Consider the following 56,754-nt stretch of genomic DNA (forward strand, 5'->3'; position numbering starts at 1 on the left):
GCGATGACGACGTGGTCGCTCTTGCACTTGGCAACGCCGGCGGCGATGGTGCCGACGCCCACTTCGCTCACCAGCTTGACGCTCACGCTCGCATGCGGCGCGACATTCTTCAGGTCGTGAATCAGCTGCGCCAGATCTTCGATCGAATAGATGTCGTGGTGCGGCGGCGGGGAGATCAGGCCGACGCCAGGCACCGAGTAGCGGAGCGCGCCAATGTACTGCGACACCTTGCCGCCCGGCAGCTGGCCGCCCTCGCCGGGCTTCGCGCCCTGCGCCATCTTGATCTGGATCTGGTCCGACGACGACAGGTATTCGGCCGTGACGCCGAAACGGCCCGAAGCCACCTGCTTGATCTTGGAACGCAGCGAATCGCCGTCCTTCAGCGGCAGGTCCACCTCGACGTTCTCGGCGCCGATCACGCTCTTGAGCGTGTCGCCCATCTTGATCGGGATGCCCTTGAGCTCGTTGCGATAGCGCGCCGGATCCTCGCCGCCTTCGCCGGTGTTGCTCTTGCCGCCGATGCGGTTCATCGCGATGGCCAGCGTCGAGTGCGCCTCGGTGCTGATCGAGCCGAGCGACATGGCGCCGGTCGCGAAGCGCTTGACGATCTCGCTCGCGGGCTCGACCTCGTCCACCGGAATCGCCTTGGCCGGATCGAACTTGAACTCGAACAGACCGCGCAGCGTGAGGTGGCGGCGGTTCTGGTCGTTGATGATCTGCGCGTATTCCTTGTAGGTGTTGAAGTTGTTGGCGCGCGTGCTGTGCTGCAGCTTGGCGATCGCGTCCGGCGTCCACATGTGCTCTTCGCCGCGCGTACGCCAGGCGTATTCGCCGCCGGCGTCGAGCATGTGCGCGAGGACCGGGTCGTCGCCGAACGCGGCCTTGTGCATGCGGATCGCCTCCTCGGCGATGTCGAACACGCCGATGCCTTCGACGCGGCTGGCGGTGCCGGTGAAGTACTTCTCGACCGTCTCGGTGTTCAGGCCGATGGCTTCGAAGAGCTGCGCGCCGCAGTAGCTCATGTAGGTGCTGACACCCATCTTCGACATGATCTTCGACAGACCCTTGCCGATCGCCTTCACGTAGTTGTAGATGGCCTTCTCGGCGCTCAGGTCGCCCGAGAGGTCCTCATGCATCGCGGCCAGCGTTTCCATCGCGAGGTACGGGTGCACCGCTTCGGCACCGTAGCCGGCAAGCACGCCGAAGTGATGCACTTCGCGCGCGGAACCCGTCTCGACCACGAGGCCGGCGGTGGTGCGCAGGCCTTCACGGACCAGGTACTGGTGGACGGCCGACAGCGCCAGCAGCGCCGGGATCGCGATCTGCGACGGACCGACATTGCGGTCGCTCACGATCAGGATGTTGTGGCCGCCCTTGATCGCGTCCACCGCTTCGGCGCACAGCGAAGCGAGCTTGGCCTCGACGCCCTCTTCGCCCCAGGCGAGCGGATAGGTGATGTCGAGCGTGTAGCTCTTGAATTTGCCCTGCGTGTACTTGCCGATGTCGCGCAGCTTCGCCATGTCGGCGAAGTCCAGGATCGGCTGGCTCACTTCGAGGCGCATCGGCGGGTTGACCTGGTTGATGTCCAGCAGGTTCGGCTTCGGGCCGATGAAGGACACCAGCGACATCACGATCGCCTCGCGGATCGGATCGATCGGCGGGTTCGTCACCTGCGCGAAGAGCTGCTTGAAGTAGTTGTAGAGCGGCTTGTTCTTGTTCGAGAGCACGGCCAGGGGGCTGTCGTTGCCCATCGAGCCGATGCCCTCTTCGCCTGCGGCAGCCATCGGGCTCATCAGGAACTTGATGTCTTCCTGCGTGTAGCCGAAGGCCTGCTGGCGGTCGAGCAGCGTGACTTCGCTGGTGAGCGGCTGCACCGGCTCGGCCTCGACGCTGTCGAGCTTGATGCGCAGGTTCTCGATCCACTGCTTGTAGGGCTTGCTGTTGGCGAGGGTGGCCTTGACCTCCTCGTCGTCGATCATTCGGCCCTGCTCCAGGTCGATCAGGAACATCTTGCCGGGCTGAAGGCGCCACTTGCGGACGATCTTCTGCTCGGGCACCGGCAGCACGCCGGATTCGGAACCCATGATGACGAGGTCGTCGTCGGTCACGCAGTAGCGCGACGGGCGCAGGCCGTTGCGGTCGAGCGTGGCGCCGATCTGGCGGCCGTCGGTGAACACGATCGAAGCCGGGCCGTCCCACGGCTCCAGCATCGCGGCGTGGTATTCATAGAACGCGCGGCGGCGCGTGTCCATGGTGGCGTGCTGCTCCCACGGCTCGGGAATCATCATCATCACGGCCTGGCTGATCGGGTAGCCGGCCATGGTGAGCAATTCGAGGCAGTTGTCGAAGGTGGCGGTGTCGGACTGGCCGGCGAAGCTGATCGGATAGAGCTTCTGCAGGTCGGCGCCGAGCACCGGCGAGGACATCACGCCTTCGCGCGCCTTCATCCAGTTGTAGTTGCCCTTGACCGTGTTGATTTCGCCGTTGTGGGCGACGTAGCGGTACGGGTGGGCCAGCGGCCACTCGGGGAAGGTGTTGGTCGAGAAGCGCTGGTGCACGAGGCCGAGCGCCGAAACGCAGCGCTTGTCCTGCAGGTCGAGGTAATAGGTGCCGACCTGATCGGCCAGCAGCAGACCCTTGTAGACCACCGTCCGGCTCGACATGCTCGGAACGTAGTACTCCTTGCTGTGCTTGAGCTTCAGGCGCTGGATGTTGGCGCTGGCGGTCTTGCGGATCACATAGAGCTTGCGCTCCAGCGCGTCCTGCACGATCACGTCATTGCCGCGGCCGATGAAGATCTGGCGCAGGAGCGGCTCCTTGGCGCGCACCGTCGGCGACATGGGCATCTCGTGGTTGACCGGCACGTCGCGCCAGCCCAGCAGCACTTGGCCCTCGGCCTTCACGGCACGCTCGAGTTCCTGTTCGCAGGCTTCGCGCGACGCATGCTCCTTCGGCAGGAAGATCATGCCCACCCCGTATTCGCCGGGCGGAGGAAGCGTGACGCCCTGCTTCGCCATCTCCTCGCGATAGAGCAGATCCGGCAGCTGGATCAGGATGCCCGCGCCGTCGCCCATAAGCTTGTCGGCGCCCACGGCGCCGCGATGGTCGAGGTTTTCGAGAATCTTGAGGGCCTGGCCGACGATGGCGTGGCTCTTTTCGCCCTTGATGTGGGCCACGAAGCCGACGCCGCAGGCGTCGTGTTCGTCAGCGGCGGAATAAAGACCGTGTTGTTGGAGATGCTCGATCTCGGCAGCCGTCGTCATGGCGTGCTCCTTCAGTTTTCGCAGGGAAACGGAGCATATTGCTTTGCACAAATAATGCCAAACGGTTTAATTGGGGTCAGATCATAATTAAATGCCAATCACATTTGTCAACTTTTAAATGGGGACAAATCAAAAATCGTAGCACCCTATCCGCGTGGAGGATGGCAATGGGGCCGGTTACGGGGTCGAACCGCTCGGATTTCGGGGCCGCCCAGGGCGCGCCTTTCGCACCCGCCGCTCTGTCGTTCTTTGTAACGATTCGAGAAACTGGCGGTCCCCGACGGCCCAACCGCGGAGGACGCCGTCGGTGAGCAGCACTTGATCGCCCTCTGAAATCCCCGCGCGCACCAACTCGGCGTAGGCGGCTTCGCGCGCGAAGGGCGTGTTGCCGAGCGCCCAGTAAAGCGGGTGCGGCGTCAGCAGCTTGTCGTGGCGCAGTCCGGCATAGTGGCCGTAACTCGACCAGGGGTAGTCGCGGGCCTCCGCGACCAGCCCCGCGCGCACCGGATTGAGGTCCATGTAGACCATGCAGGCCAGCAGGTAGCGCTCCGGTTGGATCAGGGTGGACTTGTAGCGTCCTTCCCACAAAGTCCCGGTGCGTGCGTGCCGATCGTTGAAATACCGCACATAGCGCCTCCCGACCGCCTGGATCCACTGTGGCAGCGCCTCCGCCGTGGAGGGCGTGGCCAGCAGGTGGAGGTGGTTCTCCATCTGCACGTAGGCATGGATCGCGACACCATGGCGCACCGCGTTCTCGCCCAGCAGGCCCAGCATCATTTCGTGATCCGCGCTGTCCACGAAGATCGTCTCCCGGTTGTTGCCGCGCTGGACGATGTGATGCGGCTGGTCGGCCAGCGTGAGACGGGGCAGTCGGGCCATGGCGGCGGGAAGCGGCGTTCGGTCAGGACAGCCTGAAGCGTGTCTCCATCAGCGACTCGAGCCCGAATTGGGCCAGCAGCTCGTGGAGGCGCGCCGCGGCACTCGCCTTGCGTTGGCCGGTGTAGCGGGCAATGATGAGTTCGTTCTTCAGGCTGTGTTCCCAGCCCACGAGTTCGGTGACGGTGACCTGGTAGCCATTCGCCTCGAGGTAGAGGCACCGCAGCACATTGGTGAGCTGGCTGCCGATCTCGCGCGTATGCAGCGGATGCCGCCACAACTCGGCCAGCGGCGTGCGCGACAGCGCGAGTGCCTTGGTCTGGCGCAGGCAGGCGGCGACCTCGGCCTGGCAGCACGGCACCAGCACCATGAACCTTGCGCGCTTGGCGAGTCCGAAGGCGATGGCGTCGTCCGTGGCGGTGTCGCAGGCATGCAGCGCCGTGACCACGTCGATGCGCTCCGGCAGTTCGGCGGCGGCCGCGGATTCGGCCACCGTCAGATTGAGGAACGACATGCGCTCGAAGTGCAACCGTTCGGCCAATGCCCGGGACCTGTCGACGAGGTCGGCGCGCGTCTCGATGCCGTACACATGCCCCCCGCCCCGGGCGCGGAAGAACAGGTCGTAGATGATGAATCCAAGATACGACTTGCCCGCGCCGTGATCGGCCAGCGTGGCCTCGGCACCGCCGCCGGGCAACTCCTGCAGCAGCTTCTCGATGAACTGGAAGAGGTGATAGACCTGCTTGAGCTTGCGCCGCGAATCCTGGTTGAGGCGCCCTTCGCGCGTGAGGATGTGCAGTTCCTTGAGCAGTTCGACGGATTGCCCGGGGCGCAACTCGCCCTGCACTTCGGCTTCGGCCTTGGCGGACTTATCCATCCTTGCGACCTTGCTCATCGTGCGGCTCCCGGCCCGACGTCGAGCGCCTCCCACCCCGAAGGCCCGAGCTTCTCGAGCGTCTCGATGTTACGGCCGAAGATGGCCTCGGCATCGGGGAAGGCTTCGACGGCGCGGTCGATGCTGTCTTCGCGCAGCAGATGCAGCGTGGGATAAGGCGCCCGATTGGTCGCATTCGTGATGTCGTCCGCTTCCGTGCCGGCGAACTGGAACTGCGGGTGGAAGCTGGCCAGTTGGAGTTCGCCGTCGAAGCCCTCCCGCGCGAGCCGCCGTTCCGCGCGCGCGAGGAAATCGTTGAAGTCGAGAAAATCGGTCAAGGTGTTGGGAGCGATCAAGAGCGTGGTGTCCCTCTCGGCGGCACTGATCTCGCGAAGGGCCTTCGCCTCGGCAACCAGCGCGTCGATCAGCCCGGATTCGTCGGGCGAAAGGTACACCTCATAGTGGATCTGTCCGCGTACGTGGACGGCCTTCGCAAACGGACACAGGTTGAGCCCGATCACGGCGAGTTCGAGCCAGCGCCGCGTATCGGCCTCGGCCTGCGCGGCGGAGACGGTGACGGGCTGGTTCATGCGGTCCCCCGTCGCGGCATGGCCGGCAGCATCCGGGCGGCCAATGCGATGCCCACCAGCGAACATGTCAGCGTCACGACCCAGGTCCACTGCCAGCCGCCCGCGCGATGCGCGATCCAGGCAACGAACGGCGGCGCAGCGAACTGGCCCAGCGACGAGGCCTGCTGCATCAGGCCGATCGTCGTCGAGACCGTGGAGGGCCCCGGCGCCAACCGTACCCCCAGCAGGAACAAGGTGGCCGGCACCACGCCCCCGCCGAGCGAGAACATGCAGACGGCCAGGTAGCGAAGCGCAGGCGGAAGACCCGAAGCGCCGGGCGACGCGCCGACCTGCGCGAATGCAGCGACGCTGCCGAGCGCCATGACGGCAAAGCCCCAGCGAAGCAGGCGATCTGGTGCCACGCCGTGTTGCAACAGCCGGCCCCCGGTCACATTGCCGACGATGTTCGCCGCCGCCGCAAGCGCCGTCAGCGCGGCGGTCCAGCCCGCGGGAATCCCGGCGTCGACATAGATCGCCGGCAGGAATCCGATCACGGCCATCCATTGCGACGAGTAGACGGCGAACGCCAATGCCAGCGTCCACGGACCGCTGGCGCTCGCAGTTTCGCGCAGACGGGCCGGCCATGCTTCAGTGGCACTGGCAAAGGCGCGCTTTCTGAGGCCATCGCCCGGCACCACGCAGAGCACCCACACGCCCGCAGCCGCAGACAGCAGGCCCAGCGCCCACCACCATCCGGGCCAATCGAACCAGGCGATGAATCCGGGGCCGGCGAGCAATGCCAACGCGACGCCCAGCGGCATGTACGCTCCCCAAAGGCCCATCGCCGCCTTTTCCGCACTCGCCGGAACCATGGCGCGGATCAGCCCCGGTCCAGGCATGACCGCAAGCAGGAATCCGAAGCCTTCGAGCGCGCGCAGCGCAAGAAGGAGCGGCAACGCCTGCGCCTTGTCATGGATCGATGTGCCGACGAAGCCGCCCAACAGGCTCGCGCAGGAAACGAGTGCGAGGCCGATCAGCATGCTGCGGCGCAGCCCGATCGAATCCGCCGCGAGACCGACGAAGATACCCAGACTCATCCCGGCCACCTGCACCAGCGAGAGCAGGAAACCCGCTTCGACCAATCCGAGGCCAAGTCCCGATTGCAGCGCGGGCACCGCGGGCGGCAGTTTCCCGATATGGAGCGCGGCCGAGACCCCTGCCGCGATGACCGCAAGGGCGGCCAACGGCACGCGCCCACCGGTACGAGCGGTGCCGTTCATTCGATCCACCGCCGCCCCGTCAGGCGCTCGTATTCACGGATCGCGAATCGATCGGTCATCCCGGCAATATAGTCCGCCACCGCACGATGGCGATCGGTGCGCTCCCCATGGCGTTCAGGCATCTGCGCCGCATCGGCAAGGTAGGCATCGAACAATTCGCGGACCACGTCCTTCGCCTGGTCGGTCGTCGCGGTCACACGGGGATGCCGGTAAAGATTGCGGAGGAGGAAGCGCTTGAGCTCGGACGACTCGCGGCGCATGGTGTCGCTGAACAGCACGAGCGGACCGGCTTTCCGTGCCGCATCCGCATCGGACGGCGCCGCGAACCGGATCGCGGCCGAGGTGGCGTCGATCACGTCGTACACCTGCGCGCTGAGCATGCGACGGATCGCTTCGTAGAGCACCCGCCTGCCGCGAAGGGCCGGGAACTCGGCCAGCGTCTCCCTGCGGTAGCGCTCGAACAGGCCGAGTTCGCCTAGCCGCTCGATATCGATCAGGCCCGACCTGACGCCGTCATCGATGTCGTGCGCGTTGTAGGCGATCTCGTCGGCGAGGTTGCACAGCTGCGCCTCCAGGCTGGGCTGCGTCCGATCGATGAACCGGCGGGCCACGCCGCCCGGCTCGGCCGCGTCCAGGCGCTCCGCATTCGCGCGGGAGCAGTGCTTGAGGATGCCCTCGCGCGTTTCGAAGCTCAGATTGAGCCCGTCGTACCGGGGGTATCGGTGCTCGAGTTCATCCACCACGCGCAGGCTCTGGAGGTTGTGCTCGAAGCCGCCGTGATCCTGCATGCAGGCATCGAGCGCATCCTGGCCTGCATGGCCGAACGGGGTGTGACCGAGATCGTGCGCGAGAGCGATCGCCTCGACCAGATCCTCGTTGAGCCGCAGCGCCCGCGCGACCGAGCGGCCGAGTTGCGCCACCTCGAGCGAATGCGTCAACCGCGTCCGGAAAAGATCGCCCTCGTGATTGAGGAATACCTGCGTCTTGTAGACCAGCCGCCGGAAGGCCGTCGAATGCACGATGCGGTCGCGGTCCCGCTGGAACGCATCGCGCGTGGGCGCTGGCGCCTCGGCATGCCGGCGCCCGCGCGAGAGCGACGCATGGCTGGCGTAAGGCGCAAGGCTCATCCGCGCCGCTCAGCTCTTCTTCTCGCAGCACTGCGCGAGCACCTCGCGCACCATCGCATCGGGCGCGCCGCGCATCAGGGCCGAGCCCGGCTTGTCGATGACGACGAACCGGATCTCGCCGGCTTCGGACTTCTTGTCGACGCGCATCAGATCGAGATAGCGATCAACGCCGAGCGCGGGCCCGACGACCGGCAGGCCCGCCCTCCGGATCAGCGCGGTGAGGCGCTGCACGAACGCCTCGTCCACGCCGCCGAGGCGCTGCGACAGGTGCGCAGCCATGACCATGCCGCAGCCGACCGCCTCGCCATGGAGCCATTCACCGTAGCCCAGGCCCGATTCGATCGCATGCCCGAAGGTGTGGCCGAAATTGAGAATCGCGCGCAGGCCGGTCTCGCGCTCGTCCTGCCCCACGACGTCGGCCTTGATCTCGCAACTGCGCTTGACCGCATGCGCCAGCGCAGACGGGTCTCGCGCCACCATGGCGTCGATGTTCGCTTCGATCCAGTCCAAAAATGCCATGTCGTGGATCGGGCCGTACTTGATGACTTCGGCCAGCCCGGCGCTCAGCTCGCGCGGCGGCAGCGTCGCCAGCGTCGAGAGATCGCACAGCACCAGCCGGGGCTGGTAGAACGCCCCGATCATGTTCTTGCCGAGCGGGTGATTGATGGCGGTCTTGCCGCCCACGGAGGAGTCGACTTGCGCCAGCAAGGTCGTGGGCACCTGCACGAAGGGCACGCCGCGCATGTAGCTCGCGGCGGCAAAGCCCGTCATGTCCCCCACGACCCCGCCACCCAGCGCAAAGAGCACCGTCTTGCGATCGCAACCGTGGCTGAGCAATGCATCGAAGACGAGGTTCAGCGTCTGCCACTCCTTGTATGCCTCGCCGTCCGGCAGTTCCAGCACGTGGACGGCCCGGAACCGATTCGCCAGCGCCGCGCGCAAGGTCTGGGCGTAGAGCGGAGCAACGGTGGTATTGGTGACGATCAACGCCGTCGTGGCGGCAGGGAGCGCTGCAAAACTGCCCGGCTCGCCGAGCAGGCCGCTGCCGATCAGGATCGGGTAACTCCGGTCGCCGAGCTGGATCTCGACGGTCTCATGGGGGGCGGACAATGGCATGCCCCGAGTTTAGGTGCATGCCGAAACACGCTCTCTCAGTCGGGAAGATCGCCGCCCGGCGGTGGCGACGCGATGCCCGCGAGTTCGAGCTGCATCACGATGATGTTGACCAGCGTCGCGACCGTGGGACGCCCGGTTTCGACCACGTCATGCGCGGTCTCGCGGTACAGCGGATCCCGGGCGTCATATAGCTCGCGCAATCGCCCGAGCGGGTCGGCCACTTGCAGCAGCGGGCGCTTCACGTCGTGCCGCAGACGCCGAAACAAATCTTCCGGCGCCGACCGAAGATAGATCACGTGAAAGCCCGCGCGCAGGGCAACGCGGTTGGCCTCCCGCAGAACGGCGCCGCCTCCGGTGGCGACGATGCCGTGAGGCGCCGCGGCAAGTTCGGCAATGACCGCCTGTTCGAGATCGCGGAAGCTCGCCTCCCCTTCGCGCTCGAAGTAGTCGCGGATCGAACAGCCGATCCGCTCCTCGATCACATGATCGCTATCGATGAAGGGGACTTCGAGACGTTGCGCGAGGCGCCGGCCCACTGCAGATTTGCCGGCGCCGGGCAACCCGACGAGTGCGACCGCCACGCGGTGCTGCGAACACCGCGCGTCAACGCGCGGCGTTACGGTCGGTAATCATCTTCGGGGTGATAAAGACGAGCATTTCAGTCTTGTTGGCAACGCGATTGCGCGTACGGAACAGTGCGCCGACGTAGGGCACTTCACCCAGCACCGGTATGCGCGATTCGTCGTTGGTTTCGGTGAGCTCGAAGATACCACCAATGACGACCGTACCGCCGTTCTCGACCAGCACCTCGGTCTGCACGTGCTTCGTGTTGATGGCGAAGCCGGCGGTGGTCGCCTGGCCCACCGTGTCCTTGTTGACGTCCAGCGACAGGATGATGTTGCCCTCGGGCGTGATCTGGGGCGTGACCTCGAGCTTGAGGTTGGCCTTGCGGAAGGCAATCGAGGTCGCGCCGCTCGATGTTGCAACCTGGTACGGCAGTTCCGTACCCTGTTCGATCAGCGCCTTGGTCTGGTCGGCCGTCACCACGCGGGGGCTCGACACCACCTTGCCCTTGCCATCGGCTTCCAGGGCGGAGATCTCGAGGTTCAGCATCCGTGAGAAGGCCGAATTGAACAGCGAGATGGCAAAAGTGCCTGGCGTATTGCCGTTGCCCGACACGCCGGTGGACGGCAGGTTGACGAAGTTGCCTTGCGTGAACGACGGGAACGTCACCGTCGGCAGCGTCGTGGTACGGGTGATCGAACTGGTGCCGTCCGAGTTCAGCGTCGTGCTGCCGGTCGTTCCGCCACCGGTCACGGACGGGAACGTGCCCACGCTGTTGTTGTTGTTGATAACACCACCACCCAGCTTCACGCCGAGCGACTTGCCGAAGGTATCCGACGCCTCCACGATCCGGGCTTCGATCAGAACCTGGCGCACCGGCACATCGAGCTTCTGGATCAGTTCGGCCACCTGTGCGAGGCGCGACGGAATGTCGGACACGAAGAGCTGGTTGGTCCGCGCTTCGGCGAGCACGCTGCCGCGGGGGCTCAGGATGCGGGTCGTGGAGCCGGCGCCACCACCGCCGCCGCTGGCCGAGCCAGTACCCGTGAGGCCTTGGGCGATGGTCACCGCCTTGGTGTAGTTGAGCTGGAACGATTGCGTACGCAGCGGCTCCAGGTTCTGGATCGCGTTCTCCGCCTCGAACTGCAGCTTTTCCTTGGCGTTGATTTCGTCCTTCGGAGCGATCCAAAGAACGCTGCCGTTCTTGCGCATCCCGAGGTTCTTCGCCTGGAGGATGATGTCCAGGGCCTGATCCCACGGCACGTCCTTCAGTCGAAGGGTCAAGGCGCCAGTGACCGAATCGGAGGTCACGATGTTGAAGTTCGTGAAATCGGCGATCACCTGCAGCAGCGAACGAACTTCGATGTTCTGGAAGTTCAGCGACAGCTTTTCGCCGCTGTAACCAACCCCCTGGGTCAGCTTGGTCGGGTCGATCTTGCGAGGACGGACTTCGACGACGAACTGGTTTTCGCTCTGATAGGCGCTGTGCTCCCACTCGCCCTTGGGCTCGATGGTCATGCGCACACGATCGCCCACCTGCTGGGTCGTCACCAACTGAACCGGCGTGCCGAAATCAGCCACGTCGAGCCGGCGGCGCAGGCCCTCCGGCAGGGTCGACTTGGTGAACTCCACGACGAGGTTCTTGCCCTGCTGGCGGATGTCGACGCCCACCTGGTTGTTGGCCAGATCGACGATCACGCGGCCGGTGTTGTCGGAGCCAAGACGGAAGTCCACGTCCTTGAGCGGCAGCATGTCGCGATTGCGGTTCTCCGCAAAGGCACCTTGCGCGGACTGGGCCAGCGCAACACCGGGCACGGGCTCGAGCGCGACCAGGAGGGATTTGCCCTGGATCTCGGTCTTGTACGCGGTCGCCTGCTTGAGGTTCAGCACGAGGCGCGTGCGCTCGCCGGCCTGGACCACATTGATCGAGCGCAGATTGCCTTGGTTGACATCGATGGCCGAACGACCGATCGCATTCGTCACGCCGGGAAAATCGAGCGCCACGCGCGCCGGCGTCTGGATGGCAAACCCGGTGGGCGGCGCGGCGAGCGGCTGAGAGAAGTCGATCCGGACGACCTCCGAACCCGATTGCACCGAACTCGTGACCGACTCGATGGCGTTCTGGGCATGCACGATGGCCGCAGCACTGAATGCCAGCACAGCCGCGCCCGCAGCGCGCAGCCAGTGCGCGAGCATCGATTTTTGTTGATTCATTTCGTCCTCTCTTGCAACTGCAGCGTCGCCACGCGTTCGATCCACTCACCGGCGGCGTCCTGCACGATTTCACGCAAGGCGAGTTCGGTTTCGGTGATACGGGTGATCTTCCCGTAGTTGAGTCCCAGGTAGTTGCCCACCTTCACTTGATAGAGCAGCTTGTCGACGCTGATCAGGGCAACCGGCTGTCCGTTGCGATTGAGGCTGCCCACCATCGCCATGGAGTCGAGCGGGAAGGCTTCGAGCGCCTCCTTGCGGCGCGTCAGCTCGGGGGCGATCAGGCCGGACGTGCTGGGCTGGTTCGAATCGCGGCGCAACGCCTGCGTCAGCTTCTGCATGTTGAACGGCTCGATCGCACCGGCCTCGGTGTAAGGCTGCGGCGTGAACTTCTTGGGTTCGGCGATGGGCGGCACATTGGGCTTGACCGCAGCGCGCTGCTCGGTCATCCAGGTTCGCAGTTCGTCCTGATCCGAGCCGAAGCAACCGCTCAGGCCCACCACGGCGGCACAGAGCCCGAGGAATCCGAGCGTTCTCATTTCTTCTTCGCCCCGGCTGCTGCGCGCTTTTGCATGTTCTGCTCTTGCTCGTCCAGATAGCGATAGGTCCGCGCGGTCGCGTCCATCACGAGGGCACCGTCCTTGGCCGGAATCACGGAGAGATTGTTCAAGGTGACGATGCGCGACAGATTCGCGACGTCCGCGGCGAACGCACCCATGTCGTGGTAACGGCCGGTCACGCGCACCGCGATCGGGAGTTCGGCGTAGTAGTCCTTGACAGAAACCTGCCCGGGCCTGAACAGCTCGAACTGGAGGCTGCGGCCAAGGCCGGCCTGGTTGATGTCCGACAGCAGTGCATCCATTTCGGCCTTGCTGGGAAGCTGCTTTTCGAGCAGCGTGACGTACTGCTGGACCTGTTCGCGCTGCTTCTTCAGAAGCTCGAGATTGGCCGCCTGGGCGACCTTCTTCTGATAGTCCGCCCTGAGCGTGACTTCCTTCGCGCGAGCGGCTTCGAGTTCGTCGTTCGAGTTGGTGAGCCAGACGAACCAGAGCGCCACGACGACGGCGGCAGCCACCGCGACGCACAGGGCGTAGCGCGGAACGGCAGGCCAGGCCGAAGGATCGTTCGGATTGAGGCCCTGGAATTGCTCGCCGAAGCTGCGAAGCGCGGCGCCGACATCGACCCTGCGAGAAGAGCGTTTGGTTGCCATGATGACGCTTACCCCTTGGCTGCCGGTGCGGGCGCGCCCGCCGGCTTCTGAGCGTCGGTGGGCCGCTTCAGTCCGATGCGCATCGTGAAGTTGGCGACGCGGCGCTGATCGCGGGGGCTCAGGTTGATGTTGCTCGAGGTGATCTCGACCAGTTCGGGCTTCACCAGCCACGGACTGTTGTTGCCGAGGTTGCGCAGCAGCTCCGACACGCGCTCGTTGGATTGGGCCATGCCCTGCAAGGTGACCGTCTGGTTGTCCTGCTTCATGCTCGTGAGGTAGACACCGTCGGGCAACTGGCGGACGAGTTCGTTCAGCAGGTGCACCGGCATGTTGCGGTCACCCTGCAGATCTTCCACCGCTTGCTGGCGCGCGCGCAGCGCGGCGATTTCGGCCTGCAGCGTCGAGATCTCCTTGATCTCCGCATCCAGCTTGGTGATCGCCGATTGCAGGATGCCGTTCTTGTCCTGCTGGTTGGAGATTTGAGCCTGGAACCAGAGATAGGCCGCGCCCGCGATCAGCACGCCGAAGACGGCCGACAAACCCAGCGTGGCGTAGAAAGTCTCGCGACGACGCTTGCGCGCCGCCTCGCGATGGGGAAGAAGATTGATGAGGATCACTGCAGGAACCTCCGCATCGCGAGGCCGCAGGACGTCAGGTAGGACGGAGCCTCGCGACGCACTTTCTTCTCGCGAATGCTGCTGCCGATTTCCATGCCATCGAACGGATTCACGAGCGAGCACGCGAACGAGGTCTGGCGCGTGACGGCACTGGTCAGCCCGGGCAACGACGCGGAGCCTCCGGCCAGCAGCACGTAGTCGACGCGGTTGTGCGGTGTGCTCGTGAAGAAGAACTGCAGCGCGCGCGCGATTTCCTGCGCAATGCTCGCCACGAAAGGCTTGAGCACACCGGAACCGTAGTCTTCGGGCAGGTCGCCGCTGCGCTTCTTGGCTTCGGCCTCTTCGGCGGAGAAGCCGTACTGACGAACGATGAGCTGCGTGAGCTGCGCACCGCCGAAAGCCTGGTCGCGGTCGTACAGGACTTCCTGGTTCTTCAGCACCTGCATGCTGGTGGTGAACGCACCGACTTCAAACAAGGCCACGACGGCATCGTGCCCCTGACCTGGCAACTGTTCGATCAAGCGCGCCGTCGCGAGACGCGATGCATAGGATTCGACATCCAGGATCACGGCCTTCAGCCCTGATGCCTCGGCGAGGCCCTGGCGATCCTGAACCTTTTCCTTGCGCGAGGCGGCGATCAGCACTTCGACATCACCGGCGGAACTCGCACTTTGTCCCATCACGCAGAAATCGAGGCTGACCTCGTCCAGCGAAAAGGGGATGTACTGGTTGGCCTCGGACTCGACCTGGATTTCGAGTTCCTGCTCGCTCATGCCGCCCGGCAGGACGATCTTCTTGGTGATGACGGCGGACGGCGGCAGCGCCAGAGCCACGTTCTTGGTGCGGGTGCCGCTCTTGCGCACCACGCGGCGCACGGCTTCGGCGACTTCGTCGAACTTCTCGACATTGCCGTCGGTGATCCATCCACGCTCCAGCGGCTCGATGGCGCAGCGCTCGAGCACGAGCTTGCCGCTTGCATCGCGGCCGAGTTCGACGAGCTTGACGCTGGAAGAACTGACGTCCAGCCCGAGCAAAGGCGCGGGCTGACGGCGAAATAACGATCCCAGTTCAATCAAGTTCGATCCCATCCGTTTGTAACGATTGGAAAAATTTGCGTGTGGTTGCATGCTAGCAGCAAGGCCCAATGCCAACCAAGCGCGCGATCCCGACTACAGCGCCAATCGTTGTCAAAAGTCGACGTAACAGTTCCCTTCTGCAACTTTCGTCACAAATAAGAGTACTTGGGTCCTAACTGCTACGAACGGCCCGTCTCCATGGACCGCGTTTTTATAATGCTCACAGACTCCGACAGCCTCAATGCCCGATACCTCCCGAACCAAAGGGCCTGCAAAAGCCCCTCCTTCCAAACGTCCGACGTGGCTGACATGGTTGATCCGGATCGTACTGTGGGCCTTTGGGATCATGGCCGCCGGCGCTGTCGCGGTCGTGTGCATCATCGCTGTCGCGCTCGCTGTGGCCTATCCCAATCTTCCCGATATCTCGGAGCTTGCGGACTACCGGCCGAAACTGCCGCTTCGGGTGTTTTCGTCCGAAGGAATCCTGATCGGGGAATTCGGCGAAGAGCGGCGAAATCTGACGCCGATTTCCACCGTTCCCAAGGTCATGAAGGATGCGGTGCTGGCCGCAGAAGACGCGCGCTTCTATGACCACGGTGGCGTCGATTACAAAGGAATGCTGCGCGCCGGAATCGCAAACCTGAATCGCGTGAAAAGCCAGGGCGCATCGACCATCACGATGCAGGTAGCGAGAAATGTTTACCTGAGCTCCGAAAAAACGCTGACCCGAAAGGTTTATGAAGTTCTTCTGACCTTCAAGCTGGAGCATCTCCTGACGAAGGACCAGATCCTCGAGATCTATGTCAACCAGATTTATCTGGGCAATCGGGCGTACGGATTTGCCGCCGCATCCGAAGCCTACTTCGGCAAACCGCTCCAGGACATCACGATCGCCCAGGCAGCGATGCTGGCGGGCCTGCCGAAGGCGCCGGGCGCCAACAACCCGGTCAACAATCCTTCACGTGCCCGTGCGCGCCAGCTCTATGTGATCGACCGCATGCAGGAAGCCGGCTTCATCACGGCGGAGCAGGCGGCTGAAGCCAAGAAGGAAGACCTCCATCTGCGCGACGCGGCCGACCCTTCGCGGCTGCACGCCGAATACGTCGCAGAAACGGTGCGCCAACTGATGTACGCGCAGTACGGCGACAGCACCTACACCCGCGGGCTCAAGGTCTACACCACGCTGGTCGCCGCCGACCAGGCCGCCGCCTATCGCGCGCTTCGCAAGGGCATCATGGACTACGAGCGGCGCCAGATCTATCGCGGCCCCGAGAAGTTCGTCGACCTGCCGAACAATCCCAAGGAACTCGACGAAGCCGTGGACGATGCGCTGGCCGACCATCCCGACAACGGCGACGTGATGTCGGCCGTCGTGCTCAAGGCCAATGCCAAGGAGATCAATGCGGTCCGCGGCAACGGCGACGCGGTCCAGATCGTCGGCGAAGGCCTGAAGCCCGCGCAGTCGGGGCTTTCGGACAAGGCGCCGCCCAATATCAGGATCCGCCGCGGTGCGGTGATTCGCGTCGTCAAGACGCCCAAGGGCAGTTGGGAGATCACGCAGTTGCCCGAAGTGGAAGGCGCATTCGTGGCTACGGATCCGCGCGACGGCGCCGTGAAGGCGATGGTGGGCGGTTTCGACTTCGACAAGAACAAGTTCAATCACGTCACGCAGGCATGGCGCCAGCCGGGCTCGAGCTTCAAGCCCTTCATCTACTCGGCGGCGCTCGAAAAGGGCTTCACGCCCAGCACGGTGATCAACGACGCACCGCTGTTCTTCGACGCCGGCACCACCGGCGGCCAGCCCTGGGAACCGAAGAACTATGACGGCCAGTTCGAAGGCCCGATGCCGATGCGGCGCGCGCTGATGAAGTCGAAGAACATGGTCTCGATCCGCATCCTGCAGTCGATCGGCACGCGCTATGCGCAGGACTGGATCACCAACTTCGGCTTCGAGCGCGAAAAGCACCCGGCCTATCTCCCGATGGCCCTCGGTGCCGGCTCGGTCACGCCGATGCAGATGGTGACCGCCTATTCGGTCTTCGCCAATGGCGGGTACCGCGTGAACCCCTACCTCGTGACGCGCGTGACCGACCACAAGGACAAGGTGCTGGTCGACCGGCAGCCGCCGCTGCTCAACGAGTCGATGCGCGCGATTCCGCAGCGCAATGCCTTCATCATGGACAGCCTGCTGCAGTCGGTGGCGAGCGGTGGCACGGCCGCCAAGGCGCAGGCGACGCTCAAGCGCACCGATCTCTACGGCAAGACGGGCACCACGAACGACTCGCTGGATGCCTGGTTCGCCGGGTTCCAGCCGACGATGACCGCCGTCGCATGGATCGGCTACGACACGCCGCGCAAGCTCGGCGACAAGGAGACCGGCGGTGGCCTGGCTCTCCCGATCTGGATCACCTACATGGAGACCGCGATCAAGGGCGTCCCAGTGGCCGAGGTGCCCGCGCCGGCCGGCGTGGTGAATGTCGGCAACGAGTGGTATTACGACGACTACGCGCCGGGCCGCGGCGTCGCGAGCCTGGGTGTCGAGGCTGGCCCGACGCCTCCTGCCGAGGCGATCTCGGCGCCGCCGATCGGCGCGCCTGCGCCGCCCGAGGAACGCAGCAAGATCCTCGATCTGTTCCGGAACTGATCAGTCGGGGGTGAAGGCCAGCGGCTGGCCAGCCTGCAGGGTCGCCTCGCGCGTCAGGTTGCCGAAGAACTCCTCGCGGGTCTTGGTGTCCACCCACGCGTTGCCATCGTGTCGGTAGTGGTAGCCGCCGGAGCGCGCCGCAAGCCAGATTTCGTGCAGCGGCTTCTGCAGGTTGACGATCAACTGACTGCCGTTGCGGAAGGTGATCGTGATCATTCCTCCCACGCGCTGGTTGTCGATGTCGGCATCGGTCGCATCGTTGATGCGATCGCAGCTGCGTTCGATCGCGGCCAGCGCGGCCTCGGCTCGGTCCATGTACTCGGGGTCGGTCATTACTACAATTTCGCCATGTCTGTTCGCCAAATTCTAGTGAGCGCCGTTGGCCTCGCGCTCGTTGGGGTCGGTTTGTCCGGCTGTGGTCAAAAGGGTCCGCTGTATCTGCCGACCGATCCCGCTGCCAAGGACCGGGCCACATTGCCCCAGGTCCTGATCCCCGGCCGCAGCACGACCGAAACGCCGACGAAGCCCGCGCAAGCGCCGGCCTCACCAAACGAAAACGATGCTCCGGCATCCACCGGAGCCAAGCAATGAGTCAGCCGGCACGTCTTCCAGGACACCCCCACATCGCACGCAAGAACGGTGAACTGCAGGTCGAAGCCGTTTCGCTCACCTCTCTGGCACGCGAGCATGGCACCCCCCTCTTCGTTTACTCGAAGCAATGGATGCTCGACGCACTCGCGGCGTATCAGCGCGGCTTCGAGGGCCGCGATGCGATGGTCTGCTATGCGATCAAGGCCAACTCCTCGCTGGGCGTGCTGCGCGTTTTCGCGGAAGCCGGCTGCGGCTTCGACATCGTCTCGGGCGGCGAACTCGCCCGCGTGCTCGCGGCGGGCGCCGATCCGGCCAAGGTGATCTTTTCCGGTGTGGGCAAGACGCGCGCCGAGATGCGGCAGGCGCTCGCCGTCGGCATCGGGTGCTTCAACGTCGAAAGCGAGGCCGAGCTCGAAGTGCTCAATGCGGTCGCGATCGAGGAAGGCCGGCGCGCGGCGATCAGCGTGCGGATCAATCCGAACGTCGATCCGAAGACGCACCCCTACATCTCGACAGGCCTGAAGGGCAACAAGTTCGGCGTGGCCCATGACCGTGCGGTGGCGATCTATCGGCACGCCGCTTCCCTCGAGGGCCTAGAAGTCGTCGGCATCGACTGCCACATCGGCTCGCAGATCACCGACGTATCACCCTACCTCGAGGCGCTGGAGCGCGTGCTCGATCTCGTCGAGGCGATCGAGAAGACCGGCATCCGGCTGCACCACCTCGACTTCGGCGGCGGCCTCGGCATCGACTACAACGGCGACACGCCACCTGGCGCGGATACGCTTTGGCGGCAGATGCTGACGCGCCTCGATGCGCGAGGCTTCGGGCAGCGGCGGCTCATCGTCGAACCCGGCCGTTCGCTGGTGGGCAATGCGGGCGTGTGCGTGACGGAGGTGCTCTTCACCAAGCCGGGCGAAGAGAAGAACTTCTGCATCGTCGATGCAGCAATGAACGATCTTCCCCGTCCCGCGATGTACCAGGCCTTCCATCAGATCGTCCCGGTGAAGGATCGCCAGGATGGATCGCCCGTCCTTTACGACGTGGTCGGGCCGGTGTGCGAAAGCGGGGACTGGATCGGACGCGATCGCAAGCTGCAGATCGCGCAAGGCGACCTGCTCGCGGTGCTCTCGGCCGGCGCGTACTGCATGGCGATGGCGAGCAACTACAACACCCGTGGTCGCGCGGCCGAGGTGCTGGTCAGCGGCGAACGCGCGACGCTCATCCGCCGCCGCGAAACGCTCGACGACCAGTTGCGCGCGGAACGATTCGAGGATTGAGCGATATCCCGAAGCGACCGGATCATTCGGTCGGCTGCGGCCGCACGCCGATCGGCCGTGCCGGCTGCTGCTTCTTCTTGCTGGCGAAGTTCCACACCCGCCATGCGAGCAGGACGCCGATGATCGCGGCATAGACGAAGACTTCGCTGAAGTTGTTCTTGCCGGCCCGCATCCAGAAGAAATGCAGCAGGCCCAGGCCCGCAATCAGGTAGACCAGCCGATGCAGCGCCTGCCAGCGCTTCGCGCCCAGCGCCTTGATCGCTCGATTGAATGACGTCGCAGCCAGCGGCGTGAGCAGCAGAAACCCGCTGAAACCGACCAGGATGAAGGGCCGCTTGGCAATGTCCTTGGCGATGTCCTGCAACTCGAAGCCCATGTCGAACCAGCTGTAGCTCAGCAGATGCACGACGACGTAGAAGTAGGCGAAGAGCCCCAGCATCCGGCGGAACCGCGCCAGCGCGTTGGTCTTGGTGGTGACTCGCAGCGGCGTCACGGCCAGCACGATGCAGATGAAGCGAAGCGTCCAGTCGCCTGTCGAGCGGATCAGGTGCTCCGCGGGATTCGCGCCGAGCCCGTCGGTCGCCGCCGCGTAGAACAGCCAGGCGAACGGCAGCAGGCAAAGCGCGAAGACCACCGGCTTGGCGGCCGGGTGCATCAGTAGCTTGTTCACGGCGAGGCCCGGATCAGTAGTACTTCTTCAGATCCATGCCAGCGTACAGCTGGCCGACCTGCGCCTCGTAGCCGTTGAACAGCAGCGTCTTGGTGCGCTTCGCGAAGAGGCCGGCGCCGTCGCCGATGCGGCGCTCGGTGGCCTGGCTCCAGCGCGGATGGTCGACGTTGGGGTTCACGTTCGAATAGAACCCATACTCGTTCGCCGCGGCCTTGTTCCACGCGGTGCCCGGTTCCTTCTCGACGAAGCGAATCTTGACGATCGACTTGCCGCTCTTGAAGCCGTACTTCCATGGCACCACGATGCGAACCGGCGCGCCGTTCTGATTGGGCAGGACCTCGCCGTACATGCCGAAGGTCAGCAGCGTGAGCGGGTGCATCGCCTCGTCCATGCGCAGGCCTTCGGTGTAGGGCCAGTCCAGGATGCGCGAGCCCACGTAGGGCATGGTCTTCGGGTCGGCCAAGGTGACGAACTCGACGTACTTGGCGCTGCCTTGCGGCTCCACCCGCTTGATCAGCTCGGCCAGCGAATAGCCCACCCAGGGGATCACCATCGACCAACCCTCCACGCAGCGCAGCCGGTAGATGCGCTCTTCCTGGGCGCTGAGCTTGATCAGGTCCTCGATGCCGAACTTGCCGGGCTTGTTGACCAGCCCTTCGACCTCCACCGTCCACGGACGGGTCTTGAGCGTGCCGGCGTTCTTGACCGGGTCGCCCTTGTCGGTCCCGAACTCGTAATAGTTGTTGTAGCTGGTGGCGTCCTTGTAGTCGCTCAGCTTTTCCATCGTCTGGGCGCCGGGGACGGCCGACTTGGCGCCATGGAGAGGCGGCAGCTTCCCGGGCGCGACGACCTGCGCGAGGGCTTCGCGCGATGCCCATGAGGCCATCGCAGCGCCGGCGACGCCGGTCGCCAGCCACTTGAGCATGTCGCGACGCCCTTCGTACACGCCACGCGGCGTGATGTCGCTCGAATCGGGATGAATGAAGCCGCTGTCGCGGGATTGAATCAGCATGGATCGCCTTTCACCAGAAACTGCCGTGCACGTATAGATTCGTTGCCAGCCTCGGTTTGGTTACGCGCGATCCGGATTCAGTTCACGCCGACTTGCCGCGCTCCGGCTAGAGCGTGCCGTAGCTGTGCAGGCCGCTGAGGAACATATTGACGCCCAGGAAGGCGAAAGTCGTGACCGCCAGCCCGCCCAGCGCCCACCAGGCTGCGACCGTCCCGCGCAGGCCCTTCACCAGACGCATGTGCAGCCAGGCCGCATAGTTGAGCCAGACGATCAGCGCCCAGGTTTCCTTCGGGTCCCAGCTCCAGTAGCCGCCCCATGCATCGGCCGCCCAGAGCGCGCCGAGCACCGTGGCGATGGTGAAGAAGGCGAAGCCGACGGTGATGGACTTGTACATCACGTCATCCAGCACCTCGTTGGATGGCAGGCGTGCCGCGATGCGACGACGTCCCACCAGGATGCCCGCGGCGATCAGCGCCGAGATGGCCGCATAACCCACCCAATAGCTTCCGCCGGCTTCCTGCACGCGCTGGCGGAACGCTACCGGCACGAAGCACAGTGCGACGCCGAGCAGCCAGATCGGCGTCAGCTTGTACCAGCGCGTTTCATTCGCCTGTTCCTTGATCAGGTAGGCGAACGCGACCATGGCCGAGAGCGAGAAGGTTCCGTAGCCGATGAAATTGGCCGGCACGTGCAGCTTCATCCACCAGCTTTGCAGCGCCGGCACCAGCGGCTGGATCTCGTGCGCATCGCGCACCAGCGTGTACCAGAGCAGGAAGCCGACCGCCGCGCTGACCACCAGCATGACGAAGGCGCCCAGCGCACGGGTGCGATAGCGCGATTCGAAGTAGAGATAGAACGCGGCCGTCAGCCAGCAGAAGAGGACGAACACCTCATAGAGATTGCTGACCGGAATGTGGCCGATGTCCGGACCGAGCTGATGGCTCTCGTACCAGCGGACCATCGTGCCGATCAGCGCCATGGTCACCGCTGCCCACGCGAGGCGCGAGCCGATGAGGTCCATGGTGTCGCCCTGCCTGCCGCCGAAGAATCCGATCCAGTAGAAGAGCGTGCTCATGAAGAAGAGCACGCTCATCCAGAGGATGGCCGACTGGCTCGAGAGGAAGTACTTGAGCCAGAACACCGAGTCGGCCCGGGCCAGGTCGCCCTCGTAGGACGCGATCGCAAGCAGCGACGCACCGGCCACCACGATCCCGAGCACGCGCAGCGGACGCCAGAACCAGCCGATCCAGATGGTCGCGGCCATGGCCGCGATCAGGATGGTCTTCTCGTAGTAGTCCATCGCGCCCGCATAGCGCGAGAACGCGAAGAGGCCGCCGGCCAGCACCAGCACGGCAAAGATCCAGTCGAACGCATTGCGCCGCGAAAGCCAGCTGTCGTTGAGTGTGAGGGTGGTCGTGGTCATGACGCGGTGTCTTTCCTGATGGCGAGCAGCCTGTCCTTGAGGTGCTCGAATTCGCGATCGCTGTCCATGGTCTTGCGGTTGACCGAGAAAGCCATGGTGGCCGCGGCGCCGTCCGCGGACGCGCCGTCCTTCGCGAGCCACACCCAGAGCCTGCGCTCGCGAACGTACAGCATGGCAAAAATGCCGACGATCAGCAACAGGCAGCCCAGATAGACGACGTTCTTGCCGGGGGCACGCGCGACCTGGAACACGCTGGCCTGCACGTGCTTGAAGTCCGTCATCATCATCGCGACCGGGGCCGGGTAGAAATGCGCGTCGCTGACAGCCAGCACGGCTTGCGTCAGATAGGCCTGCGTCTTTTCGTCGGCGGGCAGCGCCGCGAGGCCCGCCTTCTCGCGGCTCACATTGAGCACTTCGAAAAGCACGTCGTTGAGGATGCGCACCAGCACGGCGCCGGCGCGTTCGCGCTCGCTCTCCGGCACGTTGGCTTCCATGAATTCGGCAATGGCCTGCCAGCCGCCGGTGCTCACCGCGTCGGCCTTGGCGCGTTCGGCGCCTGCGAAGAGCGCGAGGGCGCGGCCTGCCGAGACACGAAGCTGCTCGGCCAGCTCGGGGCGCTTGGGATCGGCCACGCGCGCGATGTAGCGGTCGATGGCGCGCGAGCGTGCGGCGCCGTCTGCCAGCGTCTCGCGCATGCGCACGAAGTCGTCCATCGAGCCCTTGTCGTCGGCAGGAACGCGCAGGTACCGGAAAGGCTCGTCCGGCCGCTCGCGCACACCGAGCAGGAACACCGGCTGGCCGTCGCCGGTGTCGACGGGCACCATGTAGTTCTGGAATTCGCGCGCCTGCCCCGCCGCGTCGCGGAGCTTGTAGCCGATGCTGGGCCCGATGTTGCGCAGCACCTTCGGCTTGTTCGTCTTGTTGGCAGCCCCGAGTCGCGATTCGAGTTCGCCGCGAAGATCGACCTTGCGGACGTCGGCACCGCTGGTCATCGCGCCTGTCGCGCCCTCGCCGAAATTCTCGACATTGATCACACGCAGCGCGGAATATTCGAGCGTGAGCCGGTCGGTCCCATTGGTGATCTCGGTGCTGTTCCCGATCACGCCGTCGACCTCGAAGGGCTTGGCCGCGGCCGCCATCGGAACAGCCTTGAGCTTCACGCTCGAACCGCCATCGTCGAAGCTCGACTGATAGATCTCGATGCCCTTGTAGCTCGCCGGATGGTTGACCTCGATGCGCTCGGGGATCGCCTCGCCGGTCTCGCGGTCATGCAGCACCACCTCGCTCGCGAACAGCTTGGGCATGCCGGTCGAGTAGTAATCGACGATGAACTTCTTCAGCTCGATCGTGAACGGCAACTCCTGCAGCAACACACCGTCCGACTGGTTGAGGATCGCGATGCCCGACTGGGCGCCTTCCGGCACCAGGATGTTGCCGCGGAAGGTCGGGTTGCTCGGCGAGAGTCGGTGCTGGGGCGGCACGTCGGCGATCAGCCCGCCGCCCGTATAGACGCTCTTGCCGTTGAACCAGGTTTGCGCGCGCACGATCAGGTCGCCATCGAGCAGGCCGCCCAGGCACACCAGCACGATCGCACTGTGCGCCGCGATGTAGCCGAGCTTGTGCGCACCGCCCGCACGGGCCGCGACCATCCAGCCGTCACCCTCGCGATGCTGCAGCTTGACCTTCCAACCACCGCTGACCAGGAGCTGCCCGATGCGATGGGCCGCCACGTCCGGCGTCTCGGCAAGGACCGTTTCGGCGCGCTGCCCGAAGGCTCGCAGGCTCTGCGCGCGGATGCCTTCCTTGTAGGTGCGCAGGTCCGCGACGATGCGCGGCGTATTGCGTGCGATGCACAGCGAGGTGCTGATCACCAGAAAGGCCAGGATCAGCAGGAACCACCAGGCGCTGTAGATCGAATCGAGCCGCGCGGTTCTGAAAAGCTCGGCCCAGAACGGCCCGAACTGGTTGATGTAGTTGTTGATCGGTTCGTGCTGCTTGAGCACGGTGCCGATGATCGACGCGATGCATATGACGGTCAGCAGCGCGATCGCGAAGCGCATCGACGAGAGCAGTTCCACCGCCGCACGGGCCGCGCGCGGACCGTGGTGGACTCGAAGACCGTGGGTGTAGACCGACATAGGGAGCGAACTCTCGAAAAGCAAAAAGGCGGGCCATCCTCGCTGGATCGGCCCGCCTGTTTGGGGTTTGTTATCGGCGGTTAGTTCACGACGAACCGCGGGGATTCATCGCAGCCCGGCGATGTAGTCGGCCACGGCCTTGATCTCGCGGTCGCTGAGCTTGGCGGTCACGCCGGTCATCTGCGGCGAGTTCGAGCGGGCGCCGTCGCGGAACAGCGTGAGCTGCTGCACGGTGTAGTCGGCATGCTGGCCGCCCAGGCGCGGGTACTGCGACGGGATGCCTGCGCCGTCCGGGCTGTGGCAGCCGGCGCAGGCGGGGATCTGACGATCGGCCAGGCCGCCGCGGAAGATCTTCTCGCCGAGCGTGACGAGGTCCTTTTCCTTGGCGAAGCCGGTCTTGACCTTCTTCGAGCCCACGAACCATGCGATGTTGCGCATGTCTTCCTCGGACAGCGAGGCGACCATCGGCTTCATGATGGCGCTCTTGCGCTTGCCGGACTGGAAGTCCTGGAGCTGCTTGAAGATGTATTCGGGATGCTGTTGCGCCAGCTTGGGGTTGGTCGCGATCGCGGAGTTGCCGTCTGCGTTATGGCATGAGGCGCAGGCCGCGCCATTGGGGGGCGCCGTGGTGAAGAGGGCTTCGCCTTTCGCCGGGTCGGGCTTCTTGGCAGGCGCGGCGGCGGCCGGCTTTTCGGTTGGCTCGCCGGCTGCAAAGCTGACGTTGGCAACGGCGCTCAGAAGGGCCGCAAGCAGAAAATTGGCAAACAACTTCATATCGGGGGCTCGAATTTATGGCGCAAAACCCGGCGATTCTACAATGGCGCCCCGCTCCGAAAGCCCATCGATGACCACCCCGCCGCGCAAGCCGGCCACCCCCTCCCGCACGAAATCCGCCGTCGACCCGGCGCTGGCCGAACGCTTTCGGATCGCGCGCGGCTGGCTGCATACCGCGCATTTCCTCACCAGCGCCCCGCAGCTCGAGCACCTGCCGCAGCTCGACCTGCCGGAAATCGCCTTCGTCGGCCGCTCCAACGCTGGCAAGTCCACGGCGATCAACACGCTCACGCAGCAGACCCGCCTCGCCTTCGCGTCGAAAACACCTGGTCGGACGCAGCACATCAACCTGTTCGGCGTCGGCAAGCAGAAGGTCGACGACGCAGTGCTCGCCGACCTCCCCGGCTACGGCTACGCGGCCGTCCCGCGCGAAGCCAAGCTGCGCTGGCAGCGCGTGATGGGCAACTACCTGATGACGCGCGAGAACCTGCGCGGCGTCGTGCTGATGTGCGATCCCCGGCATGGCCTCACCGAACTCGACGAGATCCTGCTCGAAGTGATCCGGCCGCGGGTGGAACAGGGCCTCAAGTTCCTCGTCCTGCTCACCAAGGCCGACAAGCTCACTCGCTCGGAGGGCGCCAAGGTGCTGTCCATCGTGCGACTGCAAGCCGGCGGCGGCGAGGTCAAACTGTTCTCCGCGCTCAAGCAGCAGGGTGTCGACGAGGCGGCCGAGCTGCTGTGGCGCTGGGCCCATCCGGAGGATGGGGCGTCCCCGAGCGCAAGTCCGACCGCAGAAGACGCAGGCGAAGGCCCCTGAGCGCAGGGTGTCTCCCTGGCTTTCGCCGGATGGACTTGCACATCCACCAACGAGGCATGAAGGAGACACCGTGATCGAGACTTTCACCCGCGAGCTGCCCAACGGCATCACGCTCAGCTGTCGAGCCAAAGGCACGCCCGGGCGTCCGTTGATGGTGTTCCTGCACGGCTTTCCGGAGGCCGCATTCATCTGGGACGAGTTGCTCGACTACTTCGCGCGCCCCGAGAACGGCGGCTTCCGCTGCCTGGCGCCGAATCTGCGCGGATTCGAGAAGTCGAGCTCTCCTACCGAGGTGGCCGCGTACCGCCCGCACCTGCTCGTGCAGGACGTGGCCGAACTCGCGGCGAGCGAGAACGCGCAAGGCCGGATCGACGTACTCGTGGCCCACGACTGGGGCGGCGCATTCGGATGGGGCTACGCGAACCAGCATGCCGATCGACTCGGAAAGCTCGTCATCATCAATTCGCCGCACCCCGGCACCTTCGCGCGCGACCTGCAAAGCGACCCGGCGCAACAGGCAGCGAGTGCCTACATGAACTTCCTCGCTCGGCCCGACGCCGAAGCGCTGCTGTCCGAAGACGACTTCCGGCGCATGTGGACCTTCTTCGACCGGATGAAAGCCGGGCCCGACGGATTCGGCTGGTTGACCGACGCGGTCAAGGACCGGTATCGGGGGGTCTGGCGCGCGGGCCTGACCGGCGCCTGCAACCTCTACCGCGTCACGCCGCTCAAGCCCGCGATGCCCGGCCAGACCGCGCAGATCCCGGCGTTGCCGAGAGAGCGGCTGACGGTTGCCGCACCCACGCTGGTCCTGTGGGCGCTCGATGACGCAGCGTTGTTGCCGGGCCTCCTGGACGGCCTCGAAGACTATGTGCCCCGTCTCGAAGTCCAGAAGGTTCCGGGCGCGACCCACTGGATCGTGCACGAGCAACCGAACCTTGTCGCCGGCGAGATCAAGGCCTTCCTCGATCGGACCAGCTAACCCAATAACCAGAGACACCGTGGAACCGGCTCTGCCGGGCCACCGGTGTCGCTCCCGGCAGGGGGAAGGCGCGCGCGACACGAAGTGCGCGCAGCCTGGGGCGAGCTCAATACACGGGAGGTGCGCCCTCGGGGCGCGTCTTGAAGCGCCGGTGCACCCAGTAGTACTGCGAGGGCATGGTGTCGATGTAGCCCTGCAGCCGCTTGTTCATGAGGGCGGTGTCGGCGATCAGGTCGTCGGTCGGAAAGTCCTTCCAGGCCGGCAGCAGTTCGATCTCGTAGCCGTCCTCCGTGAACCTCGAAATCACCGGCACCACGCGCGCCCGACCCAGCCGGGCAAATCGTGAGAGCGACGGCATGGTCGCGGCCTGCACGCCGTAGAACGGTACGAACACGGTCTGGTCGCGCCCGAAATCCATGTCGGGGAGCAGGTACAGCACACCCCCCTTTCGCAGCCCCGCGACGATCGGCTTGATGCCGTCGACGCGATTCAGGGCCGTCACGTTGCCGAAGCGCCTGCGGCCCTCGCCGACCCATGCGTCGATCATCGGATCGCGCTGGGTCGTATAGATGGTGGTCGAGGGGCGCGGGGTGCGCATCGTGAGCGCTGTGGCCGCGGCATCCAGGGCGTAGAAGTGCGGCGCGAACAGGATGGTGGGCTCCTTGCCGTTGGTGAGCGCATCGATCTCGCTCGCCGACCCCACGACCTTCAGCCGCTTGGCCACCACCTGCTCGGGCGCGTGCCAGAGCCAGCTCCGGTCGAGGAACGACTGGGCGGCGTAGACGAAGGTCTCGCGCGCGATGCGCTTGCGCTCCTCGGCCGGCTTCCCGGGAAAGCACAAGGCGAGATTGGCATCGACGACGCGCCGGCGAGGTTTTGCGAGCACGTAGAGCAAGTTCCCCATCGCGGCGCCGAGCCCGCGCACCAGACGCAAGGGCACATGGGCCAGCGCCCGCATGAATCCGATGCCGAGCCTCGACGCCAGGCTCATTGGGCAACCTCCGCAAACCAGCGCTGCGGTATTCGCCTTGGGGCGGCCCGGCGCCTCATGCGGCGCCCTTCGGGCGGTCGGCCGTCACGACCTCTTCGCGCGGCTGCTTGTAGCGCGCGTAGTCCCAGACGTACTGTCCCGGAAGGCTGCGGATCAGCCGCTCGATGCCCTGGTTCATCGCGGTCGCGGCGGCCTCGGGCGTGGCCTTCGGATCGCTCATGGCCGTGCCGTCGAAGGGCTCGAAACGGATCGCATAGCCCGCGCCGCGCGGCAGCCGCTCGCACACGCCCAGGAAGACGCGGGCGCCGGTCTGCTGCGCCAGCCGGGGCAGCAGCGTCATCGTGTAGGCGGGACGACCGAAGAACGGCGCCCAGACGCCCTGCCCGAGCGGCGGCACCTGATCCGGCAGGATGCCGGTGTAGCCGCCGTTGCGCAGCGTGCGGATGAGGCCGCGCACGCCGGCCACGGTCGTGGGCAGGGTCTGCAGGCCCGGGCGGTCGCGCGAGCCGGCGATCAGGTCCGCCATGAACTGCTTGCGCGCGGGGCGGAAGAGCGCCGTGATGGGTCCGTAGGTCTCGAAGAACCGCTCGCCCACCGCCTGCCCGAAGGTCTCCCAGCTGCCCAGGTGCGGCGACACGAGAATCACGCCCTTTCGCGCCGCGAGCGCGGCCTCGAATGCCTCGATGCCGTCCCAGCGCACGATGTGCGGCAGCAGGCTCTGCCCCTGCGGCCGCGACCAGACCAGCGGAAGCTCCCCCACCATCTTGCCCGCCGCGGCAATCGCCGGGCGGTACTGCTGCGGCGTGAAGCCCGCCGCTTCGGCGTTTTCCTTGAACCGCCTGCGGTAATCCGGCGCCATCCACCAGACCAGCCATCCGATGCAGCCGCCGAGCGCATGCATCCAGGGCAGCGGCACGCGCGCGAGCAATCGGAACAAGGTGATCATCGAAGCTGGGGGTGAAAAGACGGCGCGCGCGCAACACAGACGCGGCTCGAATAGAATATGAATTGTCGCCGAGTTATGGAACTACTTGCAGGGCGACGTTAAACCCAACTGCTAAAGCGTTCGCCAAAGCTCCACGAGGCTGGCAACGCGCCAACCCACTTTTTCTGGAGTTTTCTCGAATGGCGAACGACTTTCTCTTCACCTCCGAATCGGTTTCCGAAGGCCATCCCGACAAGGTCGCCGACCAGATCTCGGACGCAATCCTCGACGCGATCTTTGCCGAGGACCCCCGCTCGCGCGTCGCCGCGGAGACGCTGACCAACACGGGCCTCGTCGTCCTGGCGGGTGAGATCACCACCAACGCGCACGTCGACTACATCCAGGTCGCACGCGACACCATCAAGCGCATCGGCTACGACAACACCGACTACGGCATCGACTACAAGGGCTGCGCGGTCATGGTCTGCTACGACAAGCAGTCCAACGACATCGCCCAGGGCGTGGACCACGCGAGCGACGACCACCTCAACACCGGCGCCGGCGACCAGGGCCTGATGTTCGGCTACGCCTGCGACGAGACGCCCGAGCTGATGCCCGCGCCGATCTACTACGCGCACCGCCTCGTCGAGCGCCAGGCCCAGCTGCGCAAGGACGGTCGCCTGCCCTTCCTGCGCCCGGACGCGAAGAGCCAGGTCACGATGCGCTACGTCGACGGCAAGCCGCACAGCATCGACACCGTGGTGCTCTCCACGCAGCACCACCCCGACCAGAGCGAGACGCCGACGAAGATGAAGTCCTCGTTCGTCGAAGCGGTCGTCGAGGAAATCATCAAGCCGGTGCTCCCCAAGGAGTGGCTGAAGGAAACCAAGTACCTGATCAACCCGACCGGCCGCTTCGTCATCGGCGGTCCGCAGGGCGATTGCGGTCTCACGGGCCGCAAGATCATCGTCGACACCTACGGCGGTGCCTGCCCGCACGGCGGCGGCGCGTTCTCGGGCAAGGACCCGAGCAAGGTCGACCGCTCGGCCGCTTACGCCGCGCGCTACGTCGCCAAGAACATCGTCGCCGCGGGCCTCGCGCGCCAGTGCCAGATCCAGGTCGCGTACGCGATCGGCGTGGCCCGCCCGATGAACGTGACCGTCTACACCGAAGGCACGGGCGTCATTTCCGACGAAAAGATCGCCGAGCTGGTGCAGGAGCACTTCGACCTGCGTCCGAAGGGCATCATCCAGATGCTCGACCTGCTGCGCCCGATCTACAGCAAGACTGCAGCCTACGGCCACTTCGGCCGCGAAGAGCCCGAGTTCACCTGGGAGCGCACCGACAAGGCTGCCCTCCTGCGCGCCGCCGCCGGTCTCTGACGCCATCCGCGTTCGGCCTCGTCGAACCCTGAAAAGCCTGTGGATGCTGCGGCATCTGCAGGCTTTTTTCTTTGAAGCTCAGGCACTGCCGGACAGCAGCCGGTCCACCTCTTCGTCGCTGGTCTGCGCAAAGTCCGCGTACCAGAGGCCCACCGCGCGAAAGTGCTCGGGCGTGAAGGGGCAGACCACCTCGTCGGCCAGCGCGCCCACGCTCTGGACGGCCTCGACCGAGGCCACCGGCACAGCGACCACGATCCGGGCCGGGTTGGCCGTTCGTGCCGCCTTGACCGCAGCGCTCATCGTCGCGCCGGTCGCCAGGCCGTCGTCGACGAGGATCAGAACGCGCCCCGCCATCTCGAGGGGCGGACGTCCGGCGCGATAGCGCCGTTCGCGCCGCTCCAACTCGGCCTGTTCGCGCGCCACGATGGCTTCGAGCTGCCGCTCGGACACCGGCCAGGCGCCCTCCGTCTCGCTCATCACGCGAATGCCGCCCGACGCGATGGCGCCCATCGCGAACTCTTCCTGGCCCGGAAAGCCCAGCTTGCGCACCACGAGCACGTCGAGCGGCGCGCCGAGCGCGTGCGCGACTTCCCAGGCGACCGGCACGCCACCGCGCGGCAGGGCCAGCACCAGTACATCGGACCGCCCGCGCCAGGCATCGAGTGCCCCGGCGAGCCGGCGGCCGGCATCACGCCGATCCTTGTATTGCATCCGAGCTCCTCGCGGCCGGAATTCAGAAGCGATAGGCCCCGCTCATCCCGACCGTCCAGTTGCGCCCCGGCGCCGGCTCGAAGTAGCGGGCATTCCCTTCGTTAACGATCACCGAGCCGATATAGCGCTTGTCGAACAGGTTGTCGATGCGCGCAAAGGCATTGAACTCCCAGCGATCCCAGCGCTTCAGGTAGCCGGCGAAAAGCGCAACCACACCATAGCCCGGCGCGCTGACCGTGTTGCGATCATTGGCTTCGATACTGGAGGCTGCGCGCAGCTCCGTGCCGGCGCGCCAGCCCTCCGGCGGCACCCAGCCGTAGGAGGCGAACAGCATCTGCGACGCGATGCCGGGGATGCGGTTGCCGGCGGGCACGAAGCTGCTGGCGGTGCAAGGCACAGTTCCGCAAAACGGGTCGCTGTAGCGCGCGTCGAGCCAGGTGTAGGCGACCTGCGTGCGCCAGTGGTTCTCGGTTTGGTGCTGCCAGGCCAGCTCGAAGCCTTCGCGCTTGGTCCGGCCCGCATTCTGGAAGGTCGCGCGGCCGCCGACGTTGGTGGCGGTCACGATCTCGTCGTCGGTGCGGGTTTCGAACACCGCGGCGGTCAGCAGGCCACCCGCGAGCCGCGCCTTGGCGCCCACCTCGACGCTGTCGTTGGTCGCGGGTTGCAGCGCGAAGTTCAGGCCGCTCTGGCCATCGGGCCGATAGGAGAGTTCGTTGAGCGTCGGCGTCTCGAAGCCCCGGCCCACGGAGGTGTAGAACGCCAGATCGCGCGAGGCTTCGTAGCGCAGCGAGGCCACCGGCAGTGTCTTTTCGTAGCCGGCACTGCCGCTGTCGTTCCGGTTCGCACCGACGATGTAGTGATCCTGCGAATCGAAATCGACCTTGCTGCGGCGCACGCCCATCTCGAGCGTCCACTGGTCGGCGAACTTCCAGTTGGCCTGCGCGTATGGGTCGACGTCGTGGACCTTGTTGATCTCGTTGCGGCGAAGGCGGCCCTGCACACCGAGGATCGGGTTCGCGACGCTGCCGATGTAGTTCTCGTAGCCGGTGCGGTGTTCGCGCAGGTCGTCGTAGCCGAGGCCGGCGACCAGTTCGAATGGCCGACCGGCCAGCGTCATCTGCGAGGTCCATCGCAGGTCGGCACCGCCATAGTCGCGATCGAGTCCGATCACGCCGCCGGCGCTCGTCGGGCTCAGCTGCGCCGAGGGCGGGATGGCCTGGAACTGCGTGGTCTTGCGCTCGCCGGTGTAGAGCATCAGCCGCAGCGCGTTCGCCGAGTCGATCCGGCGCTCGTACAGCAGGCCGCCCTGGGTCTGGTCCACCGTCTTGCGGGTGTTGAACTGCGTCGCGACCGCGGCGCTGCGCGGATTGAGCGCGTACTGGTCGGCCGTGAGCCCCAGCGGGTCCTGCGCATTGATGTTCACGCTGTTGGCGATCAGCGTGAGCCGGCTGCCGTCGTCGAGCGTGAAGCCCATCTTGCCGTTGACGATGTTGCGCTGCGCCTCGCTGTGGTCGCGCCAGCCGTCGGTGGAGAAATGGCTGCCGCTCAGCAGGTAGTCCACCGCGCCGGACGAGCCGCTCACTTGCGAGCTGATGCGGCTGGTGCCGAAGCTGCCGCCGGCCATCGAGAAGCCGAGCCGCGGCGGCCCCTCGCCCGTCTCGGTGAACGTCTGCACCACGCCTCCTGACGAGTTGCCGTAGAGCGCGGAGAAAGGCCCGCGCATCACCTCGACGCGATCGAGCGAGCCGATGTCGATGTTGGAGGTCTGCCCCTGGCCGTCCGGCATGGTCGCGGGAATGCCGTCGACGTAGAGCCGCACGCCGCGCACGCCGAAGGTCGAGCGCGCGCCGAAGCCGCGGATCGACAGCTGGAGGTCCTGCGCATAGTTCTGCCGGTTCTGGATCTGCAGTCCCGGCACCGGCCCGAGGCCTTCCGAGAGGTTCACGCCGAGGCGGCTCTCGCGGATGTCCTCGCCCTCCACCCGGTCGACCGATCCGGCCACGTCGAAAGCCGGCGCCGGACCGCGCGGGGTGGTGACGATGACTTCGCTCAGCGTCGGCGCCTCGACCTGAGCCCAGACCGCCGGCGGTGCTGCAAACAGAAGACAGGCCGACGCGGCGAGGGTTCTTTTCATCGCCGCGATTCTGCGGTGACGCGCCGCGTCGCGATGGGAGGACTGACCCTAGGGACGCGCCGGCCAGCGGAGCCGCTCCCGGCCGGCTACGATCCCGCGCCAAGCTTCCGGCAAGCCATGCCCCGATTCCTTTCAGCGTCAGTTCCGATTCTTCGCTGCTTTGCGTTCGCTCTCGCGTGCCTGCTCACCGCATGCGCGAGCGTCCCGCCGCGCACGGTCACGGCGTATGCGCCGGGCCTTCCGCCGTCGCCGGCGACCGAGCTGGGCCGGCTCACCGCAGGGTTCCGGACCGACCCCGATGGCATGTCCGGCGCCCGGGTGCTGCCGCAGGCCGCGTTTGCGCTCGATGCACGGCTTGCGCTGATCCACCATGCCCGGTCGTCGCTGGATCTGCAGTACTACCTGCTCGGCAATGACAAGACCGGCAAGCTGATCTCGCGCGAACTCCGCGATGCCGCGACGCGCGGCGTGCGGGTGCGGCTGCTGCTCGACGACTTCTACACCGCCCATCTCGACCCGATGCTGCTGGGCCTGGCGGCTCATCCGAACGTCGAGATCCGCCTGTTCAACCCCTTCGTGACCGGAAGGGAGCACACCGCGACACGCTGGATGAACTTCGCGGCCGACTTTCGCCGGCTCAACCACCGGATGCACAACAAGTTGTTCATCGCCGACGGCGCGCTGGCGGTCGTGGGTGGCAGGAACCTCGCGGACGAGTACTTCCTGCGCGCGAGCGGCGCCAATTTCATCGACCTCGACGTGATGCTGGCCGGCCCGGTCGTCGCCGAGCTGCAGACGATCTTCGACAACTACTGGAACAGCGAGGTCGTCTATCCCCTGCACGACATCGTGCAGGGCGCCAAGCCGCCCGCGGCGCTGCGTGCAAGGTTCGACACGATCACCTCCGCCGCAGAGGCGCCGCTTCCGCCCGCCACGCCCGAGGCCGACATGTTCGGCGACCCGCCCGTGAGCCTCGCCATCGCCCAAGGCAAGCTGGAATTGAGTCCGACGCTGGCAACAGCGATCGCGGATTCGCCCAACAAGGCGCTGGTCGCAACCGACGGCGACGACCCCCGCCAGCACCGCCCGCCGACCGTGGCCGAGCGCATGCGCGCGATGTTCGAGGAGGCCCGCTCCGAGATCAACATCATCTCGCCCTACTTCATCCCGGGCGAAGCGGGCATGGAACGCATCGCACGGCTGCGCGCACGGGGCATCCGCATCACGGTGGCGACGAACTCGCTGGCCGACACCGACGAGCCGCTGGTCAACATCAACTACAACCGCTTCCGCGTCGAGATGCTCAAGCTGGGCGTGTCGCTCTACGAGGTGAGCTCGGAGCAGATGAAGCGCAGCCTGAACCTGCGCAAGGTCTTCCGGGAGTCGCGCGGCGCACTCCATGCCAAGCTCGCGCTGGTCGATCGCGAATGGGCGCTCGTCGGTTCGCTGAACTTCGATCCGCGCTCGGCCTACCTCAACACCGAACTCGGCGTGCGCCTGGACAGCTACGACGTCGCGCATCGCCTGCTCGAGGCCTTCCAGATCGACAACGTCGAGAGCGTCTACGAAGTCCGGCTGCGGCCGGGCACCGATTCGATCCAGTGGGTCACGACCGATGGCGAGAACATCGTGCTGGACCAGGAGCCGGACGCCAATGCGCTGGTTCAGCTCAAGCTGCTGCTGTTCTCGTGGTTCGTGCCGACCGATCTGCTCTAGCGTGGAGCTGCGCTCGACTTTTCGCCTGGTCGGGTCGATGATCGCTTCCACTTGGACCTTTGACACAGGGCGCACAGCATGGCCTCGCGAATCAGTCCCCTCGCCGGCAAGCCGGCCCCCCCCGAGACCCTCACCGACGTCGACCGCCTGATCGCGGCCTATCACGACGGGGTTCCGGACCCGGCTCTGCCGGCGCAGCGCGTGGCGTTCGGCACCTCGGGCCATCGCGGCACCTCCTTCGAGCAGTCGTTCAACGCATGGCATGTCCTCGCCATGACGCAGGCGATCTGCGACTGGCGCAAGGCGCATGCGACCTCTGGGCCGCTGTTCCTGGGCATCGACACGCATGCGCTCTCCGGGCCCGCGGGCGAGAGCGCACTCGAAGTGCTGGCGGCGAACGGTGTCGACGTCATGCTGGCCGCGAACGACGAGTTCACGCCGACTCCCGCTCTCTCGCACGCGATCCTCACGTACAACCGGGGCCGGCAGTCGGGCCTCGCGGACGGCATCGTCGTCACGCCTTCGCACAATCCGCCGCGCGACGGCGGCTTCAAGTACAACCCGCCGAACGGCGGACCTGCTGCGCAGGACATCACCAGCTGGGTGGAATCCGCCGCCAACCGTTATCTCGAACAGCGGCTGGGCGGCGTCAAGCGCATGCCGCATGCGGACGCCTTGCGCGCACCGACGACGCATCGGCACAGCTACCTCGACGGCTACGTCGGCGATCTCGAACACGTGATCGACCTGGCGGCAATCCGCGACGCGGGGGTCCGCATGGGCGTCGATCCGATGGGCGGCGCCGGCGTGCATTACTGGAGCGCCATCGCCGAGCGCTACGGCATCGACCTCACGGTGGTCAACGAGACCGTGGACCCGCGCTTCGGCTTCATGACGCTCGACTGGGACGGCCAGATCCGCATGGACCCGTCTTCCACGTACGCGATGCAGCGCCTGCTCGACATCAAGGACCGCTTCGATGTCGGCTTCGGCTGCGACACGGACCACGACCGCCACGGCATCGTCACCCGCAGCGCCGGCTTGATGCAGCCGAATCACTACCTGTCGGTGGCCATCGACTATCTCTTTCAGCACCGTCCGCAGTGGCCGGCGAAGGCTGCGGTCGGAAAGACCGCCGTTTCGACCGCGCTGATCGACCGCGTGGCGGCGCGCCTCGGCCGCCGGCTGTATGAAGTTCCGGTGGGCTTCAAGTGGTTCGTCGATGGCCTGCTCGACGCCTCGCTGGGCTTCGTCGGCGAGGAAAGCGCGGGCGCCACCTTCCTGCGCCGCGACGGCTCGGTCTGGACCACCGACAAGGACGGCATCACGGCCGCGCTGCTCGCGGCCGAGATCACCGCGCGAACGGGCCGCGACCCGGGCGCCCACTACGCCGACCTCGCCGCCGAATTCGGCCGCCCCTATTCCGACCGGATCGACGCACCAGCCACCATCGCGCAGAAGAAGCAGCTGGCCGCGCTCACCCCCGAGCGCCTGCAGGCCACCGAACTCGCCGGCGACAGGATCACCGGCGTGCTGAGCCAGGCGCCCGGCAACGGCGGCGCGATCGGCGGGATCAAGGTGGTCTCCGAAGGCGGCTGGTTCGCCGCGCGGCCTTCCGGAACCGAGAACATCTACAAGGTCTACGGCGAGAGCTTCCGCAGCGCCGAACACCTGCAACGCATCCTCGGCGAAGCGCAGGCCATCGTCGACGCGGCGATCGCGCCCGCCTCCTGACCTGCGGAACGAGTCGTTACTTTCCTACGTGCGTTCGGGGCTGCGGCAGACGCATGCGGGCCACTGATCAGGTGCATCCTCACTGCGCCACTACTGGAGGAAAGCAATGATCAAGATCGGTATCGTGGATGACCATGCCATCGTGCGGACGGGCCTGCGCGACTTCTTCTCGCAGCACGTCGATCTCCGCGTCGTGGGGGAAGCCGCGACGGGGCGCGAAGCGATCGATCTCGTGCGATCCAACGAGATCGACGTGCTCGTCATGGATTTGTCCATGCCGGGCCAGAGCGGGATCGACGCCATCGCGATGATCCGCGCCAAGGCGCCCGACACCGGCATCCTGATCCTGAGCGGCTATCCGGAAGAGCACTACGCGATGAACCTCATCCGGCAAGGCGCGAGCGGCTACCTCAACAAGGAGTGCGATCCGATGGAGATCGTGGAGGCCATCCGGACCATTTCCCTGGGCCGCCGCTACATCACGCCGGCCGTGGCCGAATTGCTCGCGCGTCAGCTGGACCGCAACAGCGACGCGGCACCGCACGAACAGTTGTCGGAGCGAGAGTTCCAGGTCTTCCTCAAGCTGGCGACCGGCGAGACCGCCGGCAGCATCGCGGAGGCGCTTTCGCTGTCGGTGAAGACGGTGAGCACCTATCGCAGCCGGCTGATGGAGAAGATGAACCTCACCTCCAACAGCGACCTGACCTACTACGCGCTCAAGAACCAGCTGATCAGCTGAAGCCGTCGATCGGACTGGCACTGCAACTCCCGTGGCCCAAACCCACTCTCACCCCGCAGGCGCTTTTCAGCGAATGCGGGGTTTCTCATGACCGTGCGCTTTCTGTTCGTCATTTGCCTTTCGATCGCAGCTGCCGCCGGGCCTCGGCTCGTCCTCGCCCAGACGACGAGCGCGGCGGGCATCTCGGCAGAGTCCAGCGAGCAGCTCGAAGCCGACTACCGCGTGATCGCAGCCCGTTGCGGAACCCCTGCTTTCGAGAAGTCCTTCTACAAGCAATCGAAAGCCGCAGTCGCCGCCGGCCTCGTCACCCGGCATCGCGACCCCGCGCAGGTCGAGAAGACCGTGACCGCGCTGCGACGCAACCCGGTGGTGCTCATCGGCGCACAGTCGGACTGCCCGGCCCAGATCGAGCATCTGAAGGCGATCCAGAAGGAGCGTGCCAGGTCGCTTCACAAAGGCGGCACGGCAAAGACATGAGCTGGCGATGACGAAAGCTGTAGGCCTTCGGGTCACAACACCGGTCGATTGGCCGATTTCCAATCCCGCCGGCGCGAAGCAGACTGCCGCCATCGGACTCGTGAGGGATGCGGACCATGGAAACTGACCTCTACACGCTGGGCGTGCTCGGGATGGTGCTGATGTGCGGCTGGCTGGTGAACCATGCCAATGCCTGGAGCAGTTCGGATCTTGGGCAGGCCCTGCGGCTCCAGCTGGTCCGGTCCACCGACGCCATCCGCGGCGCGCCGCATCGCCGATGAGATCCCCGCGGCCGGTGGCCGCCATGGCCTCGGTGCGGCGCAAGTCGGCATTGCTCGCCGCCGCGTCGCTCCTCATTGCAGGCCTGGGGCTGCAAGGCTATGCGTCGGGATATCCGATGGGACTGGCGCTCCTGGCCGCCGCCACCGTGCAGGCGCTGATCTGTTCCGCGATGTTCCGCAGCCGGCTGCTGATGGCGGCCGTCGCGACCAACCTGCTGCTCTTCGTGATCCACGCGATCGTGCTCAGCCCGTTTCTGACCCAGCCGGACCCGCAGCCGATCTTCATGTTCGGCGACTTCTGCTTTGCCGTGTTCGCGGGCGCCTCGCTGGTCTTCACGCCGGTCGAGACCATGGCGCTGGTCGTGCGCGACGCCTACCTCAAGCGGCCTCGGCACCGGACGCCGGGCTGACGCGCCCCGGCCGCATTTCCGGACCGACATATCCGACCACGTGCATCGGCCGGCCGGCTGTGAAATCATCGGCAGAAGAAAAAAGAACTAGTTGCACCCCCATCCAGAACCCCCGACATGCCGCAATTGATGCTGACGACGCTGTCCGGCGAAACCACTCAGATCACGCTCAGCCCCAACGAGAACACGCTCGGCCGCGGTCCCAGGAACGACATCGTCATCGATTCCCCGCAGGCGAGCCGCGTCCACGCAGTGATCACGGTCGAGCCGGCGTTCGTCACCATCCGGGACCTGGGCAGCCGTAACGGGACCTTCGTCAACGACTACCGCGTCGAAAGCCAGCTGCTCGTCCACGACGACACGATCAGGCTCGGCAGCTACGAAATGCGCTTCGTCTCGGGCGACCAGGAATTCAGCCACGTCGAAGCCGAGCGGGTGTCCACCGAGCCGCGACTGCTGCTGAATCCCGACCCGGAAGACGCCCCGACCGCACCCGAACCGCCGATCACCACTCCGGGCAAACCCTGATTCAGAAATCGTCGCCCTCACCGGGCAAGTCGGCCGCGCCGGCCTTGAAACGACACAAAACGCCCTTATGATTAGCACTCGTTGGAGTTGAGTGCTAACAACAGCCCCCCTCCACGATGCGGCGCAGGCCCGGTGCTCGCGCCGAACCCAACCCCCGTTTCTTATCAGGAGATGCAATGAAACTTCGTCCTTTGGCCGATCGCGTGATCGTCAAGCGCATTGAAAGCGAAACCAAGACCGCCTCGGGCATCGTGATCCCCGACAACGCGGCCGAAAAGCCGGATCAAGGCGAAGTCCTGGCCGTCGGCCCGGGCAAGAAGAACGACAAGGGCGAACTGAGCGCGATGAGCGTCAAGGTCGGCGACCGCGTCCTCTTCGGCAAGTACAGCGGCCAGACCGTCAAGGTCGACGGCGACGAACTCCTGGTCATGAAGGAAGACGACCTCTTCGCGGTCGTCGAGAAGTAATTCCTTCCTCCTTCATCCCCCACATCAACTGAATCTCGGAGAAATCACATGGCAGCAAAAGACGTAGTCTTCGGCGGCGAAGCCCGCGCGCGCATGGTCGAAGGCGTGAACATCCTCGCCAACGCCGTCAAGGTCACCCTCGGTCCCAAGGGCCGCAACGTGGTGCTCGAGCGCTCCTTCGGCGCCCCCACGGTGACGAAGGACGGCGTGTCGGTCGCCAAGGAAATCGAACTCAAGGACAAGTTCCAGAACATGGGCGCCCAGCTCGTGAAGGAAGTGGCCTCGAAGACCTCGGACAACGCCGGTGACGGCACCACCACCGCGACCGTGCTGGCCCAGGCCATCGTTCGCGAAGGCTTCAAGTACGTGGCCGCCGGCATCAACCCGATGGACCTGAAGCGCGGTATCGACCGCGCCGTCGCGGCCCTGGTCGAAGAGCTGAAGAAGGCTTCGAAGGCCACCACGACGTCGAAGGAAATCGCGCAAGTTGGCTCGATCTCGGCCAACAGCGACGAAACCATCGGCAAGATCATCGCTGACGCGATGGACAAGGTCGGCAAGGAAGGCGTCATCACCGTCGAAGACGGCAAGTCGCTCGACAGCGAACTCGACGTCGTCGAAGGCATGCAGTTCGACCGCGGCTACCTGTCGCCCTACTTCATCAACAACCCCGAAAAGCAAAGCGCGATCCTCGAGAACCCGTTCGTGCTGCTGTTCGACAAGAAGATCAGCAACATCCGCGACCTGCTGCCGACGCTGGAACAGGTCGCCAAGGCTGGCCGTCCGCTGCTGATCATCGCTGAAGAAGTCGAAGGTGAAGCCCTCGCGACGCTGGTGGTCAACACGATCCGCGGCATCCTGAAGGTCGTGGCCGTCAAGGCGCCTGGTTTCGGCGACCGCCGCAAGGCCATGCTCGAAGACATCGCCATCCTGACGGGCGGCAAGGTCATCGCCGAAGAAGTGGGCCTGACCCTCGAGAAGGTGACGCTGGCTGACCTCGGCCAAGCCAAGCGCATCGAAGTGGGCAAGGAAAACACCATCATCATCGACGGCGCTGGCGCCAACGGCGACATCGAAGCCCGCGTGAAGCAGATCCGCGTGCAGATCGAAGAAGCCACCAGCGACTACGACCGCGAGAAGCTGCAAGAGCGCGTGGCCAAGCTGGCTGGCGGCGTTGCCGTGATCAAGGTCGGCGCTGCCACCGAAGTCGAAATGAAGGAAAAGAAGGCTCGCGTCGAAGACGCCCTGCACGCCACCCGCGCTGCAGTGGAAGAAGGCGTCGTGGCTGGCGGTGGCGTGGCTCTGCTGCGTGCCAAGCAAGCCGTGGGCGACAAGATCAAGGGCGACAACGTCGACCAGGACGCCGGCATCAAGCTGGTCCTGAAGGCCATCGAAGCGCCCCTGCGCGAAATCGTGAACAACGCCGGCGGCGAAGCCTCGGTGGTCGTGAACGCGGTGTTGGCCGGCAAGGGCAACTACGGCTTCAACGCCGCCAACGACAGCTACGGCGACATGCTCGAGCTGGGCATCCTGGACCCGACGAAGGTCACCCGCACCGCGCTGCAGAACGCAGCCTCGGTCGCTTCCCTCCTGCTGACGACCGAAGCCATGGTCGCCGAAGCACCGAAGGAAGAATCCGCTGCCGGCGGCGGCATGCCCGACATGGGCGGCATGGGTGGCATGGGCGGCATGGGCATGTAATTCACGCCCGGCTTCCAGCCAACGAAAAACCTCGCAGCGAAAGCCGCGAGGTTTTTTTTCGCCCGCACGGTTTGCGAAAAGCGCTCACACTGGACTTTCAGGAGACACGCGATGAACACATGCATTCGATCCCACGCCGCGGCCGCGATCTCGCGCCGCCCCGCGATCCTCGCGCTGGCGCTTGTCGCCTCGCTCGCGGCTTGGCCTTCAGGCGTCGCGCTGGCGGCCGAAAAGGCGGTCGTGATCCCCCCGCCCGTGGACGACCCGGCCTCGGCCAACGCATCGGAGACGGCCGTCCTGGCAGGAGGCTGCTTCTGGGGCGTGCAGGGCGTGTTCCAGCATGTGAATGGCGTGGCGAGCGCCGTCTCGGGTTACGCCGGCGGAGAAAAGGGATCGGCCACCTACGACGCCGTCAGCATCGGCAACACCGGCCATGCGGAGTCGGTCCGGATCGTCTTCGATCCGAAGCAGATCAGCTACGGGCGAATCCTGCAGATTTATTTCTCGGTCGCGCACAACCCGACCGAACTCAACCGGCAAGGGCCCGACGTCGGCACGCAATACCGCTCGACGATCTTCGCGTCGAACCCCGAGCAGGCACGCATCGCCAAGGCTTACATCGCGCAACTCGACAAGGCGAGGGTGTTCGGAAAGCCCATCGCGACCACGATCGAGCCACTCAAGACCTTCTACCCGGCGGAGGCCTACCACCAGGACTTCATGACCCGCAACCCGGACCATCCGTACATCTCGTACAACGACCTGCCGAAGGTCGACAACCTGAAACGGGTGTTTCCGGATCGCTATCGCGTGAAGCCTGTTCTGGTGGGCGCCGGTGCCTGATGTTCAGACGCCCGCCGGTTGCGGCTGCGGCGGCGGCCCATAGGCGTTGGACTCGGTCTGGCTCGGCTGCACCGTGAAATAGAGAAGCACCAGCCCGCCGACGACGGGGACCAGCCCGATCAGCAGCAGCCACGCAGTCTTGCCGACGTCGTGCAGACGCCGCGCGCCGGCCGCCAGCAGCGGCAGCAGGAAGGCGAGAACCACGATCAGGTAGAGGTAGTCGTTGATGAAGCGGGCGACGAACGACAGGATCACGTACGCCAGCACGAACCACCAGTACTCGGGGCGCGAGGCGCGCCCGGAAAAGTCGACGTACTTGCGAAAGCAGGTCTGAACGGCCTGTTGAAAGTTCATGAGCAACTCCTCTCGATGATTCCCACGGGACAACCCCGCGGCCATCATATCGAGCAGTGCTGCGAACGAAGATGACGACCGTCAACCACGCGGTCGCAACCTCTGGAGCAGCCCCGCAGTGGACGCGTCCAGCCCCTCAGCATTGCCGGACGCAAGCCTCGGCTCGATGTCCCTGGCCAGCACCTTGCCGAGCTCAACGCCCCACTGGTCGAAGCTGTTGATGCCCCACACGGAGCCGCTCGTGAACACGCGGTGCTCGTAGAGCGCGACGAAGGCGCCCAGCGATTCGGGCGTCAGCTTCTCGAACACGAAGAAGCTGCTGGGCCGGTTGCCCGGGAAGTTCCTGTGCCCGCCGGCATCCGCCTGCCCGACCATCAGCGCCTGCGCCTGCGCGAGCGCATTCGCCAGCAGCTTGGGATGGTGGCCTTCGAGGTCATGGGCTGCATCGCGCACCGCGATGAACTCCAGCGGAATCACGTCCGTGCCCTGGTGCAGCATCTGGAAGTAGGCATGCTGCCCATTGGTGCCCGGTTCGCCCCACAGGACCGGCGACGTGCCGAACGGCAACGGCTTGCCGTCCATGTCCACCTGCTTGCCGTTGCTCTCCATCTCGAGCTGCTGCAGATAGGCGGGCAGCCGCCGCAGCGAACTGTGATACGGCGCGATGCAGCGGCTCGTGAAGCGATGAAAGTCGCGATACCAGACGTCCAGCAGGCCGAGGCGCACCGGCAGGTTCTGTTCGAGCGGCGCGGTGAGGAAGTGCTCGTCCATGACGCGGGCGCCGGCCAGCAGCCGCCTGAACCCTTCCGCGCCGATCGCCAGCGCAATGGGCAGGCCGATGGATGACCAGAGCGAATAGCGCCCGCCGACCCAGTCCCAGAAGCCGAAGGTGGTCTCGATGCCGAACTCGCGTGCAGCCTCGACGTTGGTGGTGAGCGCCGCGAAATGGCGCGCGATGTCGACGCTGCCCGACTGTTCGAACCAGCGCTTGGCCGAACGCGCGTTCGCCATCGTCTCGGCGGTCGTGAAGGTCTTCGAGGCGATCAGGAACAGCGTGTGCTCCGGCGCCAGGCCGCGCAGCACGCCGTCGAGCTCGTGGCCGTCGACGTTGGAGACGAAGTGGAAGCGCTTGCCCCGCGCGACATCGGCCTCGAGCGCCAGCACCGCCATCTGGGGCCCGAGATCGGATCCGCCGATGCCGATGTTGACCACGTCGGTGATCGTGTGGTCCGCGCGCACTTCCTCGGCAAAGGCCAGCATCGCGGCCAACGTGGCCTGCACATCGTTGAATGCCGATGCCAGGCTCGCATCCACCGCAGCACCCGCAGGCGTGCGCAGCAGCGTATGAAGCACCGCGCGGTTCTCGGTGGCGTTGATGTGCTCGCCCGCAAACATCGCGTCCCGATGCGCTTCCAGCCCCGTTTCGCGCGCCAGCGCCACGAGGAGCGCCTCGGTGCGGGCATCGATCAGGTTCTTCGACAGGTCCGCGAAGACATGAGGCGCCGACTGGCAGAGGGCGCCGAAACGCTTCGGATCCTCCGCAAAGGCCCGGCGCAGATCGAAATCCTTGCCGCTTGCGTCGTAGTGCGCCCGCAGCGAAGCCCAGGCGGCCGTTCTGTCTGCGCGGGTGCGTTGCATCGTCAGGCTCCCATGAGTTTCTCGAGCTTCACCGCGTCGGCGGCGAAGGCGCGAATGCCTTCGGCGAGCTTCTCGGTGGCCATGGCGTCCTCGTTCAGCGCATAGCGGAATGTCGGCTCGTCGAGAACGACCTTCGGGACGTCCTGGCGCTTCGCGGCTTCCGCGTCCAGGGCATGCGCGAGCGGCGATCCGCTGGTGGCGAGTTCCGCGAGCAGTTCGGGGCTGATGGTCAGCAGGTCGCAGCCGGCGAGGGCCGCGATCTGCCCCACGTTGCGGAAGCTCGCGCCCATGACCTCGGTCCGGATGCCGTGCTTCTTGTAGTAGTCGAAGATCGCGCGAACGGACTTCACTCCCGGGTCGTTGGCGCCGGCGTTCTCCGCCTCGTTCCAGCTGCTGCCGGCCGACTTCTTGTACCAGTCGTAGATGCGGCCGACGAAGGGCGAGATGAGCTGCACCCCGGCCGCCCCGCAAGCCACCGCCTGGGCGAACGAGAACAGCAGCGTCAGGTTGCAGTGGATGCCCTTCTGCTCGAGCCGGCGTGCCGCCTCGATGCCCTCCCACGTGGAGGCGATCTTGATCAGCAGGCGCTTCTCGACGTCGATGCCCTCGGCGCGGTACAGCGCCACGATGCGCTCCGCACGGGCGATGGTGGCCTCGGTGTCGAAGCTCAGCCGTGCATCCACCTCGGTGGAGACGCGGCCGGGAATGATCGAGAGGATCTCGGTGCCGAAGCGCACCAGCAGGCGGTCGATGACCTCGTCGATCGGCTTCCCGTCGTGCTGGCGGACCGCTTCGTCGAGCAGCGGTCGGTACTCCGGTTTCTGCACCGCCTTCAGGATGAGCGACGGGTTGGTCGTCGCGTCGCGCGGCTTGAACTGGGCGAGTTGGCGGAAATCACCGGTGTCGGCTACCACGGTGGTCCATTGACGGAGGGTATCGAGTTGGTTCATCCGGCCATTATCCCGCCGCAAAACTACAGCTCGTGTGGTCTCCGGCTGACGCGCCGCCGCGCCCTGAGCCACTAATCTTGGAGACCCTACCGACCGTCTCTCAGGAGGAACTCCATGGGTCTTCGCACTCGCAGGGCACCCCCGCCCGCAGCCCCATTCGACGATCGCGCCGTCAGTGCCTCGATCGGGACGCTGGCGACCGCCTTTTGCGTCGGGGGCGCGCTCACGCTGCTGGCGTTTTCGACCGCGCGCAATGCTGCACGCAACGGCGCGATCGCCGGTCCGGCGGATGGCGCACCGCTGATGCGTGCACCGCTCCAGGTGGTCGCGCCGGTCGATCTCAGGCGCTATGCCGGGCTGTGGCACGAACAGGCGCGCCTGCCCAACAGGTTCGAGCGTCAATGCATCGGCCAGGTGACCGCCGAATACACCTTGATGGACGATGGCAACGTGCAGGTGCGCAATCGCTGCCTCGCCAACGATGGAACATTCGACGAGTCGGTCGGCGTTGCCCGCGTCGTGAACGTGCCGGGCCAACCGGGGGCAGGCCGGCTCGAGGTGCGATTCGCGCCCGACTGGCTCGCATGGCTCCCCGCCGTATGGGGCGACTATTGGGTCCTGAAGCTCGACCGCGACTACCAGGTCGCGCTGGTGGGCACGCCCGACCGCCGATACCTCTGGGTCCTGTCGCGCGCGCCGGTGCTCGACGTGGCAGCGCTCGACGCGGAACTCGACTACGCCCGCACGCTGGGCTTCGACGTCGACAAGGTCGTGCTGACCGGCAAATAGGCCGCCAGTTGCGCGGGCAGCTGGCTCGGCCTTTCGCAGTGGATCGCCTTCCAGCCCAGCTCGCGCGCGGCTTCGACGTTGGCGGCGGAATCGTCGATGAAGACGGTTTCCGAGGCTTGCAGGCCATATCGCTGTGCAAGAAGGTCGTAGATGCCGCGCTGCGGCTTCATCATCTTCACGTCGCCGGAAAAGATGCCGCCGTCGAACCACGCGAAGAAGGCATGGCGGTATTCGAGCACCCGCGCATAGGGCGCCGGCATGTTCGAGAGGTAGTAGAGGCGCAGGTCTTCACCGGCATCGCGCCGATCACGCAGCTTCTCGAGCAGGTCCATCGCGACACCGATCGGCTCCAGCCTCTCGCCCATCGGCTCGAGCACTTCGCCGAGCCGGTCGCTCGGCAGCGAAAGCCGCAGCGCCATCCGGCCGATCGCGTCGTCCAGCGAGTGCGTGCCGCGGTCGAAGCCGAGCCAGTCCTCGTGGTGGAACATCTGCGTCGCCAATGCGTGCGCCGCGTCCGCCGTGGGCGCGTGCGCGGCGAAGTGCGTCTGCACCAGTGCCACCGGCTCCCAGGTCAGAAGCACCGCACCGAGATCGAAGACGACATTCATAGGGCAACGGGCACGATGGAGACGCCGTGGTTGGTCAGGGACAGATGGGTCTGCGCGCCGGCAGTCAGGGGATGCACGAGGTCGGTCGACACGACGAACACCGAGCCGAGCGCGGTGTCGAAAGCATACTCGTAGAAGTTGCCGAGGAAGGACGCCTTGCGCACCGTCGCGGGCAAGCCCACCGCCGCGCCGATGTACCAGGCTTCCGGCCGCACCGCGACCTTGACGATGCCCGGCGCGACCGCGTGGCGCGGCGTCAATGTCAGCGGTCCCATCTGCACCCGCCCGTCAGGCTGCGCGAGCGCCGGGAACACCATCGCCTCGCCCATGAAGCCCGCCACGAACTCGCTTTCCGGATTGCCGTAGAGCTGCTCGGGCGTGCCGCGCTGCGCGATCACGCCATGGTCCATCACGATGATCTGGTCGCTGACCGCCAAGGCCTCGCTCTGGTCGTGCGTGACGTAGGCCACCGTGAGTTGCAGGCGCTGTTGCAGATTGCGGATTTCTTCGCGCATCTCCCGGCGCAGGCGTGCGTCGAGGTTGGACAGGGGCTCGTCGAACAGCAGCACCGCCGGCTCCAGCACCAGCGCACGCGCCAGCGCCACGCGCTGCTGCTGGCCGCCGGAGAGTTCGCTCGGCAGGCGCGCGTCGAAGTCGACCAGCCCGACGCCCTTCAGCGCATCGCGTGCCCGCGCACGCGCCTCGTCCTTTCGCACGCCGCTCATGCGCAGGCCATAGCTGACGTTCTCGATCACGTTCATGTGCGGAAAGAGCGCGTAGCTCTGGAACATCATGCTGACGTTGCGCTCGGAAGGCGCGAGGTCGGTGACGTCGCGTCCACCCATGATGATCGACCCGGATGTCGGCGACTCCAGCCCCGCGATCATCCGCAGCGTGGTGGTCTTCCCGCACCCCGAAGGACCGAGGATCGTGGTCAGCGTGCCGGCCGGCACTTCGAAGCTGATCCCCTTGACCGCGAGTGGCGCGTTCGCGTCCTTGCCGTAGCGCTTGGTGACGTTGCGGAATTCGATGCCGTTGCTCATGGTTTCCTTCGTTTCAGGTCGCGACCGGAACGAGCGCCGGCGCGTCGGCCTTGCGGCGGCCGAGCTTCCTCTCGCCGACGAGCAGTTGCACGAGCCCGATCGCCAACGCCATGAGGACCATGAGCACCGTGCAATACGCGAGCGCGACCCCGTAGTCCCCGTTGCCGACGCGGCCGATGATGTAGGTGGTGGCGAGCTCGTTCTCGGCCGTGACCAGGAAGATCACCGCGCTCACCGTCGTCATCGCGCGCACGAAGCTGTAGACCAGCGCCGCAGCCAGTGCGGGCTTCAGGAGCGGCAGCACGACCTTGAACAGCGTCTGCGAAGTCGATGCGCGCAGCATCATCGATGCCTCGTCGAGCGATCGGTCTATCTGCTTGAACGCAGCGGTTCCCGCGCGCACGCCGACCGGCAGGTTCCGGAACAGGAAGCACAGCACGATGATGAGCCCGGTCCCCGTGAGTTCGAGCGGCGGCACGTTGAAGGCGAGGATGTAGCTCACGCCGAGCACCGTGCCCGGTATCGCGAAGGCCAGCAGCGCCGCGAACTCGAACGCGCCCTGCCCCCGGAACTCGTTGCGCGCGAGCAGCCATGCGATCAGCAGGCCGAGCCCCGCGGTGAGCGGCGCGGAAATGCCCGCGAGCCTCACCGTCGTGATCAGCGAATTCCATGCGGTGCCCGCCCACACGACGCCGAACTGGCCCCATTCGAGCGCGAACGCAGTCCTGAAGTGATTGAGCGTGAAGGTGTAGTCGCGCCCCCAGGTCTGCACGAAGCCGCCCGCGAAGGCGAAGAGATAGACCACCACCGTGAACACGATCCACGGCAAGGCGATGCAGTGGATCACGCGCCGCACGCCGTCCGGCAGCGGCATCGCGATGCCGGCATCGCCCTTGCCGCTCACCGTGGTGTAGCTGCGCCGGCCGAGCAGCCCGCGCTGGAGCGCGAACACGGCGAGCGCGAAGATCGTCAGCACCCATGCCAGCGAAGCGGCGCGCCCCTGGTCGTACTGCGCACCGACGATCGCGAAGAAGATGTCCGTCGACAGCACCGAGAACTGCCCGCCGACGACGATCGGGTTGCCGAAGTCTGCGATGCTTTCGATGAAGCCGACGAGGAACGCATTCGCGAGCCCCGGCTTGATGAGCGGCAGCGTGATCGTGAAGAAGGCGCGGCGACGGTCCGCGCGCAGCATCAGCGCGGCTTCTTCGAGACTCGGGGCCACACCCTGCACCACGCCGCGCATGATCATGAAAGCGATCGGCGTGAAGGCGAAGAGCTGCGCGACCAGCACGCCCGGCATGCCGTAGAACCAGCGCGTGGGCTCGATGCCGAAGGCGCTTTCGAGCAGCTGGTTGACCACGCCCGCACGGCCGAACAGCAGGATCAGGCCCAGGCCGACCACGAACGGCGGCGTGATGATCGGCAGCAGCGCGAGCGCGCGCAAAGGCGCCTGCCAGCGCCGGCTGCCACGTTCGGCCATCAGCGCCATCAGCGTGCCGAGAAAGGTCGTGCCCGCTGCGGTGAGCAACGCGAGCACCAGCGTGTTCCATGCGACGCCGCAGCGAACGCCGCCCGAAAGGCAGCCCAGTCCCCACACGCGCTCGGTCGCGATGCGCGCCAGGAATGCGGCGGACGACCAGCGCCCGTCCTCGTCGAGAAAGGCCCCGGCCAGCGCCTTGCTCACCGGGTAGGCAATGAACACCGCCATCAGCACACCGGACGCGATCACCGCGCCCGCGACGAACAGATCGCCCTTGAAGAATCCCAGGCGGGCGATCCCGAACGCCGCGAGCAGCACCAGCGCGGAGAACGCCACGAACCCGCCCGCGCCCATCCCGAACTGGTTGACCGAGAGCTCGCCGAGCTGCGTGTCGAGGATCGCGAGCGACCAGCCCTTCGCGCCAATCAGGAAGCCGCTCAACGCAAGCCCGATGCTCCCCACAGCGCCGCCGATGAACAGCAGCCGCCCCTGTGCGCGCCCGGCGCCGAGCAGCGCTCCGAGCAGGCAAAAGGCCCATCCGATGAGCCCGATGAAGAGCCAGCTGCGTCCCTGGAAAGCCGCCTGCATCACGCCATTGGCGGCCTCGCCTTCGCCGAACACCTGCGGGATCACCTCGTACCACGCGGTGTCCTGGATCGCATACCAGGGCAACGCGAGATAACCGACGAGGCCCGCGACGATGCAGGTCCAGATCGATCGATTCGGGCTGCGCCGCCCTGGCGAGGTGGGCGACACGCTAGCGCGGCAGCGAGTTGACGTCCTTTTCCCAGCGCGCGATCAGCCGCTTGCGCTCGGCGCTTGCACCGTACTTCGCATAGTCGTAGTTGATCATCTTGATCTTCTTGAAGTCGGGCACGTTGGGGTCGACCGGCGTCGCCTTGTTCGAAGGCAGCTGGTACTGCTTGGCCGCCGCGCCGAACGTCTGGGCCTGCGGCGTGAGCGCCCATTCGTAGAACTTCTTCGCCTGTTCGAGATTGCGCGCGCCCTTCACGATGCTCATCGAGCCGATCTCCGCGCCGGTGCCCTCGGAGGGCGTCGTGGTCTCGACCGGGAAGCCCTGCATCCTCTCCTGCGGCGCGTCGTGGATGAAGCTGATCGACACCGCCGTCTCGCCGCGCGCCACCGCCTTGATCGGCCCGGTGCCCGAGCGCGTGTACTGGCCCACGTTGCGATGCAGGCCCTTGAGGTATTCGAAGGCCTTGTCCTCGCCCATCAATTGCACCAGGGTGGCGATCATGGTGTAGGCCGTGCCGCTCGACGCCGGATTGGCCACCTGGATGTCGCCTTTGTATTCGGGCTTGAGCAGGTCGGCCCAACTGTGCGGCACCGGCAGCTTCTTCTTCTGGATCAGCTCGGTGTTGTAGCCGAAGCCCAGCGGGCCCGAGTAGATGCCGATCGTCCGATAGCCCGACTGCTGCGCCTGCTGCTGCGCCCATGGATAGAGCTGCGGCAGCGTGGGCGACTTGTATTCGAGCGTGAGGCCCATCTCGGCCGCCTGCAGATGCGGATCGCCGGTGCCGCCGAACCACACGTCGGTCTTGGGGTTGTCCTTCTCCGCAATGAGCTGCGCGAGCGCTTCGCCCGAGCCCTTGAGCGACATGTTGAGCTTGACGCCGGTGGTGCGCGCATAGACGGTCGCGATCATGTTGCACCATTCGGCCTGCACCGAGCAGATCACGTTGACGGTCTGCGCCGATGCGCCCGTCGACGCGCCGATCAATGCCGCTGCAGTTGCCATTTGCAAGGTTTGCACGAGCTTGTTTTTCATGGGGTCCTCGTCGAAAACAAAAACGGCCCCCGCGGGCCGTCTTCAGCTTATCGCGGAGTCATCAATGGCCGGATCGGTACAAGTACCATTCGCTGGCAAGCTTCATGCTCGCGCCTTCGCAACCCTGGGGATGTATCCATGAGTTTCGATCTCGTACTTTTTGGCGGCACCGGCGACCTCGCATGGCGCAAGTTGATGCCGGCGCTGTTCCAGGCATTCCGGCACGGCACATTGCCCGAGGGCGGCCGCATCATCGGCATCGCGCGCGACGAGCTGGACGATGACGCCTACCGCAAGTTGATTCAGGACCGCTTCAACGCGGTCGAAGGCGCCAAGCGACCCTCGCCCGAAGAGTTCAAGAAGTTCGCGTCGCTGCTCTATTACCTGCGCATGGATCTTTCGCAAGCGGCGGACTACCAGAAGCTCGCCGAGGTGTTGAAGGGACGCAACGCCAATGTGGTCGTGATGTACCTTGCGACCGCGCCCGCGCTCTTCACGCAGGTGGTCGAACAGATCGCGGCGGCCGGCCTCAACGGCGAGCAGACGCGGGTGGTGCTCGAAAAGCCGCTGGGCCACGACCTCGCATCCAACCGCGCCATCAACAGCGCGGTGCGCAAGGTCCTCGCCGAGCACCAGGTGTTCCGCATCGACCATTATCTCGGCAAGCCTTCGGTACAGAACCTGTTCGCGATGCGCTTCGGCAATGCGCTGTTCGAGCCGATCTGGCGCCGCGAGCACATCGCCAACATCCAGATCACGATCGCGGAAGACCTCGGCGTCGAGAAGCGCGGCGCCTTCTACGACCAGACCGGCGCACTGCGCGACATGGTGCAGAACCACGCGCTGCAACTGGTCTGCGCGGTCGGCATGGAGCCGCCGATCAACGCGCACGCCGACGCGATCCGCGACGAGAAGCTCAAGGTGCTGCGCGCCCTCAAGCCCTGGACCGCGGAGTCGATCGGAATGCATGCGATCCGCGGGCAGTACACCCCAGGCACCGCATACGGCGAGCGGGTGCAGGGCTATCGCGACGAGCCCGGTGTCGACCTGGACAGCCGCACCGAAACCTTCGTCGCACTGCGCACCGAGATCGCCAACTGGCGCTGGGCCGGTGTGCCGCTCTATATCCGCACCGGCAAGCGGCTCGCGTCCCGCGATGCGCGCATCGAGGTCAGCTTCCGGCAGACGCCGCATGCGATCTTCCGCGCGCCGACGAACTCGGTGAACAAGCTGGTCATCAACCTGCAGCCCAAGGACGGGCTCGAGCTGCACATGCTCGCGCAGGCGCAGGACAACCGGCAGCGCAACGGCAACCGGCACGCAGGGCCGCAGCTCGCACCGGTGCAGCTCGATCTCGACTTCGACAAGCGCTTCGGCTCGGAACGTGTGGGCGCGTACGAACGCCTGCTGCTCGACGTGATCGACGGACGCTTGAACCTCTTCGTTCGCAGCGACGAGCAGGAAGAAGCCTGGCGCTGGGTCGAGCCGCTGATCGAGAGCTGGAATTCGGACGGCGCGCCGCGACCCTACGCCGCAGGCACCTGGGGCCCGAGCGCATCGAGCGCAATGATCGCCCGCGACGGCTACGCCTGGGGGGAAGAGCAATGACCCCCAGGCTGCGCGCACTTCGTGTCGCTTCGCCAACCCCCTGAAAGGGGGCGCCGCCAGCGGCCCGGCAAAGCCGGTTCCGCGGCGGCTCCAGCATAAGAGCTCGCGCTAGGCTCTTCCCTCTTCCACCGCATGGCAGGCCACCTGCACGCCGCGCAGCGATTGCAACTGCGGCCGTTCGGTCTTGCAGCGCTCGTTGGCGAGCGGGCAGCGCGGATGGAAGGCGCAACCGGTGGGTGGATTGAGCGGGTTGGGCACCTCGCCCTGCACCGGCGTGCGCGAGCGGCCGACATGCTTCATCTGCGGAATCGCATCGAGCAGCATGCGCGTGTACGGGTGCTGCGGGGACTCGAACAGCCTCTGCTTGTCGGCCAGCTCGACCAGCCGGCCGAGATACATCACGCCCACCTGGTCCGCCACATGACGCACCACCGCGAGGTTGTGAGAGATGAAGAGATAGGTCAGGCCCTGCTGGCGCTGCAGGTCCTTCATGATGTTGAGCACCTGCGCCTGCACGCTCACGTCGAGCGCGGAGGTCGGCTCGTCGCACACGAGGAATTCAGGCTGCGTCGCCAGCGCCCGCGCGATCGAGATGCGCTGGCGCTGACCGCCGGAGAACTGGTGCGGGTACTTCACCATGTCGGCCGGGCTCAGGCCCACGGACTTGAGCAGTTCGCCCACGCGCGCCTCGAGTTCCGGGCCTTCCTTCAGGATCTCGTGCTCGCGCAAGGGCTCGCCGATGATTGCCTCGACGGTCCAGCGCGGATTGAGGCTCGCGTAGGGGTCCTGGAAGATCATCTGTATGCGCCGCCGCAGCACACGCCCTCCGGGGCTCCTGTATGCCGCATGCACGTCCTGCCCGTCGAAATGCATGCCGCCGCGCGAGGGCTCGTAGAGGCCCACGAGCAATCTGGCCACGGTGCTCTTGCCGCAGCCGGATTCGCCGACCAGCGCCATCGTCTTGCCGCGCTCGATCGAGAAACTCACGCCATCGACCGCGCGCAGCAGCACGCGCGGCTTGCGCTCCAGCACCCGGTTGAGCCAGGGCGGCGAGACGTCGAAATTCTTGGCCAGGTCGTTGGCCTGCACCAATGCATTCGCCGAAACCTCCGTGCTTCGCACTGCGCTGCGAGCGCCTTCGGACGGCCGGGCGGCGCTCATGCAACTTCTCCGTAGGCCGGCGCAGCTTCGTGCAACCAGCAGGCAGCCCGCGTGGCACCCGCGTTCATCAGGTCCGGGCGATCGATCCTGCAACGGTCGAAGACACGCGGGCAACGCGGATTGAACGCACACCCGCTAGGAATCGCATTGAGCCGCGGCATGGCACCGTCGATCTGGTTGAGGCGTTCGCGGTCCACCGTCATGTCGGGGATCGACGCCATGAGGCCCGAAGTGTAGGGATGCGCCGGCTGGTGGATCACCTCCTGCACCGGCCCGATCTCCGCGATGCGGCCGGCATACATCACGGCCACCCGGTCGCAGGTCTCGGCGATCACGCCCATGTCGTGCGTGATCAGCATCACGGCCGCGCCGCGCTCCTTGCAGATGCCCTTGAGCAACTGGATGATCTGCGCCTGGATCGAGACGTCCAGCGCGGTGGTCGGCTCATCGGCCACGATCAGCTTGGGCTCTGCCGCGAGCGCCAGCGCGATCACGACGCGCTGCCGCATGCCGCCGGAGAACTGGTGCGGATAGTGATCGATGCGCTGCGCGGCGCCGGGAATGCCGGTGTCTTCCAGCAGTGCGATGGCGCGCCGGCGCGCTTCCCGCTCGTTGACCGGCAAGTGCGTGCGGATGGTCTCGACGAGCTGCCGCCCGATCGTGTAGAGCGGATTGAGCGAGGTCAGCGGATCCTGGAAGATCGCACCGATCTTGCGGCCGCGAATGTGCCGCATCGCCTCGTGGCCGAGGTTGTCGATGCGCTGGCCTTCGAGGCGGATCTCGCCGCCAGCCACACGGCCCGGCGGCTCCAGCAGACCGATGATGGCTGCGCCGGTGAGCGACTTGCCCGCACCGGACTCGCCGACCACGCCGAGGATTTCGCCGGGCGCGATGTCGAAGGAGATGTCGTCGAGCGCACGCAGTGTGCCGTGCCGGTGCGGGAACTCGACGACCAGATTGCTGACTTGAAGGAGGCTCATTCGGTCGGCTCCAGGCTCAGCGCAGACGAGGATTGAGCGCGTCGCGCAGCCAGTCGCCCAAGAGGTTCACGCTGAGTGCGATCAGCACCAGCATGAGGCCCGGGAATACCGTGATCCACCATTCGCCGGAAAAGAGATAGTCACGCCCGGTGTTGATCAGCGTCCCCAGCGAAGGCGAAGTCGGCGGCACGCCAACGCCGAGGAAGGACAAGGTGGCCTCCGTGATGATCGCGGTGGCGACGTGGATCGTCGCCAGCACCATCACCGGCCCCATCACGTTGGGCAGCACGTGCCGCAGCATGATGCGCACGGGCGGCACGCCGGTGACGCGCGCGGCCTGCACGTATTCCTTGTGGCGCTCGACGAGCGTGGATCCGCGCACCGTGCGTGCGTACTGCACCCAGCCCGCGAGCGAGATCGAGATGATCAGCACGCCGAAGGCGAGCGATCCGTGCGCGTCCGGAAAGAGCGCGCGCCCGATGCCGGCGATCAGCAGCGCGATCAGGATCGGCGGAAAGGAAAGCATCACGTCGCACAGCCGCATCAGGAAGGCATCGAGCCAGCCGCCGAAGAAACCCGCGCATAGGCCGAGCACCACGCCCACCAGAACAGAGAGCAGCACCGACACCAGCCCCACCACGAGCGAGATCCGCGCGCCGTACATCAGTGCCGAAAGGATGTCCCGGCCCTGATCGTCGGTGCCGAGCAGGTACTTGGTCGTGCCTTCGGCACTCCATACCGGCGGCAGCCGTGCGTCGCTCAGTTCGAGCACCGCGAGATTGAAGGGGTCGTGGGGCGACACCCAGTTGGCAAAGACCGCGCAGAAGACGCAGACGAAGGCGATCACCGCCGCGAGCATCGCCACGGGCGAGTTGCGGAAGCTGTATCCGACGTCGCTGTCGAGCCAGCGGGCGATTCTCTGTTTCATCGTTGTCTTCCGCCGCGCTTCACGCGATCCACGAACCCGCGCAACCAAATCCCGGAATCCCGCGGAACCGGCTTTGCCGGGCCGCGGGATTGCCCCCTGCAAGGGGGTGTCAGAGCCACACGAAGTGGGCGAGGCTGGGGATGAGCCCAAGCCGGGGGAGAGCTCAAGGCTGCTGTGGCTTGATGCTCATCCACTTGAAGAACATGAAGTTGTCGGCGAGCTGCGTGAGCTCCACCTTCTTGCTCACGCCCCATGCGAGCGACTGCTGATGCAGCGGCAGGTGGCCGATGTCGTCCGAGTGGATCTTGAAGGCCTCCTCGATCATCTCGTCGCGCTTGGCCTTGTCGGTCTCGGACTGGATCTTCCGGGTCAGCTCGTCGAGCTTCGGGTTGCAGTACGAACCGAGGTTGAACTGGCCGGTGCCCTTGTCGTCCGGGCAGGCCATCAGCGAACTCAGTGCGTTGTGTGCGTCGTAGGTGGTCGGCGTCCAGCCGAGCATGTAGAAGCTGGTGTCGCGGCGCAGCACCTTCGGGAAGTAGCTGCCCTTCGTCTCGGCCACCAAGTTGATCTTGACGCCGATGCGTGCCAGCCCCGCGGCAACACCCTGGCAGATTTGCGCATCGTTCACGTAGCGATCGTTCGGACAGTTCATCGACACCTCGAAGCCGTTCGGGTAGCCCGCGTCGGCCAGCAGCTTCTTCGCGGCGTCGATGTCGTAGGGCAGGCGCTTGTCCTGCTCGGCGCTCCACCCGTTGATGCCGGGGCCGACCATCAGCGCGGTCGGCCGCGACGCACCGCGCATCACGGTGCGCTGGATGCCGGCGATGTCGATCGCCTGGTAGAAGGCCTGGCGCACGCGCTTGTCCTTGAAGGGATTCTTGCCCTTCACGTTCGAATAGAGCAGCTCGTCGCGCTTCTGGTCCATGCCCAGGAAGATGGTGCGCAATTCGGGGCCGGTGATGACACGTGCGTTCGGGCTCGAATTGATGCGCGCGATGTCCTGCACCGGCACCGGCTCCATCACGTCGACTTCGCCGGAGATCAGCGCGGCCACGCGCGTGGCGGGATTGGCGATCGGCGTGAAGACGATCTCCTGCGCGTTGCCTTCGATCTTGCCCCAGTAGCTCGGGTTGCGTGTGAACACGGTCCGCACGTCGGGCTGGCGCTCACGCACGCGGAACGGACCGGTGCCGTTGGCCTTGAACGATGCGGTGTTCTCGACGCCCTTGCGCTTGTCGACCGGCTTGGCAGCGCCGTTCTCCTCGCACCA

52 protein-coding genes (2 of these 52 cut by a window edge) are annotated in these 56,754 nt (G+C 65.8%); 18 read left to right on the forward strand and 34 right to left on the reverse strand.

Annotated elements, in window-relative coordinates; genetic code table 11:
* The 13 genes from WKW77_RS22430 to WKW77_RS22490 form a co-directional block, all read right to left on the reverse strand.
* Positions 1 to 3,263, reverse strand: partial view of a glutamate synthase-related protein gene (locus WKW77_RS22430; protein WP_340359083.1) — the 5' portion only. 1,480 nt of this gene lie to the left of the window's left edge; 3,263 of the gene's 4,743 nt are visible here — the first part of the coding sequence; the start codon lies at positions 3,261 to 3,263; the stop codon falls past the left edge of the window.
* A 177-nt stretch (positions 3,264 to 3,440) separates the two neighbouring features.
* Entirely contained in the window at positions 3,441 to 4,142 is a 702-nt protein-coding gene (locus WKW77_RS22435; protein ID WP_340359084.1) for a transposase, read from the reverse strand.
* A 22-nt stretch (positions 4,143 to 4,164) separates the two neighbouring features.
* Positions 4,165 to 5,034, reverse strand: a complete 870-nt coding sequence (locus WKW77_RS22440; protein ID WP_340359085.1) for a class I SAM-dependent methyltransferase — start codon at positions 5,032 to 5,034, stop codon at positions 4,165 to 4,167.
* A complete protein-coding gene (locus tag WKW77_RS22445; RefSeq protein ID WP_340359086.1) occupies positions 5,031 to 5,603 on the reverse strand; it encodes a DUF1415 domain-containing protein in 573 nt (190 codons plus the stop codon). Before WKW77_RS22445 ends, WKW77_RS22440 begins: the two co-directional genes overlap by 4 nt.
* The gene (locus WKW77_RS22450) at positions 5,600 to 6,862 is read right to left on the reverse strand and encodes an MFS transporter (protein WP_340359087.1); all 1,263 of its coding nucleotides are present in this window, start codon (positions 6,860 to 6,862) and stop codon (positions 5,600 to 5,602) included. The genes WKW77_RS22445 and WKW77_RS22450 overlap by 4 nt, the downstream gene beginning before the upstream one ends.
* Entirely contained in the window at positions 6,859 to 7,989 is a 1,131-nt protein-coding gene (locus WKW77_RS22455) for a deoxyguanosinetriphosphate triphosphohydrolase (protein ID WP_340359088.1), read from the reverse strand. The genes WKW77_RS22450 and WKW77_RS22455 overlap by 4 nt, the downstream gene beginning before the upstream one ends.
* Positions 7,990 to 7,998: 9 nt before the next feature.
* Positions 7,999 to 9,105, reverse strand: a complete 1,107-nt coding sequence (gene aroB / locus WKW77_RS22460; protein ID WP_340359089.1) for a 3-dehydroquinate synthase — start codon at positions 9,103 to 9,105, stop codon at positions 7,999 to 8,001.
* Between the two features lie 35 nt (positions 9,106 to 9,140).
* A complete protein-coding gene (locus WKW77_RS22465; RefSeq protein WP_340359090.1) occupies positions 9,141 to 9,686 on the reverse strand; it encodes a shikimate kinase in 546 nt (181 codons plus the stop codon).
* A gap of 22 nt (positions 9,687 to 9,708) precedes the next feature.
* Complete coding sequence (locus WKW77_RS22470; RefSeq protein ID WP_340359091.1) at positions 9,709 to 11,883, reverse strand: type IV pilus secretin PilQ; 2,175 nt, start codon at positions 11,881 to 11,883, stop codon at positions 9,709 to 9,711.
* A complete protein-coding gene (locus WKW77_RS22475; protein ID WP_340359092.1) occupies positions 11,880 to 12,419 on the reverse strand; it encodes a pilus assembly protein PilP in 540 nt (179 codons plus the stop codon). Before WKW77_RS22475 ends, WKW77_RS22470 begins: the two co-directional genes overlap by 4 nt.
* On the reverse strand, positions 12,416 to 13,090 hold the full coding sequence (locus WKW77_RS22480) for a type IV pilus inner membrane component PilO (protein ID WP_340359093.1): 675 nt from the start codon (positions 13,088 to 13,090) through the stop codon (positions 12,416 to 12,418). The genes WKW77_RS22475 and WKW77_RS22480 overlap by 4 nt, the downstream gene beginning before the upstream one ends.
* Positions 13,091 to 13,098: 8 nt before the next feature.
* Complete coding sequence (locus WKW77_RS22485) at positions 13,099 to 13,707, reverse strand: PilN domain-containing protein (protein ID WP_340359094.1); 609 nt, start codon at positions 13,705 to 13,707, stop codon at positions 13,099 to 13,101.
* Positions 13,704 to 14,783, reverse strand: coding sequence for a pilus assembly protein PilM (locus WKW77_RS22490; protein ID WP_340359095.1), 1,080 nt, complete (start codon positions 14,781 to 14,783; stop codon positions 13,704 to 13,706). The genes WKW77_RS22485 and WKW77_RS22490 overlap by 4 nt, the downstream gene beginning before the upstream one ends.
* Positions 14,784 to 15,024: 241 nt before the next feature.
* On the opposite strand from WKW77_RS22490, the gene WKW77_RS22495 reads away from it, so the two are divergent.
* Positions 15,025 to 17,427 (forward strand): penicillin-binding protein 1A, encoded by a 2,403-nt coding sequence (locus WKW77_RS22495; RefSeq protein WP_340359096.1) that lies wholly within the window; start codon positions 15,025 to 15,027, stop codon positions 17,425 to 17,427.
* On the opposite strand, the gene cyaY is transcribed toward WKW77_RS22495, so the two are convergent.
* A complete protein-coding gene (gene cyaY, locus WKW77_RS22500) occupies positions 17,428 to 17,760 on the reverse strand; it encodes an iron donor protein CyaY (protein WP_340359097.1) in 333 nt (110 codons plus the stop codon).
* A gap of 15 nt (positions 17,761 to 17,775) precedes the next feature.
* Between cyaY and lptM the strand changes: the two genes are divergently transcribed.
* A complete protein-coding gene (gene lptM / locus WKW77_RS22505) occupies positions 17,776 to 18,018 on the forward strand; it encodes an LPS translocon maturation chaperone LptM (protein ID WP_340359098.1) in 243 nt (80 codons plus the stop codon).
* Positions 18,015 to 19,298 (forward strand): diaminopimelate decarboxylase, encoded by a 1,284-nt coding sequence (gene lysA / locus WKW77_RS22510; RefSeq protein ID WP_340359099.1) that lies wholly within the window; start codon positions 18,015 to 18,017, stop codon positions 19,296 to 19,298. The genes lptM and lysA overlap by 4 nt, the downstream gene beginning before the upstream one ends.
* 22 nt (positions 19,299 to 19,320) lie before the next feature.
* On the opposite strand, the gene WKW77_RS22515 is transcribed toward lysA, so the two are convergent.
* The 5 genes from WKW77_RS22515 to WKW77_RS22535 form a co-directional block, all read right to left on the reverse strand.
* Complete coding sequence (locus WKW77_RS22515; RefSeq protein WP_340359100.1) at positions 19,321 to 19,968, reverse strand: protein-methionine-sulfoxide reductase heme-binding subunit MsrQ; 648 nt, start codon at positions 19,966 to 19,968, stop codon at positions 19,321 to 19,323.
* A 13-nt stretch (positions 19,969 to 19,981) separates the two neighbouring features.
* Positions 19,982 to 20,980, reverse strand: a complete 999-nt coding sequence (gene msrP, locus WKW77_RS22520) for a protein-methionine-sulfoxide reductase catalytic subunit MsrP (RefSeq protein ID WP_340359101.1) — start codon at positions 20,978 to 20,980, stop codon at positions 19,982 to 19,984.
* Between the two features lie 106 nt (positions 20,981 to 21,086).
* Positions 21,087 to 22,403, reverse strand: coding sequence for a c-type cytochrome biogenesis protein CcsB (gene ccsB / locus WKW77_RS22525; protein WP_340359102.1), 1,317 nt, complete (start codon positions 22,401 to 22,403; stop codon positions 21,087 to 21,089).
* A complete protein-coding gene (locus WKW77_RS22530; RefSeq protein WP_340359103.1) occupies positions 22,400 to 24,541 on the reverse strand; it encodes a cytochrome c biogenesis protein ResB in 2,142 nt (713 codons plus the stop codon). The genes ccsB and WKW77_RS22530 overlap by 4 nt, the downstream gene beginning before the upstream one ends.
* 105 nt (positions 24,542 to 24,646) lie before the next feature.
* The gene (locus WKW77_RS22535; RefSeq protein ID WP_340359104.1) at positions 24,647 to 25,315 is read right to left on the reverse strand and encodes a c-type cytochrome; all 669 of its coding nucleotides are present in this window, start codon (positions 25,313 to 25,315) and stop codon (positions 24,647 to 24,649) included.
* A 70-nt stretch (positions 25,316 to 25,385) separates the two neighbouring features.
* Between WKW77_RS22535 and yihA the strand changes: the two genes are divergently transcribed.
* Both yihA and WKW77_RS22545 read left to right on the forward strand, forming a co-directional pair.
* Positions 25,386 to 26,132 (forward strand): ribosome biogenesis GTP-binding protein YihA/YsxC, encoded by a 747-nt coding sequence (gene yihA, locus WKW77_RS22540; RefSeq protein ID WP_340359105.1) that lies wholly within the window; start codon positions 25,386 to 25,388, stop codon positions 26,130 to 26,132.
* 70 nt (positions 26,133 to 26,202) lie between these two features.
* Positions 26,203 to 27,114, forward strand: coding sequence for an alpha/beta fold hydrolase (locus WKW77_RS22545; protein ID WP_340359106.1), 912 nt, complete (start codon positions 26,203 to 26,205; stop codon positions 27,112 to 27,114).
* 106 nt (positions 27,115 to 27,220) lie between these two features.
* Here WKW77_RS22545 and WKW77_RS22550 read toward each other — a convergent pair whose 3' ends face one another.
* Both WKW77_RS22550 and WKW77_RS22555 read right to left on the reverse strand, forming a co-directional pair.
* Complete coding sequence (locus WKW77_RS22550) at positions 27,221 to 28,105, reverse strand: LpxL/LpxP family acyltransferase (protein ID WP_340359107.1); 885 nt, start codon at positions 28,103 to 28,105, stop codon at positions 27,221 to 27,223.
* A gap of 55 nt (positions 28,106 to 28,160) precedes the next feature.
* Positions 28,161 to 29,051: a lysophospholipid acyltransferase family protein gene (locus WKW77_RS22555; RefSeq protein ID WP_340359108.1), complete on the reverse strand. Its 891-nt coding sequence runs from the start codon at positions 29,049 to 29,051 to the stop codon at positions 28,161 to 28,163.
* Between the two features lie 179 nt (positions 29,052 to 29,230).
* On the opposite strand from WKW77_RS22555, the gene metK reads away from it, so the two are divergent.
* Positions 29,231 to 30,412, forward strand: coding sequence for a methionine adenosyltransferase (gene metK, locus WKW77_RS22560; protein WP_340359109.1), 1,182 nt, complete (start codon positions 29,231 to 29,233; stop codon positions 30,410 to 30,412).
* Between the two features lie 78 nt (positions 30,413 to 30,490).
* Here metK and WKW77_RS22565 read toward each other — a convergent pair whose 3' ends face one another.
* Entirely contained in the window at positions 30,491 to 31,123 is a 633-nt protein-coding gene (locus WKW77_RS22565) for a phosphoribosyltransferase (RefSeq protein WP_340359110.1), read from the reverse strand.
* A gap of 22 nt (positions 31,124 to 31,145) precedes the next feature.
* A complete protein-coding gene (locus WKW77_RS22570) occupies positions 31,146 to 33,257 on the reverse strand; it encodes a TonB-dependent receptor domain-containing protein (RefSeq protein ID WP_340359111.1) in 2,112 nt (703 codons plus the stop codon).
* Between the two features lie 117 nt (positions 33,258 to 33,374).
* Between WKW77_RS22570 and WKW77_RS22575 the strand changes: the two genes are divergently transcribed.
* The 10 genes from WKW77_RS22575 to msrA all read left to right on the forward strand — a co-directional run bounded on the left by WKW77_RS22575 (position 33,375) and on the right by msrA (position 42,153).
* Positions 33,375 to 34,973: a phospholipase D-like domain-containing protein gene (locus WKW77_RS22575; RefSeq protein WP_340359112.1), complete on the forward strand. Its 1,599-nt coding sequence runs from the start codon at positions 33,375 to 33,377 to the stop codon at positions 34,971 to 34,973.
* Between the two features lie 78 nt (positions 34,974 to 35,051).
* Entirely contained in the window at positions 35,052 to 36,707 is a 1,656-nt protein-coding gene (pgm, locus tag WKW77_RS22580) for a phosphoglucomutase (alpha-D-glucose-1,6-bisphosphate-dependent) (RefSeq protein WP_340359113.1), read from the forward strand.
* A 106-nt stretch (positions 36,708 to 36,813) separates the two neighbouring features.
* Entirely contained in the window at positions 36,814 to 37,446 is a 633-nt protein-coding gene (locus tag WKW77_RS22585; RefSeq protein WP_340359114.1) for a response regulator, read from the forward strand.
* 87 nt (positions 37,447 to 37,533) lie between these two features.
* Complete coding sequence (locus WKW77_RS22590) at positions 37,534 to 37,923, forward strand: hypothetical protein (RefSeq protein WP_340359115.1); 390 nt, start codon at positions 37,534 to 37,536, stop codon at positions 37,921 to 37,923.
* Between the two features lie 116 nt (positions 37,924 to 38,039).
* A complete protein-coding gene (locus tag WKW77_RS22595) occupies positions 38,040 to 38,204 on the forward strand; it encodes a hypothetical protein (protein ID WP_340359116.1) in 165 nt (54 codons plus the stop codon).
* Positions 38,201 to 38,614: a hypothetical protein gene (locus WKW77_RS22600; RefSeq protein ID WP_340359117.1), complete on the forward strand. Its 414-nt coding sequence runs from the start codon at positions 38,201 to 38,203 to the stop codon at positions 38,612 to 38,614. Before WKW77_RS22595 ends, WKW77_RS22600 begins: the two co-directional genes overlap by 4 nt.
* Before the next feature lie 117 nt (positions 38,615 to 38,731).
* Entirely contained in the window at positions 38,732 to 39,142 is a 411-nt protein-coding gene (locus WKW77_RS22605) for an FHA domain-containing protein (protein ID WP_340359118.1), read from the forward strand.
* A 176-nt stretch (positions 39,143 to 39,318) separates the two neighbouring features.
* On the forward strand, positions 39,319 to 39,609 hold the full coding sequence (groES, locus tag WKW77_RS22610) for a co-chaperone GroES (protein WP_340359119.1): 291 nt from the start codon (positions 39,319 to 39,321) through the stop codon (positions 39,607 to 39,609).
* Between the two features lie 48 nt (positions 39,610 to 39,657).
* Positions 39,658 to 41,310, forward strand: a complete 1,653-nt coding sequence (groL, locus tag WKW77_RS22615; protein WP_340359120.1) for a chaperonin GroEL — start codon at positions 39,658 to 39,660, stop codon at positions 41,308 to 41,310.
* 111 nt (positions 41,311 to 41,421) lie between these two features.
* The gene (msrA, locus tag WKW77_RS22620; protein ID WP_340359121.1) at positions 41,422 to 42,153 is read left to right on the forward strand and encodes a peptide-methionine (S)-S-oxide reductase MsrA; all 732 of its coding nucleotides are present in this window, start codon (positions 41,422 to 41,424) and stop codon (positions 42,151 to 42,153) included.
* A 3-nt stretch (positions 42,154 to 42,156) separates the two neighbouring features.
* Here the strand turns inward: msrA and WKW77_RS22625 are convergent, their stop codons facing one another.
* The 3 genes from WKW77_RS22625 to tal all read right to left on the reverse strand — a co-directional run bounded on the left by WKW77_RS22625 (position 42,157) and on the right by tal (position 45,095).
* Positions 42,157 to 42,507 (reverse strand): DUF805 domain-containing protein, encoded by a 351-nt coding sequence (locus tag WKW77_RS22625; RefSeq protein WP_340359122.1) that lies wholly within the window; start codon positions 42,505 to 42,507, stop codon positions 42,157 to 42,159.
* Positions 42,508 to 42,588: 81 nt separating this feature from the next.
* Entirely contained in the window at positions 42,589 to 44,145 is a 1,557-nt protein-coding gene (gene pgi / locus WKW77_RS22630) for a glucose-6-phosphate isomerase (RefSeq protein WP_340359123.1), read from the reverse strand.
* Positions 44,146 to 44,147: 2 nt separating this feature from the next.
* Entirely contained in the window at positions 44,148 to 45,095 is a 948-nt protein-coding gene (tal, locus tag WKW77_RS22635; protein ID WP_340359124.1) for a transaldolase, read from the reverse strand.
* Between the two features lie 114 nt (positions 45,096 to 45,209).
* On the opposite strand from tal, the gene WKW77_RS22640 reads away from it, so the two are divergent.
* A complete protein-coding gene (locus WKW77_RS22640) occupies positions 45,210 to 45,884 on the forward strand; it encodes a lipocalin family protein (RefSeq protein WP_340359125.1) in 675 nt (224 codons plus the stop codon).
* Here WKW77_RS22640 and WKW77_RS22645 read toward each other — a convergent pair.
* The 4 genes from WKW77_RS22645 to WKW77_RS22660 are packed head-to-tail and all read right to left on the reverse strand — an operon-like array spanning position 45,830 to position 50,807.
* A complete protein-coding gene (locus WKW77_RS22645) occupies positions 45,830 to 46,492 on the reverse strand; it encodes an HAD family hydrolase (RefSeq protein WP_340359126.1) in 663 nt (220 codons plus the stop codon). The genes WKW77_RS22640 and WKW77_RS22645 overlap by 55 nt on opposite strands.
* A complete protein-coding gene (locus WKW77_RS22650) occupies positions 46,489 to 47,535 on the reverse strand; it encodes an ABC transporter ATP-binding protein (RefSeq protein ID WP_340359127.1) in 1,047 nt (348 codons plus the stop codon). Before WKW77_RS22650 ends, WKW77_RS22645 begins: the two co-directional genes overlap by 4 nt.
* Before the next feature lie 13 nt (positions 47,536 to 47,548).
* Positions 47,549 to 49,732, reverse strand: coding sequence for an ABC transporter permease (locus tag WKW77_RS22655; RefSeq protein ID WP_340359203.1), 2,184 nt, complete (start codon positions 49,730 to 49,732; stop codon positions 47,549 to 47,551).
* 43 nt (positions 49,733 to 49,775) lie between these two features.
* The gene (locus tag WKW77_RS22660) at positions 49,776 to 50,807 is read right to left on the reverse strand and encodes an ABC transporter substrate-binding protein (protein WP_422823246.1); all 1,032 of its coding nucleotides are present in this window, start codon (positions 50,805 to 50,807) and stop codon (positions 49,776 to 49,778) included.
* A gap of 138 nt (positions 50,808 to 50,945) precedes the next feature.
* On the opposite strand from WKW77_RS22660, the gene zwf reads away from it, so the two are divergent.
* Positions 50,946 to 52,415, forward strand: coding sequence for a glucose-6-phosphate dehydrogenase (gene zwf / locus WKW77_RS22665; RefSeq protein WP_340359128.1), 1,470 nt, complete (start codon positions 50,946 to 50,948; stop codon positions 52,413 to 52,415).
* A gap of 108 nt (positions 52,416 to 52,523) precedes the next feature.
* On the opposite strand, the gene WKW77_RS22670 is transcribed toward zwf, so the two are convergent.
* The 4 genes from WKW77_RS22670 to WKW77_RS22685 form a co-directional block, all read right to left on the reverse strand.
* The gene (locus WKW77_RS22670) at positions 52,524 to 53,576 is read right to left on the reverse strand and encodes an ABC transporter ATP-binding protein (RefSeq protein WP_340359129.1); all 1,053 of its coding nucleotides are present in this window, start codon (positions 53,574 to 53,576) and stop codon (positions 52,524 to 52,526) included.
* Positions 53,573 to 54,556, reverse strand: coding sequence for an ABC transporter ATP-binding protein (locus tag WKW77_RS22675; protein WP_340359130.1), 984 nt, complete (start codon positions 54,554 to 54,556; stop codon positions 53,573 to 53,575). The genes WKW77_RS22670 and WKW77_RS22675 overlap by 4 nt, the downstream gene beginning before the upstream one ends.
* Positions 54,557 to 54,572: 16 nt before the next feature.
* Positions 54,573 to 55,484 (reverse strand): ABC transporter permease, encoded by a 912-nt coding sequence (locus WKW77_RS22680; protein ID WP_340359131.1) that lies wholly within the window; start codon positions 55,482 to 55,484, stop codon positions 54,573 to 54,575.
* A gap of 163 nt (positions 55,485 to 55,647) precedes the next feature.
* Positions 55,648 to 56,754: the 3' portion of an ABC transporter substrate-binding protein gene (locus tag WKW77_RS22685; protein ID WP_340359132.1), read on the reverse strand. The gene runs 486 nt beyond the window's last position; 1,107 of the gene's 1,593 nt are visible here — the last part of the coding sequence; its start codon lies beyond the right edge, outside the window — the gene reads right to left on this strand; its stop codon occupies positions 55,648 to 55,650.

Origin of the sequence: Variovorax ureilyticus (assembly GCF_037889935.1) — a bacterium.
Classification (GTDB): domain Bacteria; phylum Pseudomonadota; class Gammaproteobacteria; order Burkholderiales; family Burkholderiaceae_C; genus Variovorax; species Variovorax ureilyticus.

Excerpts from the sequence above, each read along its gene's own strand:
- WKW77_RS22435 (WP_340359084.1), bottom strand. The coding sequence starts at position 4,142 with ATGGCCCGACTGCCCCGTCTCACGCTGGCCGACCAGCCGCATCACATC.
- WKW77_RS22440 (WP_340359085.1), bottom strand. The coding sequence starts at position 5,034 with ATGAGCAAGGTCGCAAGGATGGATAAGTCCGCCAAGGCCGAAGCCGAA.
- WKW77_RS22445 (WP_340359086.1), bottom strand. The coding sequence starts at position 5,603 with ATGAACCAGCCCGTCACCGTCTCCGCCGCGCAGGCCGAGGCCGATACG.
- WKW77_RS22450 (WP_340359087.1), bottom strand. The coding sequence starts at position 6,862 with ATGAACGGCACCGCTCGTACCGGTGGGCGCGTGCCGTTGGCCGCCCTT.
- WKW77_RS22455 (WP_340359088.1), bottom strand. The coding sequence starts at position 7,989 with ATGAGCCTTGCGCCTTACGCCAGCCATGCGTCGCTCTCGCGCGGGCGC.
- aroB (WP_340359089.1), bottom strand. The coding sequence starts at position 9,105 with ATGCCATTGTCCGCCCCCCATGAGACCGTCGAGATCCAGCTCGGCGAC.
- WKW77_RS22470 (WP_340359091.1), bottom strand. The coding sequence starts at position 11,883 with ATGAATCAACAAAAATCGATGCTCGCGCACTGGCTGCGCGCTGCGGGC.
- WKW77_RS22475 (WP_340359092.1), bottom strand. The coding sequence starts at position 12,419 with ATGAGAACGCTCGGATTCCTCGGGCTCTGTGCCGCCGTGGTGGGCCTG.
- WKW77_RS22480 (WP_340359093.1), bottom strand. The coding sequence starts at position 13,090 with ATGGCAACCAAACGCTCTTCTCGCAGGGTCGATGTCGGCGCCGCGCTT.
- WKW77_RS22495 (WP_340359096.1), top strand. The coding sequence starts at position 15,025 with ATGCCCGATACCTCCCGAACCAAAGGGCCTGCAAAAGCCCCTCCTTCC.
- cyaY (WP_340359097.1), bottom strand. The coding sequence starts at position 17,760 with ATGACCGACCCCGAGTACATGGACCGAGCCGAGGCCGCGCTGGCCGCG.
- lptM (WP_340359098.1), top strand. The coding sequence starts at position 17,776 with ATGTCTGTTCGCCAAATTCTAGTGAGCGCCGTTGGCCTCGCGCTCGTT.
- lysA (WP_340359099.1), top strand. The coding sequence starts at position 18,015 with ATGAGTCAGCCGGCACGTCTTCCAGGACACCCCCACATCGCACGCAAG.
- msrP (WP_340359101.1), bottom strand. The coding sequence starts at position 20,980 with ATGCTGATTCAATCCCGCGACAGCGGCTTCATTCATCCCGATTCGAGC.
- ccsB (WP_340359102.1), bottom strand. The coding sequence starts at position 22,403 with ATGACCACGACCACCCTCACACTCAACGACAGCTGGCTTTCGCGGCGC.
- WKW77_RS22530 (WP_340359103.1), bottom strand. The coding sequence starts at position 24,541 with ATGTCGGTCTACACCCACGGTCTTCGAGTCCACCACGGTCCGCGCGCG.
- WKW77_RS22535 (WP_340359104.1), bottom strand. The coding sequence starts at position 25,315 with ATGAAGTTGTTTGCCAATTTTCTGCTTGCGGCCCTTCTGAGCGCCGTT.
- yihA (WP_340359105.1), top strand. The coding sequence starts at position 25,386 with ATGACCACCCCGCCGCGCAAGCCGGCCACCCCCTCCCGCACGAAATCC.
- WKW77_RS22550 (WP_340359107.1), bottom strand. The coding sequence starts at position 28,105 with ATGAGCCTGGCGTCGAGGCTCGGCATCGGATTCATGCGGGCGCTGGCC.
- WKW77_RS22555 (WP_340359108.1), bottom strand. The coding sequence starts at position 29,051 with ATGATCACCTTGTTCCGATTGCTCGCGCGCGTGCCGCTGCCCTGGATG.
- metK (WP_340359109.1), top strand. The coding sequence starts at position 29,231 with ATGGCGAACGACTTTCTCTTCACCTCCGAATCGGTTTCCGAAGGCCAT.
- WKW77_RS22565 (WP_340359110.1), bottom strand. The coding sequence starts at position 31,123 with ATGCAATACAAGGATCGGCGTGATGCCGGCCGCCGGCTCGCCGGGGCA.
- WKW77_RS22570 (WP_340359111.1), bottom strand. The coding sequence starts at position 33,257 with ATGAAAAGAACCCTCGCCGCGTCGGCCTGTCTTCTGTTTGCAGCACCG.
- WKW77_RS22575 (WP_340359112.1), top strand. The coding sequence starts at position 33,375 with ATGCCCCGATTCCTTTCAGCGTCAGTTCCGATTCTTCGCTGCTTTGCG.
- pgm (WP_340359113.1), top strand. The coding sequence starts at position 35,052 with ATGGCCTCGCGAATCAGTCCCCTCGCCGGCAAGCCGGCCCCCCCCGAG.
- WKW77_RS22585 (WP_340359114.1), top strand. The coding sequence starts at position 36,814 with ATGATCAAGATCGGTATCGTGGATGACCATGCCATCGTGCGGACGGGC.
- WKW77_RS22590 (WP_340359115.1), top strand. The coding sequence starts at position 37,534 with ATGACCGTGCGCTTTCTGTTCGTCATTTGCCTTTCGATCGCAGCTGCC.
- WKW77_RS22595 (WP_340359116.1), top strand. The coding sequence starts at position 38,040 with ATGGAAACTGACCTCTACACGCTGGGCGTGCTCGGGATGGTGCTGATG.
- WKW77_RS22600 (WP_340359117.1), top strand. The coding sequence starts at position 38,201 with ATGAGATCCCCGCGGCCGGTGGCCGCCATGGCCTCGGTGCGGCGCAAG.
- WKW77_RS22605 (WP_340359118.1), top strand. The coding sequence starts at position 38,732 with ATGCCGCAATTGATGCTGACGACGCTGTCCGGCGAAACCACTCAGATC.
- groES (WP_340359119.1), top strand. The coding sequence starts at position 39,319 with ATGAAACTTCGTCCTTTGGCCGATCGCGTGATCGTCAAGCGCATTGAA.
- groL (WP_340359120.1), top strand. The coding sequence starts at position 39,658 with ATGGCAGCAAAAGACGTAGTCTTCGGCGGCGAAGCCCGCGCGCGCATG.
- msrA (WP_340359121.1), top strand. The coding sequence starts at position 41,422 with ATGAACACATGCATTCGATCCCACGCCGCGGCCGCGATCTCGCGCCGC.
- WKW77_RS22625 (WP_340359122.1), bottom strand. The coding sequence starts at position 42,507 with ATGAACTTTCAACAGGCCGTTCAGACCTGCTTTCGCAAGTACGTCGAC.
- pgi (WP_340359123.1), bottom strand. The coding sequence starts at position 44,145 with ATGCAACGCACCCGCGCAGACAGAACGGCCGCCTGGGCTTCGCTGCGG.
- tal (WP_340359124.1), bottom strand. The coding sequence starts at position 45,095 with ATGAACCAACTCGATACCCTCCGTCAATGGACCACCGTGGTAGCCGAC.
- WKW77_RS22640 (WP_340359125.1), top strand. The coding sequence starts at position 45,210 with ATGGGTCTTCGCACTCGCAGGGCACCCCCGCCCGCAGCCCCATTCGAC.
- WKW77_RS22645 (WP_340359126.1), bottom strand. The coding sequence starts at position 46,492 with ATGAATGTCGTCTTCGATCTCGGTGCGGTGCTTCTGACCTGGGAGCCG.
- WKW77_RS22650 (WP_340359127.1), bottom strand. The coding sequence starts at position 47,535 with ATGAGCAACGGCATCGAATTCCGCAACGTCACCAAGCGCTACGGCAAG.
- WKW77_RS22660 (WP_422823246.1), bottom strand. The coding sequence starts at position 50,807 with ATGAAAAACAAGCTCGTGCAAACCTTGCAAATGGCAACTGCAGCGGCA.
- zwf (WP_340359128.1), top strand. The coding sequence starts at position 50,946 with ATGAGTTTCGATCTCGTACTTTTTGGCGGCACCGGCGACCTCGCATGG.
- WKW77_RS22670 (WP_340359129.1), bottom strand. The coding sequence starts at position 53,576 with ATGAGCGCCGCCCGGCCGTCCGAAGGCGCTCGCAGCGCAGTGCGAAGC.
- WKW77_RS22675 (WP_340359130.1), bottom strand. The coding sequence starts at position 54,556 with ATGAGCCTCCTTCAAGTCAGCAATCTGGTCGTCGAGTTCCCGCACCGG.
- WKW77_RS22680 (WP_340359131.1), bottom strand. The coding sequence starts at position 55,484 with ATGAAACAGAGAATCGCCCGCTGGCTCGACAGCGACGTCGGATACAGC.